This is a genomic window from Bifidobacterium sp. UBA744 (assembly GCA_002298605.1).
In the GTDB taxonomy this organism is placed as follows: domain Bacteria; phylum Actinomycetota; class Actinomycetes; order Actinomycetales; family Bifidobacteriaceae; genus Bifidobacterium.
The window spans coordinates 1-57,671 of record DBKS01000060.1; the positions used below are offsets into that span (position 1 = coordinate 1).

The 57,671-nt window shown below is 63.4% G+C and carries 47 protein-coding genes and 2 pseudogenes (1 of these 49 running past the window's edge); 13 read left to right on the forward strand and 36 right to left on the reverse strand.

Going from position 1 to position 57,671, the window contains the following annotated elements:
• A pseudogene (locus tag B2994_RS06730) lies at nt 1–347 on the reverse strand (NINE protein); the annotation flags it as partial.
• A gap of 233 nt (nt 348–580) precedes the next feature.
• Here B2994_RS06730 and B2994_RS06735 point away from each other — a divergent pair.
• Nucleotides 581–1,453, forward strand: a complete 873-nt coding sequence (locus tag B2994_RS06735) for a MurR/RpiR family transcriptional regulator (protein ID WP_291527601.1) — start codon at nt 581–583, stop codon at nt 1,451–1,453.
• 8 nt (nt 1,454–1,461) lie between these two features.
• Here the strand turns inward: B2994_RS06735 and dnaG are convergent, their stop codons facing one another.
• The 4 genes from dnaG to B2994_RS06755 form a co-directional block, all read right to left on the reverse strand.
• Nucleotides 1,462–3,558, reverse strand: coding sequence for a DNA primase (gene dnaG, locus B2994_RS06740; protein ID WP_291527602.1), 2,097 nt, complete (start codon nt 3,556–3,558; stop codon nt 1,462–1,464).
• A 57-nt stretch (nt 3,559–3,615) separates the two neighbouring features.
• Nucleotides 3,616–4,914 (reverse strand): deoxyguanosinetriphosphate triphosphohydrolase, encoded by a 1,299-nt coding sequence (locus tag B2994_RS06745; protein ID WP_291527603.1) that lies wholly within the window; start codon nt 4,912–4,914, stop codon nt 3,616–3,618.
• A gap of 214 nt (nt 4,915–5,128) precedes the next feature.
• Complete coding sequence (locus B2994_RS06750; protein WP_291527604.1) at nt 5,129–6,442, reverse strand: MFS transporter; 1,314 nt, start codon at nt 6,440–6,442, stop codon at nt 5,129–5,131.
• Nucleotides 6,443–6,523: 81 nt separating this feature from the next.
• Nucleotides 6,524–8,524: a glycoside hydrolase family 127 protein gene (locus B2994_RS06755; RefSeq protein ID WP_291527605.1), complete on the reverse strand. Its 2,001-nt coding sequence runs from the start codon at nt 8,522–8,524 to the stop codon at nt 6,524–6,526.
• 157 nt (nt 8,525–8,681) lie between these two features.
• Between B2994_RS06755 and B2994_RS06760 the strand changes: the two genes are divergently transcribed.
• Entirely contained in the window at nt 8,682–9,689 is a 1,008-nt protein-coding gene (locus B2994_RS06760) for a LacI family DNA-binding transcriptional regulator (protein ID WP_291527606.1), read from the forward strand.
• Nucleotides 9,690–9,756: 67 nt separating this feature from the next.
• Here the strand turns inward: B2994_RS06760 and B2994_RS06765 are convergent, their stop codons facing one another.
• Nucleotides 9,757–11,871, reverse strand: a complete 2,115-nt coding sequence (locus B2994_RS06765) for an alpha-galactosidase (RefSeq protein WP_291527607.1) — start codon at nt 11,869–11,871, stop codon at nt 9,757–9,759.
• Nucleotides 11,872–11,977: 106 nt separating this feature from the next.
• Nucleotides 11,978–13,336 (reverse strand): alanine racemase, encoded by a 1,359-nt coding sequence (gene alr / locus B2994_RS06770; RefSeq protein WP_291527608.1) that lies wholly within the window; start codon nt 13,334–13,336, stop codon nt 11,978–11,980.
• A gap of 277 nt (nt 13,337–13,613) precedes the next feature.
• Here alr and B2994_RS06775 point away from each other — a divergent pair, with 277 nt between their 5' ends.
• Complete coding sequence (locus tag B2994_RS06775) at nt 13,614–15,050, forward strand: APC family permease (protein WP_291527609.1); 1,437 nt, start codon at nt 13,614–13,616, stop codon at nt 15,048–15,050.
• A gap of 127 nt (nt 15,051–15,177) precedes the next feature.
• Here B2994_RS06775 and B2994_RS06780 read toward each other — a convergent pair whose 3' ends face one another.
• Both B2994_RS06780 and B2994_RS06785 read right to left on the reverse strand, forming a co-directional pair.
• Nucleotides 15,178–15,717 carry an N-acetyltransferase gene (locus B2994_RS06780; RefSeq protein ID WP_291527610.1) on the reverse strand — a complete coding sequence of 180 codons (540 nt, stop codon included), beginning with the start codon at nt 15,715–15,717 and terminating at the stop codon, nt 15,178–15,180.
• 87 nt (nt 15,718–15,804) lie between these two features.
• Entirely contained in the window at nt 15,805–16,302 is a 498-nt protein-coding gene (locus B2994_RS06785; RefSeq protein ID WP_291527611.1) for an S-ribosylhomocysteine lyase, read from the reverse strand.
• A 295-nt stretch (nt 16,303–16,597) separates the two neighbouring features.
• Between B2994_RS06785 and B2994_RS06790 the strand changes: the two genes are divergently transcribed.
• From B2994_RS06790 to B2994_RS06815, 6 genes are all read left to right on the forward strand, one after another.
• Nucleotides 16,598–17,677 carry a phosphate/phosphite/phosphonate ABC transporter substrate-binding protein gene (locus B2994_RS06790; protein WP_291527612.1) on the forward strand — a complete coding sequence of 360 codons (1,080 nt, stop codon included), beginning with the start codon at nt 16,598–16,600 and terminating at the stop codon, nt 17,675–17,677.
• Between the two features lie 124 nt (nt 17,678–17,801).
• Entirely contained in the window at nt 17,802–18,596 is a 795-nt protein-coding gene (phnC, locus tag B2994_RS06795; RefSeq protein ID WP_414630661.1) for a phosphonate ABC transporter ATP-binding protein, read from the forward strand.
• Between the two features lie 5 nt (nt 18,597–18,601).
• Nucleotides 18,602–19,447 (forward strand): phosphonate ABC transporter, permease protein PhnE, encoded by an 846-nt coding sequence (gene phnE, locus B2994_RS06800; RefSeq protein WP_291527614.1) that lies wholly within the window; start codon nt 18,602–18,604, stop codon nt 19,445–19,447.
• An 11-nt stretch (nt 19,448–19,458) separates the two neighbouring features.
• Nucleotides 19,459–20,307 (forward strand): phosphonate ABC transporter, permease protein PhnE, encoded by an 849-nt coding sequence (gene phnE / locus B2994_RS06805; RefSeq protein ID WP_291527615.1) that lies wholly within the window; start codon nt 19,459–19,461, stop codon nt 20,305–20,307.
• Between the two features lie 64 nt (nt 20,308–20,371).
• Complete coding sequence (locus B2994_RS06810) at nt 20,372–21,964, forward strand: bifunctional metallophosphatase/5'-nucleotidase (RefSeq protein ID WP_291527616.1); 1,593 nt, start codon at nt 20,372–20,374, stop codon at nt 21,962–21,964.
• Nucleotides 21,965–22,051: 87 nt separating this feature from the next.
• The gene (locus tag B2994_RS06815; protein WP_291527617.1) at nt 22,052–22,939 is read left to right on the forward strand and encodes a MurR/RpiR family transcriptional regulator; all 888 of its coding nucleotides are present in this window, start codon (nt 22,052–22,054) and stop codon (nt 22,937–22,939) included.
• Here B2994_RS06815 and recQ read toward each other — a convergent pair.
• From recQ to B2994_RS06855, 8 genes are all read right to left on the reverse strand, one after another.
• A complete protein-coding gene (recQ, locus tag B2994_RS06820) occupies nt 22,912–24,816 on the reverse strand; it encodes a DNA helicase RecQ (RefSeq protein WP_291527618.1) in 1,905 nt (634 codons plus the stop codon). The genes B2994_RS06815 and recQ overlap by 28 nt on opposite strands.
• Nucleotides 24,817–24,851: 35 nt before the next feature.
• Entirely contained in the window at nt 24,852–26,042 is a 1,191-nt protein-coding gene (locus B2994_RS06825) for a cystathionine gamma-synthase (RefSeq protein ID WP_291527619.1), read from the reverse strand.
• A 121-nt stretch (nt 26,043–26,163) separates the two neighbouring features.
• Nucleotides 26,164–27,180, reverse strand: coding sequence for a pyridoxal-phosphate dependent enzyme (locus B2994_RS06830; RefSeq protein WP_291527620.1), 1,017 nt, complete (start codon nt 27,178–27,180; stop codon nt 26,164–26,166).
• A gap of 377 nt (nt 27,181–27,557) precedes the next feature.
• Nucleotides 27,558–28,337, reverse strand: coding sequence for an ABC transporter ATP-binding protein (locus B2994_RS06835; protein ID WP_291527621.1), 780 nt, complete (start codon nt 28,335–28,337; stop codon nt 27,558–27,560).
• Complete coding sequence (locus B2994_RS06840; protein ID WP_291527622.1) at nt 28,327–29,109, reverse strand: ABC transporter ATP-binding protein; 783 nt, start codon at nt 29,107–29,109, stop codon at nt 28,327–28,329. The genes B2994_RS06835 and B2994_RS06840 overlap by 11 nt, the downstream gene beginning before the upstream one ends.
• Complete coding sequence (locus tag B2994_RS06845; RefSeq protein ID WP_291527623.1) at nt 29,106–30,008, reverse strand: ABC transporter permease; 903 nt, start codon at nt 30,006–30,008, stop codon at nt 29,106–29,108. The genes B2994_RS06840 and B2994_RS06845 overlap by 4 nt, the downstream gene beginning before the upstream one ends.
• On the reverse strand, nt 30,008–30,979 hold the full coding sequence (locus B2994_RS06850; RefSeq protein WP_291527624.1) for an ABC transporter permease: 972 nt from the start codon (nt 30,977–30,979) through the stop codon (nt 30,008–30,010). The genes B2994_RS06845 and B2994_RS06850 overlap by 1 nt, the downstream gene beginning before the upstream one ends.
• Nucleotides 30,980–31,125: 146 nt before the next feature.
• Nucleotides 31,126–32,784 carry an ABC transporter substrate-binding protein gene (locus B2994_RS06855; protein WP_291527625.1) on the reverse strand — a complete coding sequence of 553 codons (1,659 nt, stop codon included), beginning with the start codon at nt 32,782–32,784 and terminating at the stop codon, nt 31,126–31,128.
• Nucleotides 32,785–32,921: 137 nt separating this feature from the next.
• Between B2994_RS06855 and coaBC the strand changes: the two genes are divergently transcribed.
• From coaBC to B2994_RS06870, 3 genes and pseudogenes are all read left to right on the forward strand, one after another.
• Entirely contained in the window at nt 32,922–34,247 is a 1,326-nt protein-coding gene (gene coaBC / locus B2994_RS06860; protein WP_291527626.1) for a bifunctional phosphopantothenoylcysteine decarboxylase/phosphopantothenate--cysteine ligase CoaBC, read from the forward strand.
• Nucleotides 34,247–35,008: pseudogene (locus B2994_RS06865) on the forward strand (type III pantothenate kinase); the annotation flags it as partial. The gene coaBC and the pseudogene B2994_RS06865, both read left to right, overlap by 1 nt.
• A gap of 94 nt (nt 35,009–35,102) precedes the next feature.
• On the forward strand, nt 35,103–35,876 hold the full coding sequence (locus B2994_RS06870) for a type III pantothenate kinase (protein WP_291527628.1): 774 nt from the start codon (nt 35,103–35,105) through the stop codon (nt 35,874–35,876).
• A gap of 35 nt (nt 35,877–35,911) precedes the next feature.
• Here the strand turns inward: B2994_RS06870 and B2994_RS06875 are convergent, their stop codons facing one another.
• Complete coding sequence (locus B2994_RS06875) at nt 35,912–38,002, reverse strand: beta-galactosidase (RefSeq protein WP_414630660.1); 2,091 nt, start codon at nt 38,000–38,002, stop codon at nt 35,912–35,914.
• Between the two features lie 103 nt (nt 38,003–38,105).
• Here B2994_RS06875 and B2994_RS06880 point away from each other — a divergent pair, with 103 nt between their 5' ends.
• Nucleotides 38,106–39,155, forward strand: a complete 1,050-nt coding sequence (locus tag B2994_RS06880) for a LacI family DNA-binding transcriptional regulator (protein ID WP_291527629.1) — start codon at nt 38,106–38,108, stop codon at nt 39,153–39,155.
• Here B2994_RS06880 and B2994_RS06885 read toward each other — a convergent pair.
• From B2994_RS06885 to B2994_RS06970, 18 genes are all read right to left on the reverse strand, one after another.
• The gene (locus B2994_RS06885) at nt 39,132–40,277 is read right to left on the reverse strand and encodes a glycerate kinase (RefSeq protein WP_291527630.1); all 1,146 of its coding nucleotides are present in this window, start codon (nt 40,275–40,277) and stop codon (nt 39,132–39,134) included. The genes B2994_RS06880 and B2994_RS06885 overlap by 24 nt on opposite strands.
• On the reverse strand, nt 40,274–41,035 hold the full coding sequence (locus B2994_RS06890) for a pseudouridine synthase (protein ID WP_291527653.1): 762 nt from the start codon (nt 41,033–41,035) through the stop codon (nt 40,274–40,276). Before B2994_RS06890 ends, B2994_RS06885 begins: the two co-directional genes overlap by 4 nt.
• 81 nt (nt 41,036–41,116) lie before the next feature.
• On the reverse strand, nt 41,117–43,009 hold the full coding sequence (gene glmS / locus B2994_RS06895) for a glutamine--fructose-6-phosphate transaminase (isomerizing) (protein WP_291527631.1): 1,893 nt from the start codon (nt 43,007–43,009) through the stop codon (nt 41,117–41,119).
• Nucleotides 43,010–43,123: 114 nt separating this feature from the next.
• Nucleotides 43,124–43,933 carry an amino acid ABC transporter ATP-binding protein gene (locus B2994_RS06900; RefSeq protein ID WP_291527632.1) on the reverse strand — a complete coding sequence of 270 codons (810 nt, stop codon included), beginning with the start codon at nt 43,931–43,933 and terminating at the stop codon, nt 43,124–43,126.
• A 13-nt stretch (nt 43,934–43,946) separates the two neighbouring features.
• Nucleotides 43,947–44,942, reverse strand: a complete 996-nt coding sequence (locus B2994_RS06905; RefSeq protein WP_291527633.1) for an amino acid ABC transporter permease — start codon at nt 44,940–44,942, stop codon at nt 43,947–43,949.
• Nucleotides 44,943–45,091: 149 nt separating this feature from the next.
• Nucleotides 45,092–46,024 carry an ABC transporter substrate-binding protein gene (locus B2994_RS06910; protein WP_291527634.1) on the reverse strand — a complete coding sequence of 311 codons (933 nt, stop codon included), beginning with the start codon at nt 46,022–46,024 and terminating at the stop codon, nt 45,092–45,094.
• A 121-nt stretch (nt 46,025–46,145) separates the two neighbouring features.
• Nucleotides 46,146–46,622, reverse strand: coding sequence for an SsrA-binding protein SmpB (gene smpB / locus B2994_RS06915; RefSeq protein WP_291527635.1), 477 nt, complete (start codon nt 46,620–46,622; stop codon nt 46,146–46,148).
• 190 nt (nt 46,623–46,812) lie between these two features.
• Complete coding sequence (locus B2994_RS06920; RefSeq protein ID WP_291527636.1) at nt 46,813–48,273, reverse strand: CHAP domain-containing protein; 1,461 nt, start codon at nt 48,271–48,273, stop codon at nt 46,813–46,815.
• Between the two features lie 64 nt (nt 48,274–48,337).
• Nucleotides 48,338–49,261, reverse strand: a complete 924-nt coding sequence (ftsX, locus tag B2994_RS06925; RefSeq protein ID WP_291527637.1) for a permease-like cell division protein FtsX — start codon at nt 49,259–49,261, stop codon at nt 48,338–48,340.
• Nucleotides 49,262–49,305: 44 nt separating this feature from the next.
• Nucleotides 49,306–50,532 (reverse strand): cell division ATP-binding protein FtsE, encoded by a 1,227-nt coding sequence (ftsE, locus tag B2994_RS06930; RefSeq protein ID WP_291527638.1) that lies wholly within the window; start codon nt 50,530–50,532, stop codon nt 49,306–49,308.
• 57 nt (nt 50,533–50,589) lie between these two features.
• A complete protein-coding gene (prfB, locus tag B2994_RS06935; RefSeq protein WP_291527639.1) occupies nt 50,590–51,711 on the reverse strand; it encodes a peptide chain release factor 2 in 1,122 nt (373 codons plus the stop codon).
• 170 nt (nt 51,712–51,881) lie between these two features.
• A complete protein-coding gene (locus B2994_RS06940) occupies nt 51,882–52,013 on the reverse strand; it encodes a hypothetical protein (RefSeq protein WP_291527640.1) in 132 nt (43 codons plus the stop codon).
• A 139-nt stretch (nt 52,014–52,152) separates the two neighbouring features.
• Nucleotides 52,153–52,632 (reverse strand): 23S rRNA (pseudouridine(1915)-N(3))-methyltransferase RlmH, encoded by a 480-nt coding sequence (gene rlmH / locus B2994_RS06945; RefSeq protein ID WP_291527641.1) that lies wholly within the window; start codon nt 52,630–52,632, stop codon nt 52,153–52,155.
• Nucleotides 52,633–52,923: 291 nt separating this feature from the next.
• Nucleotides 52,924–53,943, reverse strand: coding sequence for a 2,3,4,5-tetrahydropyridine-2,6-dicarboxylate N-succinyltransferase (gene dapD, locus B2994_RS06950; protein WP_291527642.1), 1,020 nt, complete (start codon nt 53,941–53,943; stop codon nt 52,924–52,926).
• Nucleotides 53,944–54,018: 75 nt separating this feature from the next.
• Entirely contained in the window at nt 54,019–55,128 is a 1,110-nt protein-coding gene (locus B2994_RS06955) for a hypothetical protein (RefSeq protein ID WP_291527643.1), read from the reverse strand.
• Entirely contained in the window at nt 55,112–55,813 is a 702-nt protein-coding gene (locus B2994_RS06960) for an ATP-binding cassette domain-containing protein (protein WP_291527644.1), read from the reverse strand. Before B2994_RS06960 ends, B2994_RS06955 begins: the two co-directional genes overlap by 17 nt.
• Complete coding sequence (locus tag B2994_RS06965; protein WP_291527645.1) at nt 55,810–56,925, reverse strand: hypothetical protein; 1,116 nt, start codon at nt 56,923–56,925, stop codon at nt 55,810–55,812. Before B2994_RS06965 ends, B2994_RS06960 begins: the two co-directional genes overlap by 4 nt.
• A 217-nt stretch (nt 56,926–57,142) precedes the next feature.
• Nucleotides 57,143–57,671, reverse strand: the 3' portion of a protein-coding gene (locus tag B2994_RS06970) for a hypothetical protein (protein ID WP_291527646.1). It continues 131 nt past the right edge of the window; only the last 529 of its 660 coding nucleotides appear in the window; the start codon falls outside the window, past its right edge; its stop codon occupies nt 57,143–57,145.

A 57,671-nucleotide genomic window follows, 5' to 3' on the forward strand; every position in this document is an offset into this window, starting at 1 on the left:
TTGCCGAGATAAAAGTTATGGACGCCCAGTCCCCCAAGGAAAATGCCCAGCAGACCAGCCGCTATCTTCGACTTGGAGCTCATCGCCATCGGCTGCTGGTACGGGGAATATCCCGGCTGCGGGGCGTAGGCCGACCCCTGCTGGGAGCCGTAGTAGCCATTCGGCGTCCCCTGGTCGCCGACCGGCGGACCATACTGCGGCTGCGGCTGGCCATACAGTTGCTGGGGCTGGCCGTACGGAAACTGACCATACTGAGGCTGGCCATACTGCGGCTGCGACGACGCACCCGCTTGCCCATTCTGCCCGAAGCCGGGCTGCTGATCATAACTCATACCGCTTCTCCCTTGATGCTCTGCGATGCGCTTCCATCATCGCACATGCCTGCGCCAAGGCTTGTCAACGCCCACAGGTCCAGACACACCGCATAGGAAAAAAGTTCACCTACCATTCATCGTTCGGCCAATGGATATGGTCACGGACTCCTTCAATCTTCTCTACGCTGGAATCCGGAACAGGTGCAGCGCTGGGAACGGGAAGACGCGAACTTCCCGGTCGGAGCCTCGGAGAAAGGAATGACGGGATGGGCTCGTTGACGCATATCAACGAAAGGATCAGCCGCGTCTATCCGTCCCTCCACCCCGCCGAACAGCAGGTCGCCGAATACATCCGAACCCATTTGGCCACAGTGGGCGGACTGACCGTTGGGGAGCTCGCCAAAACAGCCCAAGTCAGTCAGCCGACGGTGATTCGTCTGACGCGCAAACTCGGATTCGACGGATACCGCGAATTCCGCCGCATACTCACCAACCCGCGCAGCGGCGACGACGCCGACGGGAGCGACCCCCTGGAGAGATTCCATCTTCATCCGTGGAGCACGTTGGAGGATCTGTCCCCCTCCGTCAGCTCCGCGACGAAATCAATGCTCGACGATCTGGCGCAGGCGCTGGACCCGGCGGCCCTGCGACGCGCCGTCAGACTCATCGCCGACGCGCACATCATCGATATTTACGCCGAAGAGCCAACCGCCCCGTCCGCCGCCGACCTGAACTACAAGCTCACCTGCCTTGGCCTGCATGCGCGTGTGCAGACCAATGATCACCTGCAACGCATCGCAGCCGCGCATCTGACTCGCGGCGATCTCGCGATGGCGTACTCGCATTCCGGCTCATCCCCGGCCACAGTGGACGCCCTTCGCCTGGCCAGCCGCGCGGGAGCCTCCACCATCGGCATCACCGGCATGCCGCAAACGCCGATCGCCAATTGGTCCGACGCGCTGCTGCTCGTCGGCGACGGCGAACGCGAAGCCGCCGGCGGAACGATCACCTCGCAAGTCGCCTATTCGGCGCTGAACAACATGCTGCAGATAGGCGTGATGCTCACCGACTATCCGCGATTCACCGCCCGGATCAGCCGCTCCGATCGGGCCGCCGCCGAACCTGGCAACGAACTCTGACGGTCCGACTAGGCCACGTTGTTGTTGTACACCTGCGACTGCAGATCCTTGCGCGCGGCCTCCAACTTGGCGATGGAACCCAGCAGGGCGAATTTCTCGCCGCCGTCCGGCAGCTGGGCCATGCGCCGACGGGCCGCCGCCACCCTACGCATGTAATCCATGTCGATCAGCCTCACCAGCAGTTCGGAGGCATACTGCACCTCAGCCGGCGTGGGCGCGCGCAGTTGCACCGCAGCCACCCCACCCACCTCCTGGCCTTCGCGGAACGGCTGCCGCGACTCGCCGGACGCCGACCCACCGGAGCTCGGCAACGGCAGGGGCATCACGGCCAGTTCGTTGATCACCTGCTCCAGCATCGGCCCGCCGGCCTTGACCAGGTTATGCATCCACAGGCCCTGCGGGGTGTCGGTCGAAGGCAGTCCCCCGGCCGCGGCAACCGCATCGAACATGGCACGGAACACCGGGACGATGAACGAATCCACGCCCAATTGCGCGAACAGGGTCGGATTCACCGCGCGCGGCACCTGAATCAGGGTGGCCATGAACTGCTGCTCGCAGATGAACACCGAATCGTCAATGCGGTAATAGGTTTGCTCCGCGACGTCCCGACGCTCCAGCGCCCGGCGGGCGGCGGGATTGGCGTATGGATCGGCCGCGCGCTCCGGTTCCTGCGCCGCCTCAAATCTGCGCCTTGGGGCGTATGCGTCGTCGGGACGCACATTCAGCCGTCGACGGGCGGATTCCACCTCGCGCTGCATCACATCAAGGTCGACGCCAATGCGCCGCGCCGCCTTGCGGGTATAGAGGTCCAGCAGCGAACGGTCCCGTATCTGCGCGATCACGGGAGCCGACGCCTTCACCGCACCCATCTGGCCGGTGGTGAAGGCGGTGTCGAAGCGATTGATAGCCGTTTCGATCACGAAGTCGTACAGCGGCCTGGCATGCTCCACCAGCGCCGCCACCGCCCGGTCGCCGCGCTCTATGCGCAAATCGCAAGGGTCGAGGTTGTCGTCGGCCACCGCCACGAAGGTCTGGCTCAGAAACGCCGAATCCAGTCCGAAGGCATGCAGCGCGGCCTTCTGCCCGGCCGCATCGCCGTCAAAGGTGAACACCACGCGCGAGCTCAACGCCTGACCGGCCACTTTGCGAGGACCGATCAGCTGAATCGCGCCCAGCGAATCATCGGCGATCAGACGACGCACGATCTTGGCGTGCTCGGCGCCGAACGCGGTGCCGCACGTCGCCACGGCGGTGTCCACGCCGGCCAAGTGCATCGCCATCACATCCGTATATCCTTCGACGATCACCACCTGGCGCTTTTTGACGATCGCCGCCTTGGCCAAGTCGATGCCGTACAGCACATGCGTCTTGCGATACAGCTGCGTATCCGGCGTATTGACGTATTTGGCCGCGATCTGATCGTCCTCATACAACTTCCGTGCGCCAAAGCCCAAGGTGCGACCGGTTGAATCGCGGATCGGCCACGTCACGCGTCCCCGGAAATAGTCGTATATGCCCCGCTGCCCCTGCCTGGCCAGCCCCGCATCGAGCATCTCCTGATGGGTGAATCCCTTCGACGCCAAATACCGCACCAGATTGTCCCATCCCCGTGGAGCGTATCCGCAGCCGAAACGCTCGCAGTCGGCCTGCGTGAAGTTGCGGCCGGCGAGCAGCTTCCTGGCGGCGAGCGCCTCCTTGCTCATGATCTGCGACACGAAGAACCGCTGCGCCTCCTCGGTGGCTTCCAGCAGGCGGGACCGCTTTGAGCCGGCATGCCCCCTGTCGGCGCCGGAACCGGTGTTCTCATAGTGCAGTTCGATATGGTATTTGTCGGCGAGCAGCTCCACCGCCTCGCGAAAGTCGATGTTCTCCGACTGCTCGACGAATTTGAACACGTCCCCGCCCAAGCCGCAACCGAAGCAGTGCCACACCCCAAGCGATGGACGCACGTTGAACGAACCGGTTTTCTCGTCATGGAACGGGCACAGGCCCACGAAGTTGCCGCTTCCGGAGGGTTTGAGCGCAACCGACGCCGATACGATGTCATACAGGTCCGCGGCTGCGCGCACCTTCTCCACGTCTTCCTTCTTAATCATCCCGGCCATAGGCTCCACCCTACCGTCCGTATGGGATGATCGGCCATCCCGGAGCCGGCACGCCGCTCAACTGCACAGAATCGAATGGAGCGCCAGGGCGGATCCGTCGGTCAGGGAGGCGACCTGGTCGATGGCGACGCGCAGACGCTCGCCGTCGTTGGTCGACTCGTTCCAATCCTCAAGGAACTGGGGTTCCAACGCATCCGAGGGCCGCGGCGAATCACGCATCAGCACATCCACCAGATCCTCCACAATGTTGAGCTCCTCCTGATGGAAGGGCTCGCGCTCGCGCGGAGCCATCACAAAGTAGACGGCGATGCCCTTCAGCGCCACGATCTCGTAACTCGTCTCCTCCGGAATCACGACATTGGCCGAATACCGGGTCAACGGCCCCGGACCATACGCATCCCGGGTCGCCGTTTCCACCGAATGGCAGAACCGGCCGATCAGGTCAGACGTGATGTTCTTCAACTGGGCCAGCGACTGCCGGGACCCGTTGAAATGCGTGGGGAACATGTGCATGCGCCGCAGCCGCGAGAAGGCGGCCAGCAAAGCATCCGGATCCCATGCGCCGCCATACCATTCGCGGGTTTGCTCGATCACGCGGTCGATGATCCCCGGATCGTTCAGCGCGATCGGGTTGAACGCGCCCGTGGCGATGGAATCCTCCACGTCATGCACCGAATAGGCGATGTCGTCGGACAGATCCATGATCTGGCATTCCATCGGCCTGACCGCCTCCGGCGCGCCGACCCTCAGCCACTGGAACACATCCTCGTCATCCGGATACACGCAGAATTTCTTGCTGCGCTCCCCCTTGGGATGCCGGTCGGCCTCGGCCAACGTCCAGGGGTACTTCACCGCCGCGTCCAGCGAAGCCCGCGTGAGATTCAGCCCCGCCGAACACCGCCCGTCCCTATGGAACACCTTCGGCTCCAGCCGTGTCAGAATGCGCAGAGTCTGCGCATTGCCCTCGAACCCTCCGATGTCCGCGGCGATGGCGGACAGGGCACGCTCGCCGTTATGCCCGAATGGCGGGTGACCGATATCGTGCGCGAGGCAGGCGCAGTCGACCACATCCGGATCACAGCCGAGCATGGCGGCGATTTGCCTGCCGATCTGTGCGACCTCAAGCGTGTGGGTGAGTCGCGTGCGCGCGAAGTCATCGGTACCTGCCACCAGAATCTGCGATTTCGCGCCCAATCTGCGCAATGCCGAAGAGTGGATCAACCGGGCGCGGTCACGTTGGAAGGCGGTACGGGCGCGGGATTTCGGAGGTTCGGGAGCCCAGCGCTCCTCATCGTGGGCGTCATAGCCCTCGTCGGCAAGCACCCGTTCACCATCTTGCGTCAGGTCACCGTCCATACCAGCCTCCTCCGCGGCGAACCGTTTCCCATCCCAGCATAGGCGGGAGCCTCTATCGTCAGGGGGCGGTTCCGAGCCGGCTCACCGCGCGACGAACGGGCCCGGCGAGGCGATCCGACTGGACGTGGCACTGGACACCGGGCCAATACAGCGATCGTCCGCCAACGGCAGAACCGATGACGGACGATCTTGTATTCGCTATGGTGCCAGACGGCTACTTCACATGCTTGATCGACATGATGAAGATAACGCCGGCCACGGCGAACAGCGCGGAGACGACGAACGCGCTCACATAGGAGCCGGAGACAATCACCAGGAAGGAGGTAAGCGCCGGGGCAAGCACCTGCCCGCAGGTGTTGGCGAGGTTGCCGAAGCCGATATACTTGCCGCCGTCGCGGTTCTTCTGCGCCTCCGCGGGAATCACGTCGACATTCAGCGCGCCATCCACCGCAATATACACGCCGTAGCCAAGGCCGGCAAACGCCGCATAGGCGAGCACGCCGCCGACGGACCTGAAGAAGATCGGGCACAGCGTGCCGATGATCATAAGCACAGCAGCCACAAAAATCGGGACCTTGCGCATTTTGATCCTATCGGACAGCGGTCCGGAAATCGCCAGACCAATCAGGGACACAACGAATGTGACGCCGGACAGAGTGGCCATGGCGGTGCCAGCCTCCGTGACGTTCATGCCCACATAGTTCTCGAAAATGTACAGGGTGTACTGGGAGACCATGGTGTAGCAGGCCATCATGAGCAGACGGCCGGCGCACGCCTTGTAGAAGTCATGCGCGCCGGCGAACTTCGGGGGCAGCAGGTTCTTCAGCACGTCGACAACACGGGTGCCCTCGGCGGCGTCGTTCTTCGAGCTGGGCTCCTTCGGCATGATCAACAGCGGAATGATGCCGGAGGCCGCGATCATCACGGCGCCGACGACAAAGCCCATGTTCTGATAGGGCTTGCCAAGGAACAGCGAGCTCAGGAACTGGCCGACCGGGGTGCCCAGGGCGGTCGCGCCCAGACCAGCGGACAAGGTGCCACGCACGTTCTTGGGGACGCGGTCGGCAAGAATCGCGAACATCGGGGTCTGAATGGCGCCCTGGCCCAGGTTGTTGAGCATGTAGGAGGCGGTCAGGCTCGGCACGTTGCCGAAGGTGCCCAGCAGATACAGGCCGATGCCGGCAACGATGGAACCGGCGAAGATCCACGGGGTGCGCTTGCCGAAACGGGAACGCGTGCGGTCGGAGAATGCGCCCCACACGTAGCCGGACAGCAGGCCGACGATGGCGGTGAGCGAGGTGATGGTGCCGAACGCCGCGGTGGCGGCTTCCTCGCTATACCCCACATCCTTCAGATGCTGCGGCATCAGGGTGTTGCCGTTGAGGACGAACGCCGCGCAATTGAGAATCGCGTAGAGGACGAACGCGATCAGATATCGCGCGGTGCGGGCCTGCGTGAACGGCTTGCCGTCCTCGGGCGACAGCGTATCCGGATCGACCGCCGCGGCCGTTGCGGTTGCATTGCTCATGATGGGTTACTTCTTTCTGAGATTGGTCCTAAAAACTTGAATGGGATGAATGGTCCGACGCGGGACGATGCGATACGGCGGTCAGCGCTCCCGAACCCAAACCTGCATCTGCCCCTCCTCGCGGTTGCACCAGGCGTAATAGGGCACAAAAACAAGATCCGTGGGAATCTCGGCGGGCTTGGCGGCATCCGACATGTACAGCGGGGTGTCGGTCTGCTTGTCGACGCGGGTTCCATGCGCGGTGAGGCGGACGACGCCGCCGAGCAGGTCGCCCTGCCAGGACTCCTCGACGGGCCGGTCGGTGTCGATCTGATCGAGCCACAGATCGCCGTCCCGGTTGTCGCAGCCTTCCATGCAGTAGACGATCGGGCCGCGCATCAGCGCCACCTTGCCGAAATCCTCGCGGACACGGGTTGCGGCGCGCAGCACCCGCACCGGCATATCGAGCCTGAGCGCGATGTCCGTGCGGGCCGCGGAAACGTCGATGAAGACGAAACCATGCTCGACCGCAGGGGAAACCTGCCGGCCGTTGACCGACAACTTCCACGAAGCGCACCAGCCGGGAATGCGAATGGCCAAGGTGCGATCAAGGCCACGGGGATTGTCCACGGCGAAGGTCACATCCCCGTTCCACGGATACCCCTCGCCCTTCTGGCGCTGTTCCACGACCAGATCATCGCCGAATTCGGTCCGGTTGGCGATGAACTGATGGGCATAGATCACGCCCTCGTGCTCGCCTTCGCCGACCGAATACAGGTAACGGTCCACCGAGGCGATGAGACGCGTCAGGTTGGCCGGGCAGCATGCGCAGTCAAACCAGCCGGCGCGGCGCGTGAGCACATGGGCCTTGGTCGGGCAGCGACGGGAGGCGACGGGATCCGCATCCAGCGGGTTGACGTAGAAATAGCGCTTGCCGTCCAACTGGATGCCCGACAGCGCGCCGTTGTACAGCTCCCGTTCAATGACGTCTCCCATGGAGCCATCCGGCTCGATCGACATCAGGGCCTGCGCGAAGAACACCATCGACACGGAGGCGCAGGTCTCGGCATACACCAGATCGTTCGGCAGGTCATCGTCGTAGGTGAAGGCCTCGCCCACCTGTGTGGAGCCGACGCCGCCGGTGACGTACATGCGGTGTTCCACGATATTGCGCCACAGCTTGACGGCGGTGGTCTTGAGCTTGTCGTCGTCCAGCAGATGACCGACCTTCGCCATGGCGGTGGCCAGATACAGGAACCGAACGGCGTGCCCCTCTGCCTCGGTAAGGTCCAACGCGGGCTTGTCCGCGACGAAATAGGAAATCGGCATGTCGAGGTTCTTGTAGAACTGGGGGCCGCCGGCGGCATCCTGCTGATCCCAGAACTCCGGATTGGTGCCGCGCACGCGAATGAACCAGGCCGCCAGTTCCAGCCACTGGCGTTCGCCGGTGGCCTCATACAGGCGGGCCAGGGCCAGTTCGATTTCCGGATGGCCGTCCGGGCCGTGGACCTTGCCCTCCTCGTCGCCAAAATGCGAGGCGATGCAGGCCGCCGCGCGACGCGCCACATTCAGGGCGCGCTCGGATCCGGTGGCCTCGTAGTGGGCTACGGCCGCCTCGATGAAATGGCCCATGGTATACAGCTCGTGGCTCCAGCGCAGTCCACGGAAGCGCTGCGAGGCATCCACGTCGATCTCGAACTTGGTGTCGATATAGCCGTCTTGGTCCTGCGCCTCCTCAAACAGCGACACGGCCTCATCGACGCTGGCCTCAAGCCGATCGACGTCGATGTTCTCGGCCTTGAACCGCAGCGCATAGCTGGCGGACTCAAGCCACTTCGACACATCGGTGTCCTGGAACGGCTGGCCGGAGAAAGCGCCCTGCTCACGACCGGCTGCGATGCGCAGGTTGCGCAGCGAATGGCTGTACTGGGCGCCGTTTTCCCCCCAGCTGGCACCCTCGGGCACATCCACGGGCACTTCGTCGTTCAGGGCGCGCCACTGGTAGGGCAACGCGCTGTCCGCAACCATACGGCGGCGGGAATGCCAGAAATCGGAGGTGACGACCACCTTCGGGGTTATGGAGTTGCTGGTGCTGTGTGTCATATTGACCTTTCTGTCATATGCTCCGTTGCGGTCGGCAGCGGTCCGCCTCAATGCCGGACACGGGTCCCCCGACGCGCATGGCTTCACCATAAGACGGCATGACGAAGCGCAAAGGAGCTTTCCGTCACTTGGGAAACTTTCCCTTTATGATGGGAATATGCATGAACCAGTACGTCTTCAGGATGTCGCCGAAGCGGCCAACGTCTCGCTGTCCACCGCATCAAAAGTCATGAACGACACCGGTCGCATCGCGGCCGGCACCCGGCGCCTGGTACTTGAAACGGCACGGGCAATGGGATACGAGCATCATCATCGGCAACCCCAGATGCGGCAGAAAACCGGGCTGATCGGATTGGTCTCGGCGGATCTCGAAGGCAGATTCGCCCTGCCGCTGATCAATGGCGCCGAACAGACGCTGGGGGCGGCCAACCATGCCGTGCTGCTCATGAATTCGCGGGGAGACCCGCGCGTGGAGCGCCGACACATCGACCAGCTGGCGGCCCGCGGCGTGGACGGACTGATCATCCTCAACGGCGAGACCGATCCCAGACCGCCGATCCGACAAAAAACAGTGGAGGACATCCCCATCGTCTACGCGTATTCACCGTCCAGCGATCCCAGCGACTGTTCGGTGACTTGCGACAACGAAACCGCGGGATACCAGGGCATCCGGCATCTGATCGAACAGGGCCGCCGGCGCCTGGCGGTGATCGCGGGAGACGACGGCTATCTGGCCACAAGGGAGCGCCTCAACGGCATCAAACGCGCGCTGGCCGAGGAGGGGCTGCGCACAGTGGCGCCGATCCGCTTCGGCAACTGGCATGAATCCTGGGGACGCACCTGCGTCAGGATGATGTTTGACGAGGGGGCGGATTTCGACGGACTGTACGCCATGAACGACCAGATCGCCCGGGGCGCCATCGAAACGATGCTGGCCTGCGGGTTGGAGGTGCCGCGCGACGTGGCGGTCATCGGCCATGACAACTGGGCGGTGACGGCGCTGGAGTGCCCTGTACCGATCACCAGCTTCGACAACGAACTCGAGACGATCGGGCGCTATGCCGCCCGGCTGCTGCTACGAGCCGTCGCGGGACGGGAGACCCATGGCGTGACCAAAGTGGAGTGCTCCCTGCATATCCGTCGCTCCACCGTGGCGGACATCTGATCCGGCCGGCGATCCCACCGTAAAGCCACGGGATCACCGGCCCGGACAGCCGCCCCGTCAGACCACGTCAGGCTCGGCGCAGTTCGAAGGTGCGGGAGACAAAGTCGCCGTTGCCGGGAATCGTCACCTTCAGCGAGCCGGCAGCGGCATCCCACCGCGTGTTCCATGCGGCGAATTCACCGCCGGCCGGGAACACGGGAGCGACGGACACGGCATCGCCAGCCAGATGCGGCACCTGCAACTCGACTTCGCAACCACCGGCCTGACGTCCCCAGACCGTCACCAATGTACGATCGTCCGCCCGGAGACCCAACGCCACGACCTTGTCGTTCCACTGCGGAAGACCAAGCGGCCAGAACGGCACGGAGCCGCCGACAACCGGCTGGACATGGCGCTTGTACGCCTCGATGCCCTGCGTGACGACGCCCAGCTGCGCTTCGGACATGCGGTTGATATAGCCGGAGAGGAAGAACCTGCCCAGGAACGTGGTATTGATGTTGAAGGCGGTCTGTTCGTCGGTCATGTCGGCCTGCGGATACGCCCAGCTCGCCGCCTGCTCGGGCAGCATCATCATGGGCGCCGCGGCCGCGATGGTCGGATACAGCCGATAATCCTGCTGGTCCGACGTGGATTGGACCTGGAAACGGGACAGCTGCGCAAAGTCCTCGCGCATGCCTCCGGACGAGCAGTTTTCGAGAATGACATGGGGATACCGCCTGTGGATGGACTCCACCCACTGCGAATAGGCGCGGTTGTGCCCCAGCAGGCCGTCGCCGGGCGAATCGGCCTTCCAATCGGTGCCGGCGCCGGGCGACACGTTGTAATCCATCTTGAAATAGCCAATGCCGTAATCGCCCACCAACCGGTCGATGACGGAGTCGAGATGAGCGCGGGCCGCGTCGTCGCGCAGATCAAGCACGTACCGCTGCTGCTCAACCACCCGGCGTCCGTTGCGCTGGAAGAACGCGGAATCCGGCAGCTTGGCGGCCATCGGCGATTCGACGCCGATCACTTCCGGCTCCAGCCAGATGCCGGGCACCATGCCGTGGTCCTTGATCGCGTCGATGACCTCGACGATGCCCTTGCTGCCCGGGAAGCGGGTTTTGGACGGCATCCACTCGCCAACGGAGGGCCACCAGTTGCCCGAATCGTCATACCATCCGCAGTCGATGACGAAGATCTCGACGCCGGTTTTCGCCGCAGCGTCGATCAGCGGCAGCAATTTGGCCGTGGTCGGATCGCCGTTGATGGTGTTCATGTAGTCGTTGAAGACGACGCGCGGTCGGGCATTGTCCTCGTGACGGCACCGCATGGCGCGACGATAGGCGGTGACCTCGCGGATCACGCCGTCGAAGGAATCGGACAGGCCGACCGAGGCGGGGACGGTGGTGAACGACTCGCCGGCGGCCAGCACCTTGCTCCAGGAATGGTCCACGGCCGTCGGACCGGACACCGCCGCATAGCCGTCGGACGTGTTGTCGCCGATCTCCCAACGCCAAGCGCCGTTGTGCTCAACCTGGAAGAACCACGCCAAGCCGAAATCCCTGTTCTCAAGAACCGCGGCGGTGGCATGGCGGCCGGTGGACCACGTGCCGGTGGATACGACGCGATGCTCGCCGCGCGGGTCGACCGAGGTCAGATGCTGAGACAGCTGCGGCAGCAGGTCGCGCACGGCGCGGGTCTTCCAACGGCCCTCGCCCAGCCAGTCGTAATCGCCCTCGATGAGATTCCACCCCTCAAGACGCGAGTCGGCGCTTTCAGGGGCGCCAAAGGAGAACAGCAGGCTGGTGACCGATTCAAGGGTGACCGGCTCCTTGCCGTCATTCGTGACGGTGACTTCGGAACGGACCATCGCGGCATCGTCGGGAAGCGTGAGGACGACGGCTGCCGACAGGGATTTCGAAGCCAGCCTGACGGTCAGCACATTGGCCTTGAGCGATTCGTCGCGACGGGTCTCATGACCCGCATAGCGCAGTTCCGCCCCCAGCGCGGTGTGGATCAGACGGTCGTCCGCGATCCAGTGGCCGGTGCCCGCGGCCATGATCTCGACCAGCGGCAGACGACGGCCCATGACGGCGGTCGCGGACACGGACCGGGCTTCGGCGAGCGAGGCCGCGCCCTGATCGTCGACTTCGAAACACAATGTCAGGCGGTCATTGCCCCACTGAAAAGACTGAACCATGTCGGCACTCCCTTGCACGCTGTTGTGAATTTCCTCGTGCAGGGTATCACCGCCTCGACTCCGGGATTTGCGGAACGCCACCGTTGGGAAAGTTTCGCAGCAGACGTCATAGCAGCGACGCGGGGTCGAGCAGTTTGACGTCCTCCTGCGGCAGCACCTCGAAGGCATTGAGATACAGGCGCGGAATGCGGTTGCGCAGGCAGGTGAAGATCTCATAGCTGATCGTGCCCGCCGCACGCGCCCAGTCGTCGGCGGTGGGTTCGCACACCGTCTCGCCGCGGCCCGGGCCGAACAGCACCACGGTATCGCCCTCGTGCACGCCCAGCGTCTCGGCCGAACCATGCAGGTCGAGGATGAACTGGTCCATGCACACGCGACCGGACACCCGTTCCAGCTTGGGCCCCTGCTTCGTCATGATGCGCACCGGGCCGCCGAGCTTCTCCACATGCTTGGCTCCCTGCAGGTCAAAGCCAGAAGCCGAGCGGTGGATGCCATCCGCATAGCCCAGCGGCACAATGGCGGTGGAGGTGTTCTGCGGGGTCAGATACGTGCGGCCGTACGAAATGCCGTGACCGGCCTCGACGTCCTTGACCGTGCCGAGCTGCGCCTGCAGCGTCATCGCGGGCTTGAGATGATAGCGCTGCGGCGTGCCCATGGCCGGGTCCGGCTCATAGCCATACAGCCCGATGCCCGGGCGGGTCAGCTCGTAATGGATCTTCGGACGGCTCAGCGTAGCCGCGGTGTTCGCCAGATGGCGGATCTCCGGCGCCATGCCGGCACGCTTCATGCGCTCGGTGAACTCGTCGAACACCGCGATCTGCGAATCGGTGGACTTCACGAACTCCGGCACGTCCGGGGCGTCGGCCACGGCCAGGTGGCTCCACTGGCCCACGATGCGGATCAGCCCCAGCGACTGTTCCTCGCGCAGCGCCTTGAGCGCCCCGTCGAACGCGGCCGGCGTAAAGCCGTTGCGGCCGAACCCCGTATCGCATTTGACATGCACGCGGGCCGGCTTGCCCACCCTGCGGGCGGCTTCGGCAACCCGCGCGATGCCGGCGAGGGAACCGACCGACACGTCGATGTCCGCGGCGATGAGTTCGTCGAAGGGAACCTCAAGTCCCGAATACATCCATGTCAGGATATGGCAGCGATCCGGCCCGATGCCCGCGGCGCGCAGGGCGAGCGCCTCATGCGCCTGGGCCGTGCCGAGCCATGTCGCGCCGCCGGCGAGAGCTGCCAGCGCGGCCGGCACCAATCCATGGCCGTACGCGTCCGCCTTCACCACGCCCATCACCGCCGTGGACGAATCCCCGCCGCCGCACAGTTCCACCAGCCGGGCCATATTGTCGCGCAACGCCTTCAAATCGACGATGCACTGCGCCGGATACCGCCTGCACGCGGCTTCGTAATTCGCCTTGCCCTGTTCGCTCGAGAAATTCCACTGTGGTGCTGCATTCAAACTCATAGTCCCCTATTGTGGCCCCCACATGTGACGTGACATTCCCGGCGGCGGGCACCGACGCAACACCATCACAGATGCCGCGCGGCCCAGCGGTCATCCGCGCGGCATATACTGAGCTTCCAACAGTTCCCTCCGCCACGGCTCCATCACCGCCCTGCGGACGCCAGACGCTTTCGCGATCCGACGTGCGGGAACCGATTCTTGACTCCCGACGTTGAGGCGTGTCGGGGTCCCGGAATTCCGTCCGGTCCAGCCCCGATATCTTGTCTGAGAGAAGATTATGGACCTTTTCCGTAAGAAGTCCGTGGACCAGCTGGTAGCCGAGTCCACTCCGCTGAAACGCACCATGCACACCTTTGACCTGACCATGCTCGGCATCGGCGCCATCATCGGCACCGGCATTTTCGTGCTGACGGGCAAGGGCGCGCTCACCGCCGGCCCGGCGCTGTCGCTGTCGTTCCTGATGGCCGCCGTCTGCTGCGGATTCGCAGGCCTGTGCTATGCCGAGTTCGCCTCCATGGCGCCGGTGTCCGGCTCGGCCTATTCCTATTCGTATCTGGCCTTCGGCGAACTCATCGCCTTCATCATCGGCTGGGACCTGATTCTGGAATACGCCCTGCAGGCCGCAACCGTGTCCGCCGGATGGTCGGGCTATTTCAACAAGCTGCTGGAGGGCTTCGGCCTTCATCTGCCGGTGGAGCTCACCGCCGCCTATGGCACCACGCCGGGAGTTGCCACCTATTTCAATCTGCCCGGTTTCGTCATCGTGCTGCTGATCACCTGGGTGCTGTCGATCGGCATCAACCAGACCAAGAAAACCAACGACATCATGGTGCTCATCAAACTGGCGATCATCGTGCTGTTCATCGTGTGTACGGTCTGGTTCGTCAATCCGTCCAATTGGAAACCGTTCTCCCCCTATGGCGTCTACACCTTCCAGCCGGGTTCCACCCAGCCGTACGGCGTGCTGCCGGCGGCTTCGATCGTGTTCTTCAGCTTCATCGGCTTCGATGCGGTGTCCTCCTCCGCCGAGGAAACCGTCAACCCCAACAAGACGCTGCCGCGCGGCATTCTGCTGTCGCTCGCCGTCTCCACCGTGCTCTATGTGGCGATGACGCTGATCATGACCGGCATCGTGCCCTATCAGGAGTTCGCAAACTTCATCGACGCCCCGGTGGCCGGCGTGATCCTGGCCACCGGCATGAACTGGCTGGCCGTGATCGTCAACCTCGGCGCGCTGATCGGCATGACCACCGTGATGCTGGTACAGCTCTACGGCCAGTCCCGCATCTGCTACGCCATGAGCCGCGACGGACTGTTCCCGAAGTTCTTCGGCGAGGTGAACCCGAAATACCGCACCCCGTTCAAGGGCACCTGGTTCTTCGGACTGCTCACCGCCATCGCCGGCGGCTGCATCAACATCAATATCCTGTTCGAACTGGTGAATATCGGCACGCTGACCGCCTTCATCATCGTCTCCGCCGGCATTCTGTGGATGCGCCGCACCCAGCCGAATGCGCATCGCGGATTCAGGGCGCCGCTGGTGCCGTTCACCCCGATTTGCGCGATTGTGTTCTGCCTGGTGCTGATCGCGGGCCTCAATTGGGAGACCTGGGTGCGGTTCGCCGTCTGGTTCGCGCTCGGCCTGTGCGTGTACTTCGGCTACAGCCGCAGGCGCTCGAAGCTCGGGCGAGAATTGGCTGAATCCGCGGACTAATCCGGTTCCGCCTCAGCCAATCCGCACGTACGTTCCAAGTGCGCCGACGAGTCAGGGGCCGGGTCGCCAATCTTCACAATGATTGGCGACCCGGCCCCTGTGCCGTGAATCGGTGAACGGCCCGCAGCTACTTGTCGTGTCGCTGATAGGCGATGCGGATGATATCCGATGGCCGGTCGATGAGCTTGATGAAACCGCAGCGCGTGAAGCCGTTCGACGTGATCACATGCTGCATGGCCTTGTTGTTGGGATGTGTATCCACCTTCACATTGGAATGCCGCGACATCACCCAGTCGAACACCTCATCGGCCACGCCCTTGACCAGTCCGGACGAGGCGATGCGATGCAATGTGACGTATTCGTCGTCATCCAGCCAGGCGCCGTCGATCGTCACATAGGTGGGGTCGACGCCCGGGCAGATGGAGAACACGGCAAGAATGCGCTCGGCGCCCTGTTCCCCCTGATGGTCCACCAGCACCGTCATCCACCCGTGCTCGATGTCACGGCGAACCACATCGGGTCTGGGAAAGCCGCCCGCCCATTGCGTCGGGTTGCCGTTGGCGGCCATCAGCCTGCGCGCATGGGCGTAGATGCCCTGAATCACGTCCCAATCGGCCATGGTGGCCTTGCGGAACTCATGCGAGACGGAATCTGTCGTGGCGGACATGCTGAATGACGCTCCTCCCTGCCAATACGTTTTCATGCGTGAACAAGATACCACGGGCCATACCATGGGCCGCCCCGTCGATATGGCTCAGACCACCTTGCGCTCAAAGGGGTCGGAGCTGATGCCCTTGGCGAGGATGCCCTTGCACCACTCCTTGGCGGTGAACAGGCTGTGGTCGCGATAGTTGCCGCAACTTTCGACGGTGGTCGCGGGCACGTCGTCCCACGTGGCCTGATATGCGATGAACTCCAACGACTCCTTCAACGCCTTCGCCACGTCTTCGGTGGAATGTTCGCCCCACGTCAGCAGATGGAAGCCGGTGCGGCAGCCGAACGGCGAGCAGTCGATGTAGCCGGGGATGCGCTCGCGCAGCAGCACGGCGATCGTGTGCTCGATGGTGTGCAGTCCACCGGTGGGAATGGCGTTCTCGTTGGGCTGCACCAGGCGCAGATCGTAGTTGGAGATCACATCGCCATGCGGCCCTTTCTCCGTATCGATGTAGCGCACATACGGCGCCTTCACCTTGGTGTGGTCCAGCTGAAAGCTCTCGACGACCGGTCGGTCGCTGCGCGTGGTTTCTGTCATATCGGCATCTCCTCCTAGGATCAGTGGATTCCGTCGAGCTCCATCGTAGTCCATCGCTGCCGGAACGCCGGCGTTTTCAGACCACGGCGACGCCTGCCGCACCCCGTTTGCGAAACGCCAAAATGAACACGCAGTGAACGATGTTCATCGTCTTTCTAAAGTCGCTGAATCTCGTTTTACACACCGCTATGCTGAGGAGCGGCGGCGAACAGGAGAGGGCCCGGGAAAGACCGACGCGCCAAGGCCGCCGGGTGCTTCGCCATCATGGTCGGGCACCTCATCGAAAGGACAATCCATGACTTTGCTCAACGCAATGAAGAAGAAGGTCTCCACCCTGAAAACCGCGGGATCCGCTCTGCTCGCAGGTGCCATGTGCCTGAGCCTGCTCGCCGGATGCGGCTCCAACGCCAACAACGGGGCAACCGATTCCAAGAACATCGACACGCTGAAAATCGCCTTCGTCCCCTCCAAGGATCCCGACGAAATCATCACCGCCACCGAGCCCCTGAAGAACATGCTCAAGGACGAACTCAAGAAATCCGGATACACCGTCAACAACGTCGACATCACCGTCGGCTCCAGCTACGAAGCGGTTGGCGAATCCCTCTCAGCCGGCACCGTGGACGTGGGCCTGATCCCCGGCGGCACCTACGTGCTGTACGACGACGACGTGGACGTGCTGCTCACCGCCACCCGCGACGGCCTGAGCGTCGACTCCGACAACCCGAAGGATTGGAACGACGCCGCGCCGATCACCAGCGACTCAAGCAAGCAGGTCACCTCGTACCGCGCCCTGATCATCGCCGGACCGTCCGCCAAGGGACAGGAACTCGCCAAGAAGATCAACAGCGGCGAAAAACTCACCTGGGACGATCTCAACTCCGCCAACTGGTCCGTCATGGGCGCCTCCTCACCGGCCGGCTACATCTACCCGGCGCTGTGGCTGAAGAACAACTACGGCAAGTCCATCGGCGACCTGGCCCACGCGGCCCAGTCCGACTCCTACGGCTCCGCCTTCGCCCGCCTCGCCCAGGGACAGTTCGACGTGCTCGCCACCTACGCCGACGCACGCCTCGACTACGCCAAAAAGTGGACCAGCGACTTCGGCCGCACCAACGACATCTGGAAGGACACCGCGGTCGTCGGAGTGACCCCGGCCATCTACAACGACACCATCTCGGTATCCAAGCATTCCTCGATCATGTCCGACGAATTCAAGAAGGCCCTGTCCGACTCCTTCATCAACATCGGCAATACCGACGAGGGCAAGAAGGTCATCGCCATCTACACCCACAAGGGCTACAAAGTGGCCAAGTCCTCCGACTACGACAACGAGCGCCAGGCCCAGGAAATCGTCAAGTCGCTGAAGAAGTAACACCCCACCGCCACCACACGGGTCGCCCGACGCAGGACACGCAAGTCCCGCCGGACGACCCATCGTCGCACCGGACGAAACCGCCACCGCACCACCACAGCACAACCACCAGGAGAAAACAGGCATCCACATGATCGAGATGAAACATGTGAACAAGACCTACCCCAACGGCTACAAGGCCCTCAAAGACGTGAACCTCACGATCGACCAGGGTGAATACGTAGCAGTCATAGGCCTGTCCGGCGCCGGAAAATCGACGCTGATCCGAACCATCAACCGCATGATCACCATCACCGACGGCCAGCTCAACGTCGACGGACATGACGTGACCGCGCTGAAAGGCAGGCAACTGCGCCGCTTCCGCCGCCGCATCGGCATGATCTTCCAATCCTTCAATCTGGTCACACGCACCAAAGTGATCTCCAACGTGCTCGCCGCCCGAGTGCCGGACCTGCCATGGTGGCGCTCGCTACTCGGCATCTTCCCGCACAGGGACGTCATGGACGCGCTCGAGGCGCTCGATCAGGTGGGCATCGCCGGCAAAGCCTACACGCGCGTCGACCAGCTCTCCGGTGGACAGCAGCAGCGCGTGGCGCTCGCCCGCGCATTGATGCAGAACCCGACGATTCTGCTGGCCGACGAGCCTGTCGCCTCCCTCGACCCGGTCACCGCCGAGCAGGTTATGGATGATTTCGGACGCATCAACCGCGAACGCGACATCACCGTCATCATCAACATCCACCACGTCGACCTCGCACTGCGCCACGCCAATCGCGTCATCGGCATCCGCGCCGGCGAAATCGTGTACGACGGCGGCGTGGACGGCGTGACCGCCGACGTGCTGCATACGATCTACGGCGATGAAACGCCGGGCACGATGGGCGCCGCCAACACAGGCACCGCCGAAACCGCGAGGTGAGACCAATGAGCCAACCAGCATCACCCTCGCAAGGCGAACCGGCGCTTCGCCGAGGCGACACCGTCATCAAGCTCGCATCCGGCACCGAAGTGACCAAACCCCGCTCCTTCGCCGCGCCGATCACCATCGCGGTACTCGCGTTCAGCACGTTCTGCGTATGGTTCACCGGCTTCAACCCCGCGACGCTCGCCGCCAGGGGCGACGAATTCTTCGAGATCCTCGGCCGCATGTTTCCGCCCGACCTCGAATCGGCGGGAGGCATCGTCGGCCCCCTGGTCGCCACCATCCAAATGTCGCTGATCGGATCCGCCATCGGCGGCGTACTCGCCGTGCCATTCGCCATGATCGCCTCCACCACGATCGTGCGCGTCAAGGCCGTCACGGTCGCCATGCGCTTCGTCTTCTCGTTGATCCGCACCATCCCGACCATCATCTCCGCCCTGATCGCCACCTACATCTTCGGGCTCGGCACGCTGGCGGGCACCACCGCCATCGCCCTCTTCACCTTCTCGTATCTCGGCAAGGTGCTGTACGAGGCCATTGAGTCCGTGGACATGGGCCCGTATGAGGCGATGACTTCGATGGGCGCCTCCACCTGGCAGGCATTCCGCTTCGCGATCCTGCCCGAAGTGCTGCCCTACTATCTGTCCAACGCGTTGTTCTGCTTTGAAGGCAACGTACGCTATTCCGCCATCCTCGGCTATGTCGGCGCCGGAGGTCTGGGCCTTATCCTCAACGAGAACCTCGCCTGGCGCGAATACGCCACCGTGGGCATGATCCTGATCGAATTGCTCGCCACCGTATTCGTCATCGAGAACGTCAGCCGAGCCGCGCGAAAGCGCCTGAGCTGAAAGGATCACCCATGACTTCCGCAACCTCACGACCTTCCGACATGGCCAAACGCGCCACACTGGACGAGCTGTACGCATCCCGTCCCCGCACCCCCATCGGCAACATCCTCGTCGCACTGGTGATTGCGGGACTGCTGATATGGTCCGCCACGGGCATCGAATCCTCCGGAGGCCAGGCGAACTCCGGCTGGACCGTGGTCGTTTCGATCCTCGGCGGCCTGCTGCACCCGAACTGGTCTATCCTGCTGAACCTCACCACGACCGGCGTGCCCTATCTGCTGCTGGAAACGGTCTGCATCGCATTCATGGGCACCGTGGTGGGCGCCGTGATCGCCGTGCCGCTGGCCTTCCTCGCCGCGTCGAATCTTATGCCCAGGCCCATCGCATGGCTGGCGAGCTTCGCCATCATGTGCATCCGAACCGTGCCCGTGTTCGTCTATGGCATCATGTTCGTACGGGTCACCGGCCCCGGTCCCTTCGCCGGTCTGATGACCATGTCGCTATGTTCCGTGGGCATGGTGAGCAAAATGTTCATCGAATCCATCGAGGATCTCGACAAGGGCGTGCTCGAATCGATGACCGCCATGGGCATGAACATCTGGCAGAAGATACGCTTCGGCGTCTTCCCCCAGATGATGGCGAGCTTCGCCTCCACCGCGATCTACCGCTTCGACATGAACCTGCGCGATGCGACCATTCTGGGTTTGGTCGCCGCAGGCGGCATCGGCGCGCCGCTGATCTTCGCCATGAACTCCTACCGCTGGAATGACGCGGCCTCCATTCTCTGGGGTCTGATCGTCCTGATCCTCGTCGTCGAATGGGGTTCGACCAAGATCCGCGTCAAATTGGCCAACGGCTGACCCGGAGCGCCCCGCCGGCGCTCCGTCCCATAATCGTTTTCATTCCGCATCGAGGTATTCACGCATGACACGAGCATTCCGCATCTGCTACACATCCGACACCCATGGTCACATCTTCCCCGTCGACTACGCCACCGGCAACGCCAAAGACTGCGGCCTGCTCAATATGGCCGAGGATTTCACGGACGACTCGTGGGCCCGCCGCATATGCGGGCTGCCCGACCGCGAACCGATGCCCATGATAGCCATGGACGGCGGCGACACATTGCAGGGCACCCCGTACTCCCAGCTGTTCATCGGCGGCGACGCAAGCAACGACGACCGCACAGCCGTCAGGGGCCTGCCCCATCCAATCGCCACCGCATTCAACGCCGCCGGCTACAGCTTCGTGACGCTCGGCAACCACGACTTCAATTACGGCCCCCGGGCGATCGGGGATTATCTCAACGCGCTCGACGCGACCTGCGTATGCGCCAACGTGCGAGACCTGACCGACCGGCTGCCCATCAGGCGCTACGCCTTCGTCGACCTGCCGAACGGCATTCGCCTTGGCGTCACTGGACTGGTCACGGACTGGGTGAACGTGTGGGAGGACGAACGCCATCTGACCACGCTTGCCGTCACCGACACCTGGGAGGCGGCGCAGGAGATGAGCGAGTTCCTGAAGAGCCGCTGCGACGTCAGCATCTGCATCTACCACGGCGGCTATGAGCGTGACGTGAGGACCGGCGCCAAGCTCTCCGACACCACTGAGAACCGCGCATGGCAGATCGCCCATGATCTTGACTTCGACCTGCTGCTGTCCGGCCACCAGCACATCTCCATGCCGGGAGCCACGATCAACGGGACCGTAACCATCCAAACCTGCAACACCGCCGTGGAATACGCGGAGCTCGCCTGCACCCTTGACGATGACGGACGGTTGGACGTCCACACCAGACTCACGCCCGTGGGCCACAGTCACCCGGCCGAGCCCTACGCCACGCTGGAGCCATACGAGCGCCGCACGCAGCTGTGGATCGACCGTCCGGCGGGGACGCTCACGCATCCCATCGCCCCGCAGGAGCACCTCGACGCCGCCCTGCACGGCAGCGAGATCGCCGCGTTGTTCAATGCGGTTCAGCTCGCCGTCTCAGGCGCACGCGTCTCATGCGCGTCGCTTGCGGACACGGCCGTTGCGGTGCCTGCGGCCGTCACCCGCCGCAACGTCTTCCAGATCTACCCCTTCGCGAATTCGCTGGCGGTGCTGTCGGTACGCCGCGAAGCGCTGAAACGGGCCCTCGAGCGCTGCGCATCCTATTTCGATCTGCAGGATGGCGGGCCGGTGGTCTCCGACCGTTTCCTCCGCCCCAAGATAGAGCACTACAACTACGATTATTACGCCGGCATTCGATACACCTTCGACCTGACGAGGCCTCTTGGCGATCGCGTAACCGAACTGACCTTCGCGGACGGGTCCGAGATCCCGGGCGACGAGCCGATCGACCTGGTGTGCAACAGCTACCGGGCGACCGGCACCGGCGGCTACGAGATGCTGGCCGCCTGCGACACGGTCCGCGTCATCGATCGGGAGATGCCCGATCTCATCATCGACTTCCTGACGTCCCACAGCCCCTGGACCCCCACCGTCAACGACGGCATGCGCGTCATCTGGTGATCCAGACCGGGGCCGCCTCACGAGGCGGTCCCACGGTGCCTTGCATCACGTCACGTTCACCGGTCCGAGGCACCTACAATACACACTATGGAAATCGAATCGATGCCGGTCAAATCGAGAATCATCTCGATGATGCCATCGCTCAAAACGGCGGAGCGTCGCGTGGCGGAGTATCTGCTGCACCACTGGGATGGCGCGGACGGCGAGCTCACGGTCGCCGCCGTCGCGCAGGGGTCGGGAAGTTCGGCGGGCACAGTGGTCCGCACCTGCCGGTCCTTGGGATATCAGGGATATCAGCAGGTGCGCGTGCTCATCGCGCGCGATCGGCTCGCGGCCAGCACATCGGTCGGCGACAACGCCACCGCCCCGGATTCGGCGTCGGACAGCACTCCGAGCGCCGACGGGAAGCGCGTGCATGACCGCGTCGCGACACTCGCCAACCAACTTCCCCTGCTGATGGGCACGCTGTCGGACAAGGAACTCGACGCCGCCGTCAAGTTCGCCGGGGACGCCAGGCGCATTCTCGTGATCGCCAATGGACTATCCGCGCCGATCGGGGCAAGCTTCACGTCGAGACTACTGCGCAATGGCTTCGACGTCGCATGCTTCACCGACACCATCGACCAGCATATTGCGGCCAGCATGCTTACCGACGATTGCCTGGTGTTCGTTTTTTCCGGATCGGGCGCGAACACCCATACGCTCGCCGCGGTGCGCGCCGCCAAGGACGCCGGCGCCCGCATTGTGGCGCTCACATATTTCGCGGCGTCGCCGCTGATCGCCCTGGCCGATGTGACCTTGCTGGTGGGGCCGCCGAATCTCACGCTGGACAGTGAGCTCAAGGACGTCAGCCGCGTTGCTCTGATGGTGCTCTCCGAGGCGCTGGCGTCGGAGATGACATGCGACGGCACACAGTCCCCCTCATCCCCCGCCTTCACCGCGATCTCTCAGCATCTTGAGGACACCGACGAATAATCGGCGATCGCCTTGAGGAATCGCGCGCCGTAGGCTTCGAATTTTCCCTGGCCCACGCCGTTGACCGAGAGAAGCTCCTCGCGGTTGGAGGGGCGCCGCCGGACCATGTCGCGCAGCGTTTTGTCGGAGAACACAATGTAGGGTGGCCTGCCGATCTCCCTGGCGATGTCGCGGCGCAGCGACCGCAGCTGCTGGAACAGCGCCTCGTCCTCGTCGCTCGACACCGAGTCGGCCACGCCCAGCGCCGGCGTCGGACCCGAGTTCCGCGGCCGGTCCGGCCTGCGCGCCACACGCTTCATCTCATAATGAAAATCAGGCCGCGCGGTTTGGGCGGCCAGCGGACCGAACCGCACCAGCGGCAGCCGACCGGGGGTGATCGTCAGATACCCTTCGGATGCCATCTGGCTGAGCACATCACGCACGCGAGCCTCCGGCACATCCCTCAGCACCCCATATGAGGGAACGGCGTCAAGCCCGCGATTCACAATGTCGGCGGCGGCCGATCCGCGCAGCACGGCGACGATCTTGCCCGATCCGAAACCCTGGTTGAGATCGTGCACGCAGCGACTGATCGCCCTCGCGACGTCGCTCACGTCGATGGTTTCGAACGTGGTTTGGCAATTGGAGCAATTCGGGCATGTCGCCTCCACGCCGGTGACCGTGGTCACGGACTGTCCAAAATAGCGCAGTATGTAGGCATGCAGGCATCCCGTCGTCCGGCAGTATCCGATCATGCCGTCCAGCAGCCGTGTTTTGCTGCGCCGGACCAGTTCGACCTCCTCGGGCGTCAGACGGTCGTTCTCATAATCGGCGCTGAGCAGACGGCGACGTGTGACGATGTCGGATTCGTTCCACAGCAGGGTGCATCGACTGGGTTCGCCGTCGCGGCCGGCGCGGCCCGCCTCCTGGTAGTACGCCTCGATGGATTCGGGCATATTGTGGTGCAGCACGTATCGAACGTTCGACTTGTCGATGCCCATGCCGAACGCATTCGTGGCCACCACCACGCCGACCTCGTCGGTGACGAACGCCCGCTGCGCCCGTTCGCGCCGCTCGGGCGCCATGCCGCCGTGATAGGCCACGGCGATGCCCGCCCCGAACGCCGCATTGATGCCGTCGGCCAGCACTTCGGTCTCCTTGCGCGTGGCGCAGTAGACAATGCCCGACTCGTCCCGATGCTCCCCCACATACCGCACAATCCAGCGGTTCTTGGCCTTCGTCTCCATCTTGATGACGTCCAGGAACAAATTGGGACGGTCAAACCCCGTAATGGTCAGCGCGGGATTGCGCAACCCCAGCAGTGTGACGATATCGTCACGGACGCGTTCTGTGGCGGTGGCGGTGAACGCCCCGACCACCGGACGCATCGGCAGGCCGGCGATGAACTCCCCTATGCCGAGATAGCTGGAGCGGAAGTCCTGCCCCCACTGCGACACGCAATGGGCCTCATCCACCGCCACCAGCGAAATGATGGGCGACCGGGTGGCGAAATCGCGGAACCGTGCGGTTTCCAACCGCTCCGGCGCCACATACAGCAGCTTGATCTCGCCTCGCGCGGCGGCGGCCAGCACATCGGCCTGCTCGTCGATGCTTTGCATGGCATTGATGAACGCCGCGTTGATTCCCGCGTCGCGCAGCGCGTCCACCTGATCGCGCATCAGCGAGATCAGCGGCGAAATCACCACGGTGACGCCCGGCAGCAGCAACGCCGGGATCTGGTAGCAGATCGATTTGCCGGCGCCTGTGGGCATGACGGCCAGTACATCGTTCCCGGCCAGCAGCGACCGTACGATCCCCTCCTGCCCCGGACGAAAGGAATCATATCCGAAGTACTGTTTCAGCGCCTTGAGCGCCGGCTGCCGCATATCATCCGTCATGCACGCCAGTCTAGCCCCGGCGCCGCCAAACCCACTCAGGCGCGAAGCGCCTGGGCGAGATCGGCGATCAGATCGTCGGCGTTTTCAATGCCGACGGAGATGCGCACCAGATTGTCGGGCACCTGCAGCGTGGTGCCGGCGACCGAGGCGTGAGTCATGGCCGCGGGCACCTCGATCAGCGATTCCACGCCGCCAAGCGACTCGGCAAGCGTGAAGATGTGGGTACGTCCCACGAAACGCTTCGCAGCCTCGACGCCACCCGCAAGCTGCACCGACACCACGCCGCCGAAACCGCCGTGCATCTGGCGCCTGGCGATCTCATGGCCCGGATGCGACTCAAGGCCCGGGTACCATACGCGCTCCACCACATCGGAGGACTGGGATTCCAGCCACTGCGCCACGGCCAGGGCGTTGGCGGAATGACGCTGCACACGCAGTTCCAAGGTCTTGAGTCCACGGATTTCCAGCCATGAATCAAACGGCGAGGGCACCGCGCCGGCGGCGTTCTGCAGGAAGGCCACCTTGTCGTGCAATTCCTCGTCGTTGGTCACCACGGCGCCGCCCACCACGTCGGAGTGGCCGCCGATGTACTTGGTGGTGGAGTAGACCACCACGTCGGCGCCGTCATCCAACGGATGCTGGAGCGCCGGCGATGCGAAGGTGTTGTCGACCACCACCTTGGTGCCATGCGCATGCGCCACGGCCGCGGTGGCCGCGATGTCGGTGATGTTGAGCAGCGGATTCGACGGGGTCTCCACCCACACGTAGGCGTAGTCCTTCTTGGCGAGCGCCGCCGACACCGCGGCGGTGTTGGTGATGTCGACCACGTCGAGTCCCACGCCCCACGGCACGAACACCTTGCTGAGCAGCCGGTAGGTGCCGCCGTACACGTCGTCGCCCAGCAGCACATTGTCGCCGGGCTTCAGGCTGGCGCGCAGCAGCACGTCGATGGCGGCCAGTCCGGAGGCGAAGCTCGACGCGTACCGAGCGCCCTCCACGAAGGCGAGCTGCTGGTCGAAGCTGGTGCGGGTGGGGTTGATGGACCGGCTGTAATCATGGCCGCCGCGCAGGCCGAGGACGCCGTCCTGCTTGAAGGTGGAGGTCAGGTACACCGGCGTGACGACGGCGCCGGTGGTCGGATCGGGCTCCTGGCCGGCATGGATGGCTCGGGTGGCGAGCGCGTCGTCGGCGAACTGGTTATTGTAGGAGGTGGCTGCGATGGTCATGATGGTTTTCCTTTGCGGTATTCGTGCTGCGCTGCGATCAGCGGTGTACGGGTTTTGTGGATTGGGTTTGCGATTTCGTGGGTTTTGGCGGCATGGGACCGCCCGTCGAGCGGTGGATCGTCTACAGATACCGTTCGGCGATCGACGGCTTGGTGGTGCGGTCAACCACATCGCCGTATCCGTTGGCGCGCATCCAGTCGTCGTTGAAGATCTTCTCCAGATAGCTACGGCCCGAATCGGGGGCGAGCACCACCACGAGCTGGTTTTCGTCAAGCTGGTTGGCGCGGGCGTATTTCAGCGCGCTCACCACGGCCATGCCGGACGACCCGCCGACGAGCAGCCCCTCCTCATTGGCCAGACGACGGGTCATTTCGAAGGCTTCGGCGTCGCCCACCTGCACGATGTCGTCGGTGATGGTGCGGTCGAAGGCACCCGGATAGAAATCCTCGCCCACGCCCTCGATGTTGTATTGATGCACCTTGTCCGGATCGGTCGCCGAATAGATCGAACCTTCGGGATCGGATCCGATCACCCGCACGCGCCCGTCGGAAACCTCCTTGAGATATTTGCCGGTGCCGGAAATGGTGCCGCCGGTGCCGATGCCCGCCACGAAATGGGTGACCTTGTGGTCGGTGGCCTCCCAGATTTCCGGTCCGGTGGTGTAGTAGTGGCTCAGCGGGCCGTTCGGGTTGTCGTACTGGTTGGGCCGGAAACCGCCGGGGATCTCCTTGGCGAGCCGCTCGGCCACCTGATAGTAGGACCGCGGATCGTCGGGGCCCGCGTCGGTGGGGGTGACGATCACTTCGGCGCCATAGGCGCGCAGCACCGCACGCTTGGATTCGGAGACCTTGTCGGGCAGGGTGAAGATGGTGCGGTATCCGCGCTGCAGAGCCACGAGCGCGAGGCCGACGCCGGTGTTGCCGGAAGTGGGTTCGACGATCACGCCGCCGGGCTTCAGCTGCCCCGAGCGCTCAGCGGCGTCGATGATGCGCTCCGCGATGCGATCCTTGGAGGATCCTCCCGGATTCAGGTATTCGACTTTGACGGCGATGGTGGCGGCGATGCCGTCGGTGACATGGTTGAGTTTGACGAGTGGGGTGTTGCCGATGAGTTCGGAAATGCTGTTGACGATGGTCATGGAAGTCTCGTTTCTGATGGTGCCTGTTTGCTGGTTCGGATGGATGGGCTTGTGATCCAAGGCGTGTGGCTGCTGGCAATATGCCGGAAACGGGACTGTTCAGCGCAGATGGCGTGAGTACGGTATTACGGCATGCGCATTGCCGCCAAACTGCGTGATACAAGAATGCGCTGAAACCTCGTTGCGCGAATTCACTGTCCTATTTCAAGTTATGCGTTGTCAACCGTCCGCCTACGGGCGTCGGTTAGCGACAACAACAACATGAAATGAACTGCATGGTTCACACCATAGCACACCGAGCCGCGACGGCGAGTTCCGACACGGCAAGTGTTCGGAATATGGACACCCGTCTCTGGGCGCCCATCGCAGCCCACGAGTCACAGCGTGGCGGCGGCGATCAGTTCCCTGGTGTACTCAGATTGCGGGTCGCACAGCACTTCGGCGGTCGGCCCGACCTCTTCCACGCTCCCGTCGTGCAGCACCAGAATGCGGTCGGCGAGATGACGGACCACGCCAAGATCATGCGAAACCACAACCAGGGCCACATCGGGCCGCGCCGCGCGGATCGCGGCGAAGGCGTCGAGAATCTGCAGACGGGCGGCCACGTCGATCGCGCTCATCGGCTCGTCGGCCAGCAGGACGCGGGGCTCGGCCACAATGGCGCGGGCGATGGCGACTCGTTGCGCCTGGCCGCCCGACAAATCCACCGGATAGCGCCGCCCGAATGCGTCGGCATCCAAACCGACGGTTTGCAACGCGTGACGCGCCCGCCGAAAGGCCTCGTCCCGGCCCACGCCGCGCAACCGCAGCGGCTCGGCCACCGACTGCGCGACCGTCCAGCGCGGATCAAGCGAACTGAACGGATCCTGAAACACCAAACCGGATTCACGCTGCACAGTCCGGTCACGACCAGTCACGGCATGGCCGTCATACGCAACCGAACCCGCATCGGCGCGCTCCAACCCCAGCATGATGCGGGTCAGCGTCGACTTGCCGGAGCCGGAACCACCGATGACGGCCAGGCACTCGCCCGCATGCACATCGACGGACACGTCGAACAGCACCTGCCGGCGGGACCTCCCCGACTGAAACGACTTGGAGACGCCGCGCACGGCAAGCAACGCGACCCCTCGGGAATCATCATGATCACACGGCATGACCGGCCTCCAACGTGAGTTTGCGGGCCGCGGCCACCAGCCGTCCGCCCACCTCGCTCTGCGGCGAGGACAATACATCGGCTGTCGCGCCGGATTCGCGCACCTCGCCCGACTCCAGCACATAGCATCTGGTGGTGGCATGAGCCAGCACCGAAAAATCATGGGTGATGAACAGCATCGAAGCGCCGGCGTCGTCCACCAGGGAAACCAGCAAATCGATGATCTGCCGCTGCGTAATCGAATCCAACGCGGTGGTCGGCTCGTCGGCGACGATCAGCCGCGGCGACGTGATCAGCGCCGTCGCGATGCCCACACGCTGCTGCTGCCCCCCGGACAGCTCATGGGGGAATTTATCCGCGACATCCTCGGGCAGTCCGACCTTGCGCAGCATCGCCATCACGCGGTCGCGACGCTCCGAGGCATCCACGTCGTAATGCAGCGCCAACGGCAATCCGATCTGCCTGGAGACGCTCCACACCGGGTTCAATGCGGCGGCCGGATTCTGAAACACCATGCCCATATACCGTCCACGCAGATCCGCAAGCTCCGTCTCGGCAGCACCAGCCAGCTCCCCGCCGTCAACGGATATCGATCCGGACGTCGTCGCATTGGACGGCAGAATGCCCATCAGCGCCTTGGCGATCATGGACTTGCCGGAACCCGACGGACCGATCAGACCAACACGCTCGCCGTCGGCGATATCGATATGCACGCCGCGGACAATGCGATGGCCCGCGATCGAGACATTCAGGTCATTGATTGCAACGCTCATCGCCTCTCCCCCCGCTCTTCCCGTGACCGCTCGGCATTGTTGCCGCCAAGATCGCGCAGCGCCGGGTTGGTCACCGGATCGGCGGCGTCGCGCAGGGCGTCGCCGAACAGATTCAGCGCGACCACCACGACGGTGACCACCAGCCCCGGCCAGAGCACGGTGAGGGGGAACACGTTGATGAACTTCACCGACGTGGCCAGCGAATGCCCCCAACTCGGGGTTCCCGCGCCGACGCCCACGCCCAGATACGTCAATCCGGCTTCCGCGAGAATCGATGTCCCCGCCGACATCGACAACTGCACCATCAGCACGGGAACGGTATTGGGCACGACATGGCGCGTCAGCACATACCAGCCGGACGCGCCGCCCAGTCGCGCCGATTGCGCATATTCGGAGGTCGCCGCCAGCATGGCGGCTGGCCGGGCGATGCGGGCGAGATTCAGGCCGTACGCAATGGAGCAGGCCCCCACGATCACACCGGCCGAAGCTCCCAGCGGCACGGTCAGCAACAGGGCGATCAACACGGTCGGGATGGAAATCAGCGCGTCGACCACGGCGACCGTCGCCGAAGCCACGCCGGATCGGCGCGACACCATGCAGCCGACCAGCAGCAGCCCGATGGCGGCCGAGCACAGCACGGACAGCATCGCAATGGCCAGATTGGTGGCCGAGCCGGCCATCAACCAGCTCAGCACGTCGGCGCCGGTGCCATCGGTGCCCAGCGGATGCGCCGGCGAAGGCGTGTCCCACGCATGGTAGCCATCGGTCGCCAGCAGCGGCTGCGGGGTCCAGAACAGCGAGACCACCGCCGTCACCAGCCAGGCCCCCAGCACAATCAGCGAATACCGTCCGCTGCCATGGGACCACATGGTCCTCGCCACCGTCCATATGCGCGCCATCATCGCCCCTCCCGACCGGTCGCGGACTTCAGTCGAGGATCAAGCAGCCGGTGCAGCAGATCCACCACCAGACCCAAAACCAGGAAAAACGCCGCCAACAGGAACAACTCGCTCTGCACGGCGATCAGGTCGCGGTTCCCGACATCGCCAACCAGCAGCGCGCCCAGCCCCGGCAGCGCGAACAACGATTCAACCACCATCACGCCGGTGATCATCTGCGCGAAGGTCAGTCCCGCCACCGACACCAATTGAGGAGCGGCCAGCCGCAATCCCACGCGAAGCACGGCCTGCCGTCGCGTCATGCCGCAGGCCATCGCCATGACGACCGCGCCGCCGTCCGCCAGATCGCCCAGCGCCGCGCGCGTATAGCGCATCACGCCCGCGCCGGCCACAATGCCGGTCGCCAGCGCAGGAAGCACCAGCGAGGCGAACGCGGCGCCGGCGTCATGCCATCCGGTCGAAGGAAACCCCTGGGAGGGAAACACGCCAAACACCCCCACTCCCCGGGCGAACATCAGAATAAGGAGCAGCCCGCCCCAGAGCGCGGGAACGGCGCCTCCGACAATCGCCACCACATGCAGCGCCCCCGCCAGCACACGTCCCCTGGCGATCACCGCGGCGCACCCCAACGGCAAGCCGATCGCCAGCGCCACGAACAGACTCATCACAATCAGGGGGAAGGTCAGGGAACCCCGGGTCGCCACCTGCGAGGCCACCGTGCGGCCGGTCAGCACCGATGTACCCAAATCGCCATGCAGCAAGCCGGCGGCCCAGTCGCGATACTGCTCCAGATACGAACGGTCCAAACCGAATTGAGACCGCAACTCGGCAATGCGCTCAGGGGTGGCGGCCGTGCCGGCCATCACCGCGGCCACATCGCCGGGAAGAATGCGCAGCGCGACAAACACCAGTATCGAAACGCCGAACAACGCCGCCACAAACAGCAGCAGCCTCTGAATGATGAAACGCATGAAGTTCCTTCAGCTATGAATGCAAGCCGGACGCATCGCGCAATCCGGCACACGCGACTGCGAACCATCCCCTGTCTCAGCATGGCAGGGACGGACGACAGGGGCGCCCCGCGACGGGATGCCGCGGGACGCCCCTGCGACAGCCGTCACCGCACGGGCGTATAGGTCATGTTGTACAGCGGCAGCACGCTCTGGCTCAGACGCTGCGGGAATCCCTCGACGCCCTTGCTTGCGGCCACCGTAACGCGATATTCGAACAGCCAGTCGGCCGGGGCGTCCTCGGAGACGAGCCTGGCGGCCTGCTTGAGATAATCGTCGGCCTCGGCGTCGTCGGATGCGGCGAGCGCCTTGGCATACAGATCCTGCACGTCCTTGTTGTCGTAGTGGTAGTAGTAGGTCGGCGTCGCCCACTTGTAGAAATCGTGGCTTTCCGCATGATCCACCAGCGACAGCTCATAGTCGCCGTTAGTGTGCACGTCCTGCAGCCAGGTCGAGAACTCCACGTAGTTGATCTTCAGGTCGATGCCGATCTGCTGCAGTTGCGAACGCAGCTGATCGCCCAACTCGGTGCCGTACACGTTGGCGTAGGTCAGCGTCAGTTCCAGCGGCTTGTCGGCGGAGAACCCCGCCTCGGCCATCAGCGCCTTCGCCTTGTCCGCATCATGCGGATACAAACCGGTCAGATCGTCATACCCGGGGTCCACATTCGGAATCGGGCCGCCCAACGCGCTGTCCACGCCGCCACGCGAGGCGATGATCTGATCGTGGTCGATGGCGTACCGAATCGCCTGGCGCACGCGCTTGTCGGCGAGTTTCGGATTGGTCATATTGAACGCCAACACGAATTTGTCGGATCCGTCGGCGGCATTCACCGTGTAATGCTCCGGATCGGACTGGAACGACTTGGCCAACGTGGCCGCGATGGGAGACAGCACCTGCACGTCGCCGCTCTTGAGGGCGTTGACCGCCGCATTGTCATCCGGCAGGAAACGCACGGTGACGTTCCGGGTCTTCGCCTTGTGCGCGGTTCCCCAGTACCGGTCGTTGGCCTTGAGCACCAGCTGGCTGGACGGGTCGAAGGACTGCACCTCGTAAGGTCCGGATCCCACCGCCGTGGTCTTGGCGTCGTACTGCGCGTCCTTGTCGAACACCAGGCCCGGCCGTCCGGAGAGATACCACAGCATGTTGGAATCGGGGGCGCTCAGCTTCAGCTGCACGGTGTTCGCGTCGACGACCGTGGCTGCGTCGAGATTCTTGACCTGATCGTAGTTGTAGTATTTCTGCGCCTTGAGTTCGTTGATGGACCATGCCACATCATCGGCGTCCAGCACGTCGCCGTTCGAGAAGTTCATATGCTCGTTGAGATGGAAGGTATAGGTCAGACCGTCATCGCTGACGTCCCAGCTGGAGGCCAGACCGGGCTGCACCTTGTTGTCGGAGTCGCGGGACACCAGCCCCTCGTACACATTGCCGATCAGGAGCTGTTCAAGCGCCGAGCCGGACTGGTGGCGGATGTCGAGGTTGACGGGGGCGAGCTTGATGCCCACGGTCACCGTGTCGGATTGCGCCGATGCGCCGGCGCCCTGCGTGCCGTCGCCCTTGCCCGCGGTGCGGAACACGGTGACGCCGAGCGCAATCGCCACGACGGCGATCACGCAGATCAGCGGGACCACCCAGCGCGGAACGCCCCTGGACTGTTTCACGCGAGCGTTGAGGCTCTCGTCGGTGGAAGCCGATGCGCCGGACTGCGCATCCTTGGATTCGGTCGCGTCGGATTGTCCGTGCGCGCCATTGATCTGAGACATGCGTCTCTCCTTCAATGATGTGATGTTCATCTCTTCAATGCGCGATTAGCCGCCGCGGAGGGTCGACCATCGCCGCGCGACATTATACTTGGGTACCGGCATTGACACAAAGCAACGACCGATTCGGAAAGTGAAATATGGCACATATTCTTTTAGGGGTCACCGGCAGCATCGCCGCGTTCAAAGCCTGTCATCTTGCCTCGGATTGGACCAAAGCTGGCCATGAGGTGCGCGTCGTCATGACGCGTGCCGCCGAGCAGTTCATCACCCCGCTGACCTTCGCCTCGATCACGCACCGCGCCGCCCGCACGACCATGTTTTCGGAGCATCCGGCGTCGGAGGGCGACGTGGCCCCGGCCGACGGGCAATTGGACATCAACCACATCGCCGACGCCGCCTGGGCGGACGCGTTGGTGATCGCCCCGGCCAGCGCGGATGCCATCGCGCGCATCGCGGCCGGACTGGCCGACGACACCCTCACCTCCACGGTGCTGGCGTACGACCGAGGACCCAAGATACTGTGCCCCGCGATGAACTCGCATATGTATGCCAACGCCGCCACCCAACGCAATATCGGCATCTGCCGCGAGCTGGGATGGACCGTCGTCGAACCGGAAATCGGCAAACTCGCCTGCGGCGACACCGGTCGCGGACGCATGGAGGAACCCACCGTCATCGAGGAGGCCGTCGCCGCCGCGCTTCGACGATCCGCGGATCCGTCCGATTCGCCGCTGGGGGGTCTCAAGGTGCTCATCACCGCCGGACCGACGCAGGAGGCGTTGGACCCGGTACGGTACCTGACCAACCATTCCACCGGCAAAATGGGGTATGCCCTGGCTCGGGCCGCGCGCGACATGGGCGCCGACGTCACGCTGGTCAGCGGGCCGACCTCGCTCGAAGCGGTGCATGGCGTCACCATGGTTGACGCTGTAAGCGCCGACGACATGTTCCACGCCGTCAAGCAACGATTCGCCGACGCCGACATCACGATTATGGCGGCGGCCGTCGGTGATTTCAGGCCCGCAACCGTACACCCGCAGAAGATCAAGAAGCAGGGCCGCGCCTCGTTCTCATTGGAGCTCGTCTCGAATCCCGACATCCTCGCATGGGCCGGTGAGCACAAAAGCGGTGCGAAACGCCAAATCCTGTGCGGTTTCGCCATGGAAACGGAGCATCTGATCGACAACGCCTCGAGGAAGCTCAATGAAAAGCACTGCGACATGCTGGTGGCCAACAACCTCAGGACCCCGGGTGCGGGATTCGCCACCGACACCAATGTGGTGACGCTGCTCACCCCGACCGGTGCCGGCAACGCGGGCAACGCGGGCAACGCCGACGTCACCGAGGGCCCGACCGGCGACGCGGCGCCCGCCGCCGCGCATGTGGAGCATCTCGGCATCATGGGCAAATCCCAGCTCGCCGGCGAGATCCTCAGACGCCTCAATGCGATGCGGGAGTCCTGATGCTGCTCGCGGTCGACATCGGCAACACCAACATTTCGGTTGGCTTCATCGACGGCGGTTCCGTGGTCGGAACCTACCGCATCACCACCAAAAGCCATCACACCGCGGATGAATACGCGCTGAACATGCGCCGTTTCATGACGTTGTCCGACGTACGTCCGGGCGACGTCGAGGGGGCAATCATCTCCTCCGTGGTGCCGAAAGTCATGCACGCGTTCCGCGGCGCGATCTGCAAACTCACCGATCTCGACCCCATTGTGGTCGGCCCGGGAGTCCCCACCGGTCTCGACATTCGATTGGACAATCCCAAAGCCGTGGGCGCCGACCGCATCGCCGATTCCGTGGCCGCGTACACGCTCTATGGCGGGCCGGTGCTGGTCATCGACTTCGGCACCGCCACCACCTACGACTATGTGGACGGCCACGGCGCCTTCCGCTCCGGCGCCATCGGCATCGGTCTGCAAACCGCGGCGAACGCGCTATGGGGACAAACGGCCCAGCTGCCCGAGGTGGAGCTCGCAGACCCCGGCACCGTGCTCGGCACCAACACCACGGCGGCCATGCGCGCCGGATTGTTCTACGGGTTCCTCGGCGGCGTGGAATACACGATCCGGCAGTTCCGTGCGGAAACCAACGAGGACTTCATCACGGTCGCCACCGGCGGACTCGGCTCGATTCTCAACAACGCCACCTCCGCCATCGACGTCTACGACCGCGACCTGATCTTCAAGGGACTGGCGATCATCCACAAGCGCGCGGTCATGCCGCCGACGGGTCGTTCGGCTGCGGACCGGTTCCGCTCCTGCGCTTCGAAATCCCATACGGCTATGATGGGGCGCAACACAGGAGGCTCATATGCTCGTCGCGGTTGACATCGGCAACACCAACATCGTCCTGGGATTTCTGGAGGGGCCGAAAATCGTCGGCACCTATCGCATCACCACCAAAGCCAATCACACTTCGGATGAGTACGGCCTGCTGCTCACCGAATTCCTCGACATGTCCGGCTACGCGGTCGATGACGTGGATGACGTGATCGTCGCCTCCGTGGTGCCGAAGGTCATGCATTCGTTCCGCTCGTCCATCGTCAAATTCCTGCACATCGATCCGATGGTGGTGGGACCGGGCGTGAAGACCGGTATCAACATCCGCATGGACGATCCCAAATCCATGGGCGCCGACTGCCTCGCCGACTGCGCGGGCGCCTACCACGTGTACGGCGGGCCGGTGCTGGTCGCCGATTTCGGCACCGCCACCACCTTCAACTACGTGGACGCCAGCGGCACGATCACCGCGGGGCTCATCACCACCGGCATCCGCTCGGGCGCGGCGGCGTTGTGGGGGCAAACCGCGCAACTGCCCGAGGTGGAGATCACCCGGCCCAAATCCATTCTCGCCACCGGCACCCGCACCGCCATGCAGGCCGGGTTGTACTACAACTTCCTCGGCGGCATCGAACGCACCATCAGGCAGTTCCGCTACGAGCTCGACGAGGACTTCAAGGTGGTGGCCACCGGTGGTCTGGGCAGCGTCTTCACCGACGACACCGACCTGATCGACGTCTACGACAAGGACCTGATTTTCAAGGGCATGGCAATCATCTATGCCCGGACCACCGGCGCACGGTAGCCTCGCCGCGGGCGGCGCGACTCACAACTCGCAGCTCACAGCTTGACGACCAGGACGCCGTTCGGCTGGATGACCGCCGAATGCTCGCTGTCGCTGACATGCGTCAGCGATGCCACAATCGGATCGCCTTCGACGTCGACCACGGCGCGCTCACGCCCACGGTTGAAGATGAAGACGAAGTGGTTCTCGTCATGCTCGTCGGCACGTTCGACGCGCAGCACATCGCCGCGATCCGGCTCGAGCCGGGTTTCGATGCCGAGCTCGTCAAGCAGCTGCGGCAGGCTGGCCGACAGACCCGTACGTCCCAATCGAGCGCCCACATACGCGGCTTTGCCGTCGCCATACTGGTTGACGGTAATCGCGGGAACCCCGTCCAATCCAGTCCAGGGATCGGCCTTGAACGTGGCCAGCACGCGGGCCGTGTCGGCCGTGGAGGCGATGACATCGGCGAAGTCGTGCGCCACCGCGCCGTTGCTCAGGTCGAGGTGATCAATCGCACCGTCGTATTCGCCGCGGCTGTCCAGCGGCGCAAACTCCTCGATGCGCACGCCCATCACATCGCCGATCGCCCCCGGGTAGCCGCCCAGGTAGACATGGTCCCGCTCATCGGCAAGACCGGTGTAGTAGGTGGCGAAGAGCTTGCCGCCGTTCGCAACGTATTCGCGTACGCGCCGGGCGGTCGCCCCGTCAATGATGTATAGGCTCGGCAGCACCACGGCGTCGTACTCGTCCCACGGGCCGGCCACCGGCACCACATCGGCGGTGATGCCCTGATCGGCCAGCGCGCGGAACCAGTCAAGCGGCTCGGTGACATGATGCACGTCCTGCGTGGGAGTGGCGGTGTGTTCGGTGGCCCACTGCGATTCGTAGTCGAACACCACGGCCACCTTGGATTTCACCAGTGAGGTGTCGAGCAGTCCCTCATCGGCCAGCCGGTTGAGGTCGGCCCCCAGTTCGCATACGTCGCGGAAGACCTGGCTGTTCTCCCCCGCATGCGGAACCATCGCCGAATGCCATTTCTCGGCGCCGGCTTTGGACTGCCGCCATTGGAAGAAGCAGATCGCGTTCGCTCCCATCGCCAGATGCGCCAGCCCGTCGCGCACCAGCTGCCCTGGCTCCTTGCGCATGTTGATCGGGCGCCAGTTCACCGCGGAGGTGGAATTCTCCATAAGGAACCACGGGTGCTTGCGCGCGATGCCATCCGTCAGGGAAGCCGCATAGGCCAGCTCGTCGAAATGCGATTCGCCGGGGGCGAAGTAGTGGTCGTTGGAGACGAAGTCGACCTGTGCGCCCCACTTGTCGTAATCCAGTACCGTGCCGTTCGCGGACACCATGAAGTTGGTGGTCACCGGCTTGCCCGGGGTGATCTCGAGCAGGGCGTCACGCTCGGCCTGGTAGAACTCGAGCAGCGCGTCGGAACTGAACCGTTTGAAGTCCAGCAGCTTGCCGGGGTTCATGAAGTTGCCGTCGCCGATGAAGCGCGGCGGGATGATCTCGCCGAAATCGTTCATGTGCTGCGCCCAGAAGGCCGTGCCCCACGCTTCGTTCACCGCGTCGATGGTCTTGTAGCGCCTCTTGCACCATTCCTGGAAGGCCCGCATGGCGTCGTCGGAATAGTCGAAGCGATTATGACAGCCGTATTCGTTGCCAACATGCCAGGCGACCACATACGGGTTGTCCTTGTAGTGCTCGGCCATGGCGCGGCACAGCTTGAGCGCGTATTCGCGGAAGATCGGGCTTGTCGGACGCCAGTGCTGACGCGCTCCCGGCCAGCAGGCGTCTCCGCGGTAGTCCCTCCACAGCACCTCGGGATGCGCCTGGGTCAGCCAGAGCGGCGGGCTGGCGGTGGCGGAGGCGAGATCGACGGCGATGCCCGACTCGCCCAGCTTGGCGATGATGCGATCCAGCCAGTCGAAGTCGAACACGCCTTCGGACGGTTCGATTTTCGCCCATGAGAAGATGGCGACGGAGACCAGATTGACGCCGGCCCGCCGCATCAGGCGAATGTCATCGTCCCATACTTCCTCCGGCCATTGGTCGGGGTTGTAGTCGCCGCCATACCAGATGCGTTCGCTCTGTCCTTTCAGGGGCTGCGGCCAATTGAACGTCCTATGTTGTATGCCCATGGAGACCTCCATGTCTCGCGGCAAAACGCCCGCGTCGTGAATGTTTACGTTATCATTGTAACCAACACCTCATACGCGACACCCCCGGAAAGGATATCGGCATATGTCCCACCGCCACCGCAACGCCGCCTCCCTGCACGATGTGGCACGCGTGGCCGGCGTGTCCGCGCAAACCGTCTCGCGCGTCGCCAACGGCAGCGATCTGGTGAGGCCGGACACCGCCGCACGAGTGCGGCAGGCCATGGAACTGACGGGATATCGACCCAATTTCGCCGCGCGTGCCCTGAAGCGCGGCAGCTTCCACGACATCGGCGTCATCCTGTTCAACATCACCCAAACCGGCAACATGCTGCTGCTCCACGGCATCAGCGCGGCCGCGGCCCGTCAGGGATACGCCATCACCTTGATCACGCTGGACGACGCCGACGCGCGACACCCCATGACTACGCTGGACGCCGCCATATCGCGCATAGCCGCCCTGCCCGTCGACGGCGCGATCATCGCCCTTGAAAACGCACCGGACGATATCGCGAGTTTCGCCCCACCCGAGGATCTGCCAACCGTGCTGATCACCGACGGGCCGCTCCCCCATTGCGCCACCGTCGACGTGGATCAGACCGACTGCTCACGGCAGGCGGTCACCCGACTGTTGAACGCCGGCCACCGTACCGTGCACCACATCACCGGCCCCTCCCGGTCACGCGCCTCACAGGCCCGCGAGCAGGCGTGGGCAGACACGCTGCGCGATCACGGCGTCACGCCGCCGGAGCCTCTTCGCGGGGACTGGAGTGCCGACAGCGGCTACGACGCAGGGCTGCGCCTTGCCGAGGACGGGACCTGCACCGCGGTCTACGCCTCAAACGACCAGATGGCCTATGGCTGCATCCAGGCCCTGCGGCATTGCGGCAAACGCGTTCCCGAGGATGTCAGCGTCATCGGCGTCGACGACTCGCTGGGCGGATATGTGCCGCGGCTGGACCTGACCACCATGCACATTCCCTTCGGGACCATCGGACGGGCGGCGTTCGACATGGTGATGAGCGCCTGCGAGGGCGAGTCTCTCCCGGTCAACGTCAGGTCGACGATTCCCCCGCATCTGGTCGAGCGGAACTCGGTAAGCGACTTCCCGTCATTCCCCGGCCCGGCGAAGTAGCAGACGCGTGACGTTGCAGGCGGTGGACTCGAGATGGGAGGCCGCCTGATCCATCGCGTCATGGAGCGTGGCGACACCGGGCAAAATGCCGAATATCGCGTCGATGCCAAGGCCGTACAGCTGGTCGACGCCATCGCCGACACCGCCAGCCAACGCCACCACCACGCAATTCGGCGACGCCGATTTCACCGCACGAGCCACCCCGACCGGCGTCTTGCCGAACCTCGTCTGGCCGTCGATGCGCCCCTCGCCGGTGAGGCACAAATCCGCCCCGCGAGCCAGCGCCGCCAATCCGGTCGCCTCAACCACCACATCAACACCTGATTGCATGACCGCATCGGTGAATGCCAGGAATCCGGCGCCCAGACCCCCCGCGGCACCTGCGCCGGGCAGCGTTTCGACGTCGTGCCCCAGTTGCCGGCGAATCACTGCCGCGTAATGAGCCAGCGCCGCGTCCAACTGAGCCGCCACCGCCGGGGACGCGCCCTTCTGCGCGCCGAATACCAGCGAGGCGCCGCGCGGACCGGTGAGCGGATTGGTCACGTCCGAAGCCAACCGAATGCGCACGCCGGCAAGACGGGCATCCATGCCGGAGACGTCCACCTTCGCCAATCGAGCCAGGGCCCCGCCGCCGAACGGCAACGACTCACCATGATCGTCCAGGAACCGCACGCCAAGCGCCTGGGCCATACCAGCACCACCATCATTCGTGGCCGAACCGCCCAGTCCGACGATCAGGTCGGTCACGCCGCGGTCCAACGCATCCCGGATCAGCTCGCCGGTGCCATAGGTGGTGGCGGTCAGCGGGCTGCACGTCGCGTCATCCACATATTGCAGGCCGCTGGCGGCGGCCATCTCAATCACCGCGGTATGCCCGTCACCCAATATGCCGTATTCGGCGCATGCGGAACGGCCCAGCGGATCGGTAACCCGCGCGGAGACAAGGCGCCCGCCCGTCGCATCCACCATCGAGCGCACCGTGCCCTCGCCGCCATCCGCCATGGGCACGGTCACGCATTGCGCGTCCGGACAGGCGCGAAGCACGCCGGCCTCCATGGCTCGAGCGGCTTCAAGTGCCGTGAGCGATCCTTTGAAGGAATCGGGGGCAATGACGATTTTCATATGCAACACTCCAATGGCGACGCATGATTCAGGTCGTGATCCACGTCATCGGGGCCAGGCGCGACACATCCCAACGGTATGCGGGAGCGAAAACTGCGCGCCGCGCCGGTGACGGGATCGATGAAGGACAGGGTGCGCGCCACCAGCTGCAACGGTTGCGAATAATCGTCCCACGCACGCAGGGGACGCAGCACGGGATAAAAAACGTCGCCGGCGATCGGCAATCCCAATGAATTCATATGAACGCGCAGCTGATGCGTTTTGCCGGTACGCGGACGCAAGGTGTATTTGGCGAGGCCACGGCCTTCTGAAGCGCCTCCTGCCAGCCCATCGCGTTCAATCAGCGTTTCGGCGTTCACGACACCGGGCTCTTCAAACGCCTGCAGCACGCCCCGGTTCTTCACGATTCTCGACCGCCTCAGCAGCGGAAACGGCCGAGGCGCCTCAAGCCATTCGACCGTGCCGAATCGAGGTCGTCGCACCGGCGCAAGCGGTGCGAGACATTCATAGGTCTTCATCGCCCGCCGCTCCTGAAACAGCATCTGATAGGCGCCCCGGCAAGCAGGGTCGCGCACGAACACCAGCACGCCGGCGGTCAGGCGGTCCAGCCTGTGGGCGGGGACGATCGCCTCCTCGCCATATTGCTCGCGCAGCCGGATCAGCGCCGTCTGCCGATACCACATGCCACGCGGCATGGTGGCCAGAAAATGCGGCTTGTCGACCACAATGATCCGCTCGTCCTCATACAGCACCGTCATTCCAAACGGAATGGACGGCTCCTCGGTCACCCAACGATGGGGGCGAGCGGCTCGCTGGGACCTCTGCCGGTCACTCATCGCCTATTCGACGGTGACGGACTTGGCGAGGTTGCGAGGCTTGTCCACGTCATAGCCTTTGAGCTTGGCCATGTCCATGGCGAACAATTGCAACGGCACCACATCCACCAGCGGGCTCATCAGCGTCGGGCACTGCGGGCGCCAGAACACCACATCCGCATAGCGTTCCACATCCGGATCGCCCTTCTCGGCCACGGCGATGATGAATGCGCCACGGGCCTTCACCTCTTCGATGCCGGAGATCACCTTGGCATGCAGCACATTGCGCCCACGCTGCGGCGGCACGATGAACACCACCGGCTCCCCCTCGTCCACCAGCGCGATCGGACCGTGTTTCAGCTCGCCGGCCGCGAACCCCTCGGTAAAGGTGTAGGCGATCTCCTTGAGCTTCAACGCGCCTTCCAAAGCCACCGGATAGCCGACATGGCGACCCAGGAACAGGAAGGAACGTGCGTCCAGCATGCGTTCGGCCGCCTGCTGGATGGCGGATGACTGGGTGTCGATCACCCACTGGATCTTGCGGGGCATCTCCTTGAGCGAATCCAGCACCTGATGGATCTCGTCGCGGAACATCGCCCCCTTGATCTGCGCCAGATACAGGCCCAGCAGATACACGGCGGTGATTTGCGCGACGAACGCCTTGGTGGAGGCGACGGCCACTTCCGGACCGGCATGGGTGTAGAGCACGGCATCGGATTCCCGCGGAATCGACGCGCCCTGCGTATTGCAGATGGCCAGCACCTTGGAACCCTGCTCACGGGCGTGGCGAAGCGCCATCAGGGTATCCATGGTTTCACCGGACTGGGAAATCGCCACCACCAGTGTACGCGGGGTGAGGATCGGATCCCGGTAGCGGAACTCGTGCGCGAGTTCCACCTCCACGGGGATGCGCACCCAGTGCTCGATCGCGTATTTGGCCACCTGTCCCGCGTAGCTGGCCGTGCCGCAGGCGATTACGATGATCTTGTCGATCGCCTTGAAATCATGCTCGTCGATATGCACTTCGTCGAGGTCCAGATCGCCGTTGGCGTCAAGGCGCCCCAGCAGCGTACGCTGCACGGCGGCCGGATCCTCGTGGATCTCCTTGTCCATAAAGGAATCCCAACCGCCCTTCTCGGCGGCGGACGCATCCCAATCCACGGTGTAGGTGTGGGGATGCTCAACCACATTGCCGTTGAAGTCGGTGACAACCACCCGGTCGGCGGACACGCAGACAACCTGGTCCTGATCGATTTCCATGGCGCGCTTGGTGTAGGCGACAAAGGCCGCGACATCGGAACCGAGGAAATTCTCCCCGTCTCCAAGCCCGACCACCAACGGCGAGTCATGGCGCGCGCCGACCACGATATCCGGCTGCCTGCAGTCGGTGGCGAGAATGGTGAACGCGCCGTCAAGCATGCGCGCCAGACGGCGCATGGCTTTGAACAGATCCGGATGCCCCTCGTCCTCGATGATCTTGTCGACGATTTTGCCCAGCAATTTGGCGGCCACTTCGGTGTCGGTGCTGGATGAGAAGCGGTACCCCTCGGCCTGCAGATCAAGGCGAAGCTGCGAGGCGTTCTCGATGATGCCGTTATGGATAATCGCCACCTTGCCGTCACGGCTGGTATGCGGATGGGCATTCACATCACTCGGCACGCCGTTGGTGGCCCAGCGGGTATGGCCGATGCCCACGGTGGCGGCCGGCATCGGATCACGTTCGATGCTCTCGACGAGGTTGCTGAGGCGTCCCGCCTTCTTGCGCACCTCGACATGATCCATATCAGGCGAGGACAACGCGACGCCGGCCGAGTCATAGCCACGGTATTCGAGCCGCTTCAAGCCCTGGAGGCACACCTCAAGCGGCTTGCCGCACGCGGTTTGTATCGATCCTGCATATCCTACGATTCCACACATGTCCCCCACCATAACAAACAAAAGGCACGGAAACTCGCACGCATTGCCTCCGGCGCAAAATCCCCGCGTCTCGCGTCCAGCTTGCCGCGCCGCCTCGCCCGACACGGCCGCGGCCTACAGCACATGCTGCAGGAAATCCCTGAAACGAGGCTCCTTCGGGTTGGCGATGATCTCGGGCCCGCCCTTCTCGACCACCACGCCGCCGTCCATGAACACCACCTGGTCGGCGACTTCGCGGGCGAAGCCGATCTCATGCGTCACGCAGATCATGGTCATGCCGGCATCCGCCAACGAGCGCATCACGTTGAGCACCTCGCCCACAAGTTCCGGATCAAGCGCCGAGGTCGGTTCATCGAACAGCATGATCTCAGGCTTCATGGCCAGGGCCCGGGCGATGGCCACACGTTGCTGCTGGCCACCGGACAATTGGGCGGGATAGTAGTCGAACCGGTCGGCGAGCCCGACGCGCGTCAGCTCCTGCACGGCCAGTTCATGCGCCTCGTGCTTGCTCATATGCTTCACATGCACCGGCGCCTCCATCACGTTCTCGATGGCCGTCATATGCGGAAAGAGGTTGAACCGCTGGAACACCATGCCGAGCTTTGCGCGCTGCGCGGCCACCTCCTTGTCGTTAAGCGTCTGCAGCACTTTTTTGCCGCCGCGCGTCACGTATTTGTAGCCGATGAGCTCGCCGTCCACCTCGATCGAACCGCCGGTCAGGGTTTCCAGCTGATTGATGAGGCGCAGCAGGGTCGATTTGCCGGAACCGGACGGTCCCAGGATCACGGTTACCGTGCCGGGCATCACCGTCAGATCGACGCCTTTGAGCACATGCAGCGATCCGAAGGCCTTATGCACGCCGGTCGCCTTGACGGCCGGAACGGTCTCGTTCGCGCGAACGTCGTCGCCGTTGGATTCAGTCATGGGTCAGTCTCCTTCAGGCATTCAGCCCGGTGAATGCGGCTTGGTTGATTTTGCTCACATCGTCTTTTGGCTCGCCGTCCGATTTGCCCGGCCACGCCGGCTCATACGGCGGCTGCTTGCCCTTGACCCCCACGGGACGGGCGTTGAAGCCCTTGCCGAAGTGCTTCTCGAGCTGTGACTGCAGGACCATCATGATCGAGGTGATGAGCAGATACCAGATGCAGGCCACGATCAGCAGCGGAATCGGCTTGTAGGTGCGGTTGGCGATGGCATTGGTCATATACTGCAGATCAAGCGTGAACGGCACGGCCAGCACCAGCGAGGTGCTTTTGAGCATGCCGATGGTTTCATTACCGGTCGGCGGAATGATGATGCGCATGGCCTGGGGCAGGATGATGCGCCGCATGATCAGCACACGGCTCATGCCCAGCGCCTTGGCCGCCTCGCTCTGACCGGCGTCAACCGCCTCGAGTCCGGCGCGCACGATCTCGGACAGATATGCGGCCTCATTGAGCGCCAGACCGATCCAGGCGGCGTTGAACGCTGTGACGACCACCGCCGAGTCAATGGACCAGAAGGACACGTCGGTGAAGGGGATGCCCAGCGAAATCTTCGGGATCAGCACGGAGAACAGGCCCCAGAACACCAGCTGGGTGTACACTGGCGTGCCGCGGAAGAACCAGATGAAAAACCAACTCACGCCGCGAAGCACCGGGTTGATGGACTTGCGCATCACCGCGAGTATCACCGATAGGACAATCGCCACGACCATGGAGATCACGGTCAGCAGCAGCGTATACCCCACGCCTTCCAGCACGCTCTCATTGAACAGGTATTTCCAGACGGTCGGCCAGTCGAGCCGCTCGTTGGTGACCATCCCCTGCACCAGCATCGCAGCGAGCAGCGCCACGATGACGGCCGCCACAACGGGGCCGGTGCGTCTCACCGGCAGCGCCTTGATACGATTCGGGATGTCGAGTCCCCGACCATCCACTTCCTTCTTCGCCATTATCGGCTCCTCTTGCTTGTCGATCGGACGCCCCTCATCCGGAACGACCCCCACTGGGCGCCCAGCCTAATGCCGCTCTGCTACGACAACGTAAACCGGGCCGGCCACGCTGTGCACGCGGCCGGCCCGGTCATTCATCGCGACTGGGATCAGTCGGCGGCGGGATTGATCTCGGCGGTGTCCACGGCGCCGGATTCGACGCCCCACTGCTTGAGGATCTTCGTGTAGGTGCCGTCCGCCATCAACTTGGCCATGGCCTTCTGCACGGCCTCGTCCATCTGGGTGTCGCCCTTCTTGATGGCAATGCCCTGCTTGGCGACGCCGACGGCCTCGCCGACGGATTCAATCTGGCCACCGGTCTGAGAAATGGCGTAGCCGGCGACCGGGGAGTCGGCGTAGAAGGCAACGGCCTTGCCGGTCACCACATTCGTGGTCACATCAGTCTGCAGCTTGGAGGAAAGGACCTCGATCTTCTTGTCGGCCGGGCAGGACTGGTTCGCCTCGTTGACTTCCTCCTCCTGCGTGGTGCCGGTCTGCACGGCGATCTTCAGGCCGCACAGATTCGAGGGATCGAACTTGGTCGGGTTGCCCTTCTGGACGGCCCACGTGGAGCCGGCCTTGTAGTAGCTCACAAAGTCCACGGCGGCTTTGCGCTCATCGGTGATGGTGAAGGAGGAGATGCCAAGGTCGTATTTGGACCCAACGGACGGGACGATCGAGTCAAAGGTGGAGGTGACCGTCTCGGGTTCAAGGCCGAGCACCTTGGCCAGCGCCTTCGTCAGATCGATATCGTAGCCGATGGCGGTCTTGTTGTCGTCAGCCAGGAACTCGGCCGGCGCGTACGAGGTGTCGGTGCCGACGGTGAGCTTGCCGTCGGACTTCACCGAATCGGGCACCAAGGCGGCAATGGCGTCGTCCTTGGTCACACCGCTTAAATCGGTGCCCTGCGCGGAGCCATTGCCCGACGCGCTCGACGAGGACCCCGCGGCGGCGGAATCGGACGAATCGGTGGTGCCGCAGGCCGCGACGGACAACAACATGACGCAGCTTGCCGCTGCGGCGATGAATGGCTTGATCTTCATGACTGCTTCCTCTCATATCGACCCGGGAAGGATCCACCGGGCTTTCAAGGAGAGAGAATAAAGACGCTATGCTACAGCTAGGTTAATCCTCGATGAATCGCATGGACCGAATGGACCATCGTCATCCGCGACGCATGTTCCTGTAGCGCATGATGCGCAGCGCCTCGCGCTTGTCCTGCTCCTCGCGCAACGCCTGTCGCTTGTCGAACTCGCGCTTGCCCCGCGCCAGGGCGATCTCCGCCTTCACCAGGCCGTCTTTGAAATACAGGCTGATCGGCACAATCGTGTAGCCCTTCGCCTCGATTTGGCGGCTCAGCTTGGCGATCTGCGCAGCATGCAGCAGCAGCTTGCGCTTGCGCTTGGGAGCGTGGTTGTTCCATGTGCCGTTGAGGTATTCGGGGATATTCGCGTTCTCCAGCCACATTTCGCCGCGGCGGTCGATCGAGATGAACGATTCGGCCAGTGAGGCGCGCCCCTCGCGCAGCGACTTGACCTCGGTGCCCGTCAGAGACAGCCCCGCCTCGTATGTATCCTCCAACGTATAGTCATGCCGCGCCCTTCGGTTCTGGACAATGATCTTGGTGCCCCGTTCCTTCATTGCATCCTCTTCTCCACCGCTGGGCGGCATTGCTTACGACTGCGCCGCTCCGCCGGCCTGCGCATCTCCTGCGTCCTGCGTCGCGCGGCAAAACGATTACAATACCATAAACCGGCCTCCACCACGTCGGCGGAACGGTTGGAGCCGGTTATGGACGTCTTGGCATCCCGGCAATCGGCAATGCGTGCGATCAGTAATGAATGTACTGGTAGTTGCCGGTATCGTACACGGTCATCCAGTGGGCGCGGCCCTGCCAGATGGATCCGCATTCGGAAATCAACACCGATCCGTCAGCGTTCACACGCTCGACAATCGCGACGTGGCCGTAGATCGGACTGTGGCCCAACTGACCGCGCTGGAACACCATAATGGCGCCGACATGCGGGGTGCGATTCACCAGATATCCGTAACTGCGGGCACTGTCCGCCCACATATAGCCATTGCCGAACTGCGTGCCGACCGGCAGATTCAGCGCATGCCGCCGGTTATACGCATACCATGTGCACTGGCTCCAGGGATAGGTGCTCGAATAATCGTGCGTGGCGTGCCCGTAGCAGGTGCTGGAATAAGGCGCGCAATTGCCCGGCACCGAATAATTCATGCCGCTGGCGGTGCCGCCACTGTTGCTGCTCGCCGGACGGCTGGAGGACGAGCTGCTGCCGGAGCCGCCACTGGAGCCGCCGGAGCCGCCGCCTGAATTGCCTTTGTTGGAACTGGACCCACCCGAGCTGGACGAGGAGCTGCCGCCATCCTGCCCCGCGGCGGCGTTCTTGGCGGCCTGGGCGGCGGACGCCTTGCGCTGTGCCTCCAGTTGCTCGTTATATGAGTCGATCTGCGATTTCATCATCACGATTTCGGCCGCTTCCTTGGCCGTGGCATCCTTCAGCTCGCTTTCTCGCTGTTCCAACGCCTCACGCTTTTTATCACCCTCCTCGCGCAGGGCGTTCAGCTCCTGTTGCTTGGCCTGGGCATCGGCAGCGGCCTGCTGGGCGGTGGCGGACTCCTGATCGGCCTTGGCCTTCATTGTGGTGATCTCCTGCTCGATGGCTTCAAGACGCTGCTTTCGGTTCATCGAGGTACTCAGTGTGACGGCGGCGTCATTGGCGGCGTTCGACTCGGACCGGGTCACCGCAGCGTCGGCCTGCATCTTCTGCACAAAATCATCGGCGGTGGATGCGTTGGTCACCACATCCATCACTTTGGAGGCATTGGAACCGTGGAAGCTCTCACGGGCCAGCTGGGCGACCGAGGCCTTGGCGTCATCATAGTCGGCGCCGGTCTGCGCTATCTTCTCCTCAAGATCCTGTTTGTCCTTCGTGGCCGCCTTCAGGCGCTCGGCCGCGGCGTCGGCCGCAGCTTTGGCGGTTTCGGCCGCAGCATTGGCGGAATCCACCGCAGCCTCCGCGGCGGGAATCTGGTTCTCCACCAAATCGCTCAGCGCGAGGATCTGATCCTGCAGATCCGCACTCACGCCAGCCAACTGAGACTTGAGCTCATTCGCCGAGGCGACCTTCTGCTGGTATTCGGAATAGCTGGGCACGGCCTGCGCCTCGTCTACTCCCCGGGACATAACGGCCAATCCGGCAGTCAGCAGTGTGGAGGCGCACAGTGTCCATCCGATCACCGCCTTGATGCGTTGCTCTACGATCATCGATCAACCCCTTACTTGGTCATATGCGGTCCGATTGTACAGAATGAACCTGAAAGTCGACGCTCTACGCCTTGAGATATCTTCTCAGTGAAACCGCCGAGGCCAGGGCGGACAGCACCAGAGCCCCGACGATCAGCACCGGCGCGGTCAGCATCACCGTGACCTGATTGACGAACGGCATCCAGGTGACGGTGTTGGCCAGCCAGTTGGTGATGAACACCCTGACAATCACGCCAAGCGCCACCACCGACAGCACGGATCCAAGCAGCGACGCGAACATGCCCTCCAGGATGAACGGCAGCCGAATCGTCCAATTCGAGGCGCCGACCAGCCGCATGATTTCGGTTTCGTTGCGTCTGGATGCGGCCGACATGCGGATCGTGGTGCCGGTCAGCAGAATGGCGACCACAACCATCACCCCTGCCAGCACCACCGTCACCGCCGTGGCGCGATTGAGCGCATTGAAGATCGGATCGAAAATCTGCCGCTGGTCGACCACTTCCTCGACGCCGTCACGGCCGTTGAGCACTTCGGAAATCGCCTGGTACTTCGTCGGATCGTTGAGCTTGACCCGCAGGGAATCCTGCATGTCGGCCGCCGACAGGGTGCGGCCGTTATACTCGCCGTTCGGGTATTCCTTAAGGAAGGTGTCGTTGTAGAACTGATCCTTGCTCACATAGGTGATGTTGCCCACGTCGTTGGGCAGCTCGTCGTACAGGAGGTTGATGGTATCCGCGATCTCCTGCTGCGTGGGGGACTTGCCGGATGCGCAGGACGCCGCCTGGCTGGTGCCATCGGGGCAGAAATACACCACCACTTCCACCTGATCGTACCAAGTGCCTTTGGCCTTGGTGATCTGCGCCTGCATCAGCACCGAGGCACCGATGAACAGGAACGAGATGAAGGTGACCAGCATCACCGACAGGATCATGGAACCGTTGCGCCGAAGGCTGGTCCAAGTCTCGGACAAAATGAAACGTGCTCTCATATGCTTTCTTTTCCTAAGGCTTATTCGAAGACTCGCTCGCGGACCTACTCGCCCTGTTGGTCATGGACGGCGCCGCCATCCGTCTCATCATCCCCGCCATTCCCGTCATTCGGAGCGGCATGCGCCGAGGACGATTCCTCCGCATGCAACTGCGCGGGCGGCGCCGGAGGAGCGGGCGGCGTCAATGGAACCGTCTGCTCCGCAACATTGGCAGCCTGGTCGTCCGTCGAATCCGGCTCGGAGACCTTCAGTCCCTTGCCCCAGGTCAGCGTGGTCTCGACTGGCTGGAACACCTCGCCATACCGGCCGGTACGCCCCGAATGCACGGAATGGGCCAGACGGGCAATGCCGTCGTCGCCGTGTTCGGCGGCGTTCAACGCATCGGAAACCGCCTTGACGCCACCGGCGGCCTGCGCATCAGCCGTATGACCGGCCTGCGAGACATTGAGCGCCTCCACGTTCGAAATCGCCGCGGGATTGGTATCGGAGCCTTCCGGCAGGCTCAACTCGGCGGCCGGGGTGCCGTCACCGTGAATCGCCTCATGCGATTTGCTCGCCACTTCGGCATCGGGGAAGTACAGTGCGGAATCATACGACCCGCGGGCCTCGTCACGCATGATCCTGCCGGCCTTCAGCTCCACCACGCGTTTGCGCATGGAGTTGACGATCTCCTCGTTATGCGTGGCCATCACAATCGTGGTGCCGGTGCGGTTGATCGCGTCCAGCACCTCCATAATGCCCAGGCTGGTGGTCGGATCGAGGTTGCCGGTGGGCTCGTCGGCCAGCAGAATCTGCGGATGGTTCACATAGGCCCTGGCGATGGCCACGCGCTGCTGCTCCCCACCGGACAACTCGTGCGGATAGTTGCCCTCCTTGCCTGTCAGTCCCACCGTTTTCAGCACCTGCGGCACCAGGGACTTGATGGTCGATCGACGCGTGCCGATCACCTCCAAGGCGAACGCCACATTCTGCCACACGGTTTTATTGGGCAGCAGCTTGTAATCCTGGAAGATAAAGCCGATGGAACGCCGGTACTGGGGGATCTGCCGGGCGGGAAGTCTGCGCAGATCATTACCAGCCACCCTGATCTCGCCTTCGGTGGCCTCCTCCTCACGCAGCAGCAGGCTCAGCAACGTGGTTTTGCCGGATCCCGAAGCGCCCACAAGGAACACGAAATCACCGCGGTCAATGTTCAACGTGACGTTGTCCAGGGCGGGACGTGATCCTTTCGGATAGATCTTGCTGACCTTGTCCAGCGAAATCAATGCCATATTCCCCTCATTTCCTTGGCTGTGACCTTATCGACTGTGACCTTGCCCGGCTTCCCACTACTCCTCGGCGGCCGCGCGGCGCTGCTGGTGTCGCCAGCGGATGCCAGCGGTGATGAAGTCGTCGATGTCACCGTCGAACACGGCCTGGGTCTGGCTGGTTTCGCAACCGGTGCGCAGATCCTTGACCATCTGGTACGGATGCAGCACGTAGGAGCGCATCTGGTCTCCCCAACTCGCCTTGATATCGCCGGCGAGCTCCTTCTTCTTCTTGGCCTCCTCTTCGTGGCGCAGCACCAGCAGCCGGGACTGCAGCACGGCCATGGCGGCGGCGCGATTCTGAATCTGCGAACGCTCGTCCTGCATGGTCACCACCAGGCCGGTGGGCAAATGGGTGATGCGGACGGCGGAGTAGGTGGTGTTCACGCCCTGGCCGCCGGGACCGGAGGAGCAGTAGGTGTCCACCCGAATGTCGCTGTCCGGAATGTCGATATGGTCGGTCGCCTCGACCAGCGGCACCACTTCCACGGCCGCAAAGCTGGTCTGCCGGCGACCCTGGTTGTCGAACGGACTGATGCGCACCAGACGATGCGTGCCGCCCTCCACGCTCAGGCGGCCATATGCATATGGAGCATCCACCTGGAACGTGGCGGATTTGATGCCGGCCTCCTCGGCATAACTGGTATCCATCACTTTGGTTTTGAAGCCCTGCCGCTCACAGTAGCGCAAATACATGCGCAACAGCATCTGGGCGAAATCGGCGGCATCCACGCCACCGGCGCCGGAACGGATCGTCACCACGGCGCTGCGCTCGTCATATTCGCCGTCAAGCAGCGTCTGAATCTCAAGATCGTCCAGGTCCTTGCCGATCGCGCCGATCTCGGCCTGCGCCTCGCTCAGGGAATCGGCGTCGGCCTCCTCCTTGGCCAGCTCCACCAGCGTTTCGACGTCATCTATGCGCTGGGACATGTCGGTGAGTTTTTTCAGCTGCGACTCCGCGGCCGACAGCTTGCTGGTCACCTTCTGCGCATTGTCCGGGTTGTCCCACAGTCCGGGAGCGCTGGCTTCGACCTCAAGATCCTTGATCTGGGCTTTGAGCCGCTCAACATCCAGCGCCTCGGCAATGGTGTCGTATTTGCCGCGCACCTCGCCGATCGCCTGGGAAAAATCAAATTCTGCCATCTCAACCACCATACATTTCTTATTCTTGAAAACCGCTGATTACCGTCGTGCGCTCCATGCGATGCGACACCGTTCCCTCGCCAAATTCGGCGCCGGCCCGGCCTTTCAGTCATCGATGAATCAGCCGAGCGCGAACGGCACGCCATTCGGACGCGTCATCAGGCGCCGTGTCAAAGACCCGTCACCACAACGGGAACCACCAGGCTGCCCAGCAGCGCGATGGCGACGACCAGGCACACCACGCGCGCAATGGCGCGACGGCGTTCCTGGCGCCCCCGTCGTTCCTGCTGTTCTTGGCTCATGCTGGCCTATCCTACCCAATCCCCCTGTCAACGCGGATCCCAGCGTATGGCAACTGTTACAAAGCATTGGCACGCCGACCGACTGTGACCGGCCGCGCCAACGACTTCGGCGGCCGTGCGAGCCTGCCCGATCGCCGAATTACTTGTGGTAGGGCTCATGGGCGTTGATCTTGCAAGCCCGGTAAATCTGCTCAAGCAGTATCACGCGCATCAGCTGATGGGGGAACGTCATCTTCGAAAAGCTCAGCAGGTAGTCGGCCCGCTGAAGAATCGCGTCGTCCAGCCCAAGCGAGCCGCCGATGATCAGCTGGATGTGGCTCACCCCGCGCACACCCAGCCGCTCAATGTGCGCGGCCAATTCCTCGGAGCTCAGCTGCTTGCCCTGGATCGCAAGTGCAATCACGTACGCGCCATCGTCGATGTGCTTGGCGATGCGCTCCCCCTCAATGGCTTTGATCCGGCGCTCAAGGCCTTCCGGGGCGTGGTCCGGCGTTTTCTCGTCGGAGACTTCCACAATGCGCAATTTGCAATATCGTCCCAGCCGCTTGGAATATTCAGCGATCGCCTCGCGCAGATACGACTCCTTGACCTTGCCAACGGTAATCAGCGTAATGTTCATACCCTCTATTGTGCGTCTTGAACGCGCAAAGGCTTGTGGACACTCCGATTACGCATGCTTTCGCCGTTCCGTAGGGCTGATTTTCAGGACTGCAAGGGTCTACTTCTATTCCGTAGGGCTACTGGCTCAGTAGAGACGTCCCGAAAACGGCTTAACCACGTGACGGTTCCACCGTTCTCAGGCAGTTTGTCCCATCCAGACAGCCCCACGGAATAGAAGTAGACCTCGTCAAAGTCCAAAATCGACCCTACGGAACGCAATTCCGGAATAGCTCAGTCCGAAAACGTCGGTTCAGTTCTTGTGCAGCTTGGCATTGAGCTCGATGCCCACCTTGCGGTAGCGGGCTTCGATGCGGCCGTTCACCGAGTTGCGGATGAACAGGATGTTGTTCTTGCCGGACAGATCGGCGCCCTTCACCACGTCAAGGGGCTCGCCAGCCGCCGCCTTGGCCTTGTCCCAGATGGTGACCTTGGTACCGGCGGTGACATACAGGCCCGCTTCAACGGTGCAGTTGTCACCCAGCGAAATGCCGATGCCGGCGTTGGCGCCCAGCAGGGAATGCTCGCCAATGGAGTTCTTGAGCTTGCCGCCGCCGGACAGGGTGCCCATAATCGAGGCGCCGCCGCCGATGTCGGAGCCATTGCCCACCACAACGCCCTGCGAGACGCGGCCTTCGACCATGGAAACGCCGAGCGTGCCGGCGTTAAAGTTCACGAATCCGGCGTGCATCACGGTGGTGCCCTCGGACAGGTGCGCGCCCAAACGCACGCGGTCGGCGTCGCCGATGCGCACGCCGGAAGGCACCACGTAGTCGATCATGCGCGGGAACTTGTCGACGGACAGCACGTTCACGCTCACGCTCGGCACCACGGCGGGCAGCCCGGCACCACGGGCGACCGACAACGCGGCATTGCGCGCCGCGTTCTCCACATCAAGCTTGCGCAGCGCGAAATCCTCGACCGCGAACGGACCGTAATTGGTCCACACCACGTTGTTGAGCTTGCCGAAGATGCCGTCCAGGTTCAGCGTGTTCGGCTTGGCCAGGCGCATGCTCATCAGATGCAGGCGCAGATAGGCGTCGGCGGCATCCGCAATCGGCTCGTCAATCCTGCTGACCGTGAACACCGGCACGCGCTTGACGCCACGGTAATCAGGCTCGTCGTATGCCAAGGAGCCGAAATTGTGTTCTCCCTGCTGGCCGGGAATCGGCGCCTCGCCGATCGTCAATTTCGGATACCACACATCCAGGGTGTTGCCGGCGGCATCCACGCTCGCCAAACCCCATCCGTACGCCGTACGCGATTCACTCATCAGTCGTTTCCTTCCGTCATCGGGACGTTCTCCCGTATCACCATACCCGTTTTATTGCGCAATGCCCCACAATGCTCATCGCATACGGGCCAAACGCGGCAATGCGCTTGGGGTGGTCAGCATCGAGGCGGCCATCACTCCCAACGACAACCCGCACAGCACAATGACGGCACAGCGAACGGGACCGTCCGTCACCATGGCCATCGCATCCGCAACCGATTGTGCATCCGGCGCCAACGCCGCGGCCAACGCGCCCAAAGCCGCTAATGCGGACGGCAGCGACCAACCCAACGTCCAACCGAGCATTTTCAACACCACCTGCGGCCGGGACGCGCCGAACTGACGCAGCATCGCCAACTCCGTTTTCCGCTGCAGCACGATCGCAACCCCTACGCCAGCCGCAAGCACCGCCGCGGGAATGACCACCAACCGGGAGACGCGCCCGGCATAATCCGCGGAGCTGGGCGGATCCCCCGGAAGCAGCGGATTCAGTTTGGTTGGCATGGGCACGGACGTTCCCGGAGCTTGGATTCCGGCGTCGGAAACCACCGCGTTCAACGCGTCCCGCACGGTGGATGTCATGGGCCAGGCCCGCACCCAGCACGAATCGAACATGGTGCTCAGTTCCGTAACGGGAGTGTCCAGCATGATCGTGCTCGCGTACTGCGGCAGACGGCCGTCGTTCGGCCAGTCGAAGGTGCCGGTGACCCGAATGTGATCCCCCGCATGCGTCACCAGATCGTCCCCGGCGCCCAAGTCGAGACGTTCCCCCACCTTCGTCGATATCACGAACCCGTCATCGCCTTCAATATCCAGCACCTCATGGGCGCCGCTGGTGACCTCGTAGGCCATATAGGGCGCGTCCGGCAACGAGATGGGTGTGACCGCATCGGCCCCACGCATCGCCATCGCCCCCTCAACCCCGGCAATGGACGTCAACGCGGCGCAATCAGAACCGCGTATGCCCTTGGGGGCGCTGATCGTCAGAATATCGCCGCCCGCCTCGCGATACGCCCACGCAGTATCGCTCATCTGCCGCACGGCAAGCGCGTCAGCGCCTCCGCACAGCAGTATGACCGCAATCAGCACGCACGACCATATCGCCGGATTGCCTACGTCGCTGCGCAGATCGCGCCAGGCTTCCGAAAGAGGCCAACGCCACGATGCGTTACGATGCCTGCCCATGAGGCACCTCCTCCTGCGCCTGTCCGAGATCGATGACGTCGTCGCATGCATCGCGCAGTTCGAGATCGTGGGTCGCCACCACCACGATGGTGCCGTTCATGGCCAGCCCGCGAATATGTGCGATCACCGTGCGCGCGCTGTTGCGGTCCAGCGACGCGGTGGGCTCGTCCACCAACAACAGGTCGCATCGCGTGGCCGCCGCCCGCGCAAGCATCAGCCGTTGGGCCTCACCGCCCGAAAGGCTGCCGTAGTCATGATCAGCAACGTCTTCCAACCCGAATTGCGCGAGGATATGCATCGCCTCCGTCTCCGCAATGTCGCGAGGGGTGCCTTTGACCAGCAACGGCAACGCCACGTGGTCAAGAACGCCGCGTTTCGCCACGCCGAGCGGCAACTGCGGCACCCAGTTCACCACGGAAACCTCGTCCCGCTCCACGCTGCCCTCGGTGGGTTCCAGCCATCCCGCAAGGATGGCGAGCAGGGTGCTCTTGCCCGAGCCCGATGGTCCGATCAGCGCGTGAATGCGACCGGCAGTCAGTCGCGCCTCAAGATGCCGGAACAGAAAATCGCCAGCCACATAAGCATGGCCCAAATCATGCAGCAGTACGCACGGGCCACTCAATACCGTTGCGCTGGAGCTGGAACCGTCCGATTGCAGTCTCCCGGCAACCGCCACGCCGCTCATGAGCAATCACCGGCTCGGGGGTCAAGGCGCACAAAACCGGCGGGAATGCCGCCGTCCCGAGCGTTCTGCACATAGGTACGACCCAGCATCGAGCCCACAATGGTGACGGGAACGGTGGTGTCCGCGCCGGTGTCTTCCGAAGCCTCATTCGTCACGACAATGCAAGCCTGCACCGCCCCTGTCGAGACATCGGCCCCGCCCATTGTCCCAATCGCCGCAGCCGGCACCACGCCAACCGTCACGGGGTTCTTCAGCACCCACTGCACGTTCACCTGCCGCACCCCGGACTGGTTCGCCGCCGACTGAATGAATGCGCTGGAGCGTGAAAAAGCGGTCAGATCGCCAACCGCGCCCTGGGCGTCGATGTCAATCGTCGCGTCGCCAGCTTGGATCACCCGCTCCCCGGCGGCAGCCCCCGTCGGCAGCGATTGTGCCTGGGCGCTCGAGGCCATGTCGGGCAGTTGTGCAATGGGCTGGCTGGCGCCGATCATCTGCCCCACCGGCGCCGGGCACCCAGAAACCTTCACCCCGTCCGCAGGCAGCCACGCGGCATCGCTTACGGCAATCACGTTGACATTCTTGTCAAGAGGCGCTCCCGCATTGGCTGAGGCCTGCTTGAAGGCCGCAATGGTGGCCTCGGTTACCGCATTGCCGCTGACCTCTCCCACGCCCAATGATTTCAGCGCATTGTTCAACGATTCGGCGTCACTGCCAGTATCGCCGACTTTCAGACTGCGCCACAACGGCTCGGCCGTGGCCAGCATCATCACCGCCCTGCCATCGATGTTCATCAACGACTGTCCGGATTTGAGTTCCGCTCCCGGTTTGCAATTCGACGACGTCACCATGCCGGACCTCGGAGCGACCACCGGTGCCATCGACACCTCCTCCGCATTGATCGTAACGGATCTGGCATCGTTGACCTGCTGCGTTTCTATGGCCGCGCTTGCGTTCGGATTGGCATCAGCCAGCACCTTCGGAGGATGCGGCGCCAGCACTATGGCGGTGCCACCCACGCCGATGAGCAAACAGGCCACGGCGATAACCGCCGTCATCTGCTTGCCGATGGCGAACCGCCGTTTCGAGGCGGTAATTCCACTACCTCGCTGCACTGTGTTCCTGGCAGAGCCCGCTGGCCACTTGTCGCCATCACCCCGCTGCGCTTTGTTACCGAATATCCGCCCCATGGTATCCTCCGATCCTCACTGATCATGAGAAAGCTCCCTTAGGCATGATCATAGTCGTCCCGGTAATTCGGCGCAGTAAACTGCACAACATATTCGCCCGACTTTCCCCGACGACTTCCGTTTTCGTGAAGATCAGGACCGGCTACCGTCCCTTCAGCGGGGAATCCGAGATGTTGTGCAATGGGTCCGTCCAGCATGTGTCCCACACCGGGAACCGGGAATCCTTCGAACCCGTCGGATTGCCATTGACATACGGATTACCACCCGACCTGCGCACACGGTTGAACTCGTCAAACGACATCGCACCGTCCACCAGGCCACGCTCCCGATAGCACTCAAACCGGTACGGTTCCAAATCAACATCCTCCGGATTATACAAAGCCTGGTAATAATACAAGACCACCAAGTCGTAACCCGTATCAAGCCCGCATTCGCGGAACGCCGACTTAACACGGGGATCATCCCCCGGCATGGTATCTCCATTGGAGACGCCCACGCCACCGTCCTTGTAGAACCAGTAGTCCCTGTTGGGCTGGAACCCGTACTTCGCATAACACCCCACGGCACGGCCCTCCAAATCATTCATCTCACCGGCGGTGATCACCCTGTCATCAAGGACCGCACGCACCACGTCAACATAGGCACCTCCGCGTTGAAGGCTCACCTCTATC

Coding starts and splice junctions, on each gene's coding strand:
- B2994_RS06735 (WP_291527601.1), top strand. CDS start 581: ATGGGCTCGTTGACGCATATCAACGAAAGGATCAGCCGCGTCTATCCG.
- dnaG (WP_291527602.1), bottom strand. CDS start 3,558: ATGGCCGGGATGATTAAGAAGGAAGACGTGGAGAAGGTGCGCGCAGCC.
- B2994_RS06745 (WP_291527603.1), bottom strand. CDS start 4,914: ATGGACGGTGACCTGACGCAAGATGGTGAACGGGTGCTTGCCGACGAG.
- B2994_RS06750 (WP_291527604.1), bottom strand. CDS start 6,442: ATGAGCAATGCAACCGCAACGGCCGCGGCGGTCGATCCGGATACGCTG.
- B2994_RS06755 (WP_291527605.1), bottom strand. CDS start 8,524: ATGACACACAGCACCAGCAACTCCATAACCCCGAAGGTGGTCGTCACC.
- B2994_RS06760 (WP_291527606.1), top strand. CDS start 8,682: ATGCATGAACCAGTACGTCTTCAGGATGTCGCCGAAGCGGCCAACGTC.
- B2994_RS06765 (WP_291527607.1), bottom strand. CDS start 11,871: ATGGTTCAGTCTTTTCAGTGGGGCAATGACCGCCTGACATTGTGTTTC.
- alr (WP_291527608.1), bottom strand. CDS start 13,336: ATGAGTTTGAATGCAGCACCACAGTGGAATTTCTCGAGCGAACAGGGC.
- B2994_RS06775 (WP_291527609.1), top strand. CDS start 13,614: ATGGACCTTTTCCGTAAGAAGTCCGTGGACCAGCTGGTAGCCGAGTCC.
- B2994_RS06780 (WP_291527610.1), bottom strand. CDS start 15,717: ATGTCCGCCACGACAGATTCCGTCTCGCATGAGTTCCGCAAGGCCACC.
- B2994_RS06785 (WP_291527611.1), bottom strand. CDS start 16,302: ATGACAGAAACCACGCGCAGCGACCGACCGGTCGTCGAGAGCTTTCAG.
- B2994_RS06790 (WP_291527612.1), top strand. CDS start 16,598: ATGACTTTGCTCAACGCAATGAAGAAGAAGGTCTCCACCCTGAAAACC.
- phnE (WP_291527614.1), top strand. CDS start 18,602: ATGAGCCAACCAGCATCACCCTCGCAAGGCGAACCGGCGCTTCGCCGA.
- phnE (WP_291527615.1), top strand. CDS start 19,459: ATGACTTCCGCAACCTCACGACCTTCCGACATGGCCAAACGCGCCACA.
- B2994_RS06810 (WP_291527616.1), top strand. CDS start 20,372: ATGACACGAGCATTCCGCATCTGCTACACATCCGACACCCATGGTCAC.
- B2994_RS06815 (WP_291527617.1), top strand. CDS start 22,052: ATGGAAATCGAATCGATGCCGGTCAAATCGAGAATCATCTCGATGATG.
- recQ (WP_291527618.1), bottom strand. CDS start 24,816: ATGACGGATGATATGCGGCAGCCGGCGCTCAAGGCGCTGAAACAGTAC.
- B2994_RS06825 (WP_291527619.1), bottom strand. CDS start 26,042: ATGACCATCGCAGCCACCTCCTACAATAACCAGTTCGCCGACGACGCG.
- B2994_RS06830 (WP_291527620.1), bottom strand. CDS start 27,180: ATGACCATCGTCAACAGCATTTCCGAACTCATCGGCAACACCCCACTC.
- B2994_RS06835 (WP_291527621.1), bottom strand. CDS start 28,337: ATGCCGTGTGATCATGATGATTCCCGAGGGGTCGCGTTGCTTGCCGTG.
- B2994_RS06840 (WP_291527622.1), bottom strand. CDS start 29,109: ATGAGCGTTGCAATCAATGACCTGAATGTCTCGATCGCGGGCCATCGC.
- B2994_RS06845 (WP_291527623.1), bottom strand. CDS start 30,008: ATGGCGCGCATATGGACGGTGGCGAGGACCATGTGGTCCCATGGCAGC.
- B2994_RS06850 (WP_291527624.1), bottom strand. CDS start 30,979: ATGCGTTTCATCATTCAGAGGCTGCTGCTGTTTGTGGCGGCGTTGTTC.
- B2994_RS06855 (WP_291527625.1), bottom strand. CDS start 32,784: ATGTCTCAGATCAATGGCGCGCACGGACAATCCGACGCGACCGAATCC.
- coaBC (WP_291527626.1), top strand. CDS start 32,922: ATGGCACATATTCTTTTAGGGGTCACCGGCAGCATCGCCGCGTTCAAA.
- B2994_RS06870 (WP_291527628.1), top strand. CDS start 35,103: ATGCTCGTCGCGGTTGACATCGGCAACACCAACATCGTCCTGGGATTT.
- B2994_RS06875 (WP_414630660.1), bottom strand. CDS start 38,002: ATGGGCATACAACATAGGACGTTCAATTGGCCGCAGCCCCTGAAAGGA.
- B2994_RS06880 (WP_291527629.1), top strand. CDS start 38,106: ATGTCCCACCGCCACCGCAACGCCGCCTCCCTGCACGATGTGGCACGC.
- B2994_RS06885 (WP_291527630.1), bottom strand. CDS start 40,277: ATGAAAATCGTCATTGCCCCCGATTCCTTCAAAGGATCGCTCACGGCA.
- B2994_RS06890 (WP_291527653.1), bottom strand. CDS start 41,035: ATGACGGTGCTGTATGAGGACGAGCGGATCATTGTGGTCGACAAGCCG.
- glmS (WP_291527631.1), bottom strand. CDS start 43,009: ATGTGTGGAATCGTAGGATATGCAGGATCGATACAAACCGCGTGCGGC.
- B2994_RS06900 (WP_291527632.1), bottom strand. CDS start 43,933: ATGACTGAATCCAACGGCGACGACGTTCGCGCGAACGAGACCGTTCCG.
- B2994_RS06905 (WP_291527633.1), bottom strand. CDS start 44,942: ATGGCGAAGAAGGAAGTGGATGGTCGGGGACTCGACATCCCGAATCGT.
- B2994_RS06910 (WP_291527634.1), bottom strand. CDS start 46,024: ATGAAGATCAAGCCATTCATCGCCGCAGCGGCAAGCTGCGTCATGTTG.
- smpB (WP_291527635.1), bottom strand. CDS start 46,622: ATGAAGGAACGGGGCACCAAGATCATTGTCCAGAACCGAAGGGCGCGG.
- B2994_RS06920 (WP_291527636.1), bottom strand. CDS start 48,273: ATGATCGTAGAGCAACGCATCAAGGCGGTGATCGGATGGACACTGTGC.
- ftsX (WP_291527637.1), bottom strand. CDS start 49,261: ATGAGAGCACGTTTCATTTTGTCCGAGACTTGGACCAGCCTTCGGCGC.
- ftsE (WP_291527638.1), bottom strand. CDS start 50,532: ATGGCATTGATTTCGCTGGACAAGGTCAGCAAGATCTATCCGAAAGGA.
- prfB (WP_291527639.1), bottom strand. CDS start 51,711: ATGGCAGAATTTGATTTTTCCCAGGCGATCGGCGAGGTGCGCGGCAAA.
- B2994_RS06940 (WP_291527640.1), bottom strand. CDS start 52,013: ATGAGCCAAGAACAGCAGGAACGACGGGGGCGCCAGGAACGCCGTCGC.
- rlmH (WP_291527641.1), bottom strand. CDS start 52,632: ATGAACATTACGCTGATTACCGTTGGCAAGGTCAAGGAGTCGTATCTG.
- dapD (WP_291527642.1), bottom strand. CDS start 53,943: ATGAGTGAATCGCGTACGGCGTACGGATGGGGTTTGGCGAGCGTGGAT.
- B2994_RS06955 (WP_291527643.1), bottom strand. CDS start 55,128: ATGGGCAGGCATCGTAACGCATCGTGGCGTTGGCCTCTTTCGGAAGCC.
- B2994_RS06960 (WP_291527644.1), bottom strand. CDS start 55,813: ATGAGCGGCGTGGCGGTTGCCGGGAGACTGCAATCGGACGGTTCCAGC.